This window comes from Leucobacter chromiireducens (assembly GCF_051993095.1).
GTDB lineage: Bacteria > Actinomycetota > Actinomycetes > Actinomycetales > Microbacteriaceae > Leucobacter > Leucobacter chromiireducens.
Genome location: NZ_CP197024.1, coordinates 2,058,387 through 2,116,057, shown reverse-complemented (window position 1 = coordinate 2,116,057; position 57,671 = coordinate 2,058,387). Strand labels below are relative to the sequence as shown.

41 protein-coding genes (2 of these 41 cut by a window edge) are annotated in these 57,671 nt (G+C 68.8%); 24 read left to right on the top strand and 17 right to left on the bottom strand.

What is annotated here, in order from left to right; translation table 11 throughout:
- The 3 genes from ACR81A_RS09470 to ACR81A_RS09460 all read left to right on the top strand — a co-directional run.
- Positions 1 to 3,191: the 3' portion of a hypothetical protein gene (locus tag ACR81A_RS09470; RefSeq protein WP_440311671.1), read on the top strand. It extends 154 nt beyond the left edge of the window; 3,191 of the gene's 3,345 nt are visible here — the last part of the coding sequence; its start codon lies off the left edge, out of view; its stop codon occupies positions 3,189 to 3,191.
- Between the two features lie 79 nt (positions 3,192 to 3,270).
- On the top strand, positions 3,271 to 5,016 hold the full coding sequence (locus tag ACR81A_RS09465; RefSeq protein ID WP_202381344.1) for a trypsin-like peptidase domain-containing protein: 1,746 nt from the start codon (positions 3,271 to 3,273) through the stop codon (positions 5,014 to 5,016).
- 116 nt (positions 5,017 to 5,132) lie between these two features.
- The gene (locus ACR81A_RS09460; RefSeq protein WP_440311670.1) at positions 5,133 to 7,499 is read left to right on the top strand and encodes a CDP-glycerol glycerophosphotransferase family protein; all 2,367 of its coding nucleotides are present in this window, start codon (positions 5,133 to 5,135) and stop codon (positions 7,497 to 7,499) included.
- 48 nt (positions 7,500 to 7,547) lie between these two features.
- On the opposite strand, the gene ACR81A_RS09455 is transcribed toward ACR81A_RS09460, so the two are convergent.
- Positions 7,548 to 8,678, bottom strand: a complete 1,131-nt coding sequence (locus ACR81A_RS09455) for a 3-isopropylmalate dehydrogenase (protein WP_440311669.1) — start codon at positions 8,676 to 8,678, stop codon at positions 7,548 to 7,550.
- Between the two features lie 197 nt (positions 8,679 to 8,875).
- On the opposite strand from ACR81A_RS09455, the gene ACR81A_RS09450 reads away from it, so the two are divergent.
- The 4 genes from ACR81A_RS09450 (at position 8,876) to ACR81A_RS09435 (ending at position 12,706) form a co-directional block, all read left to right on the top strand.
- Complete coding sequence (locus ACR81A_RS09450; protein ID WP_440311668.1) at positions 8,876 to 10,357, top strand: aldehyde dehydrogenase family protein; 1,482 nt, start codon at positions 8,876 to 8,878, stop codon at positions 10,355 to 10,357.
- 61 nt (positions 10,358 to 10,418) lie between these two features.
- Positions 10,419 to 11,216, top strand: a complete 798-nt coding sequence (locus ACR81A_RS09445) for an SDR family NAD(P)-dependent oxidoreductase (protein ID WP_202381348.1) — start codon at positions 10,419 to 10,421, stop codon at positions 11,214 to 11,216.
- Positions 11,217 to 11,441: 225 nt separating this feature from the next.
- Positions 11,442 to 12,194: a GNAT family N-acetyltransferase gene (locus tag ACR81A_RS09440; RefSeq protein WP_440311667.1), complete on the top strand. Its 753-nt coding sequence runs from the start codon at positions 11,442 to 11,444 to the stop codon at positions 12,192 to 12,194.
- Complete coding sequence (locus ACR81A_RS09435; protein WP_440311666.1) at positions 12,191 to 12,706, top strand: N-acetyltransferase family protein; 516 nt, start codon at positions 12,191 to 12,193, stop codon at positions 12,704 to 12,706. Before ACR81A_RS09440 ends, ACR81A_RS09435 begins: the two co-directional genes overlap by 4 nt.
- Here ACR81A_RS09435 and ACR81A_RS09430 read toward each other — a convergent pair.
- From ACR81A_RS09430 to ACR81A_RS09420, 3 genes are all read right to left on the bottom strand, one after another.
- The gene (locus tag ACR81A_RS09430) at positions 12,698 to 13,423 is read right to left on the bottom strand and encodes a metal-dependent transcriptional regulator (protein WP_440311665.1); all 726 of its coding nucleotides are present in this window, start codon (positions 13,421 to 13,423) and stop codon (positions 12,698 to 12,700) included. The genes ACR81A_RS09435 and ACR81A_RS09430 overlap by 9 nt on opposite strands.
- Before the next feature lie 92 nt (positions 13,424 to 13,515).
- Positions 13,516 to 14,190: a class F sortase gene (locus ACR81A_RS09425; RefSeq protein ID WP_440311664.1), complete on the bottom strand. Its 675-nt coding sequence runs from the start codon at positions 14,188 to 14,190 to the stop codon at positions 13,516 to 13,518.
- Between the two features lie 11 nt (positions 14,191 to 14,201).
- Positions 14,202 to 17,864, bottom strand: coding sequence for a S8 family serine peptidase (locus ACR81A_RS09420; RefSeq protein WP_440311663.1), 3,663 nt, complete (start codon positions 17,862 to 17,864; stop codon positions 14,202 to 14,204).
- 140 nt (positions 17,865 to 18,004) lie between these two features.
- On the opposite strand from ACR81A_RS09420, the gene ACR81A_RS09415 reads away from it, so the two are divergent.
- From ACR81A_RS09415 to ACR81A_RS09365, 11 genes are all read left to right on the top strand, one after another.
- On the top strand, positions 18,005 to 19,141 hold the full coding sequence (locus ACR81A_RS09415; protein ID WP_440311662.1) for a heme/hemin ABC transporter substrate-binding protein: 1,137 nt from the start codon (positions 18,005 to 18,007) through the stop codon (positions 19,139 to 19,141).
- On the top strand, positions 19,138 to 20,256 hold the full coding sequence (locus ACR81A_RS09410) for a FecCD family ABC transporter permease (RefSeq protein WP_440311661.1): 1,119 nt from the start codon (positions 19,138 to 19,140) through the stop codon (positions 20,254 to 20,256). The genes ACR81A_RS09415 and ACR81A_RS09410 overlap by 4 nt, the downstream gene beginning before the upstream one ends.
- Positions 20,253 to 21,149 carry a heme ABC transporter ATP-binding protein gene (locus tag ACR81A_RS09405; RefSeq protein ID WP_337248902.1) on the top strand — a complete coding sequence of 299 codons (897 nt, stop codon included), beginning with the start codon at positions 20,253 to 20,255 and terminating at the stop codon, positions 21,147 to 21,149. The genes ACR81A_RS09410 and ACR81A_RS09405 overlap by 4 nt, the downstream gene beginning before the upstream one ends.
- Positions 21,146 to 22,177: a hypothetical protein gene (locus ACR81A_RS09400; protein WP_440311660.1), complete on the top strand. Its 1,032-nt coding sequence runs from the start codon at positions 21,146 to 21,148 to the stop codon at positions 22,175 to 22,177. The genes ACR81A_RS09405 and ACR81A_RS09400 overlap by 4 nt, the downstream gene beginning before the upstream one ends.
- Positions 22,174 to 23,796, top strand: coding sequence for an HtaA domain-containing protein (locus tag ACR81A_RS09395; protein ID WP_440311659.1), 1,623 nt, complete (start codon positions 22,174 to 22,176; stop codon positions 23,794 to 23,796). The genes ACR81A_RS09400 and ACR81A_RS09395 overlap by 4 nt, the downstream gene beginning before the upstream one ends.
- On the top strand, positions 23,793 to 25,412 hold the full coding sequence (locus tag ACR81A_RS09390) for a hypothetical protein (RefSeq protein WP_440311658.1): 1,620 nt from the start codon (positions 23,793 to 23,795) through the stop codon (positions 25,410 to 25,412). The genes ACR81A_RS09395 and ACR81A_RS09390 overlap by 4 nt, the downstream gene beginning before the upstream one ends.
- A 94-nt stretch (positions 25,413 to 25,506) precedes the next feature.
- Positions 25,507 to 30,033 (top strand): immunoglobulin domain-containing protein, encoded by a 4,527-nt coding sequence (locus ACR81A_RS09385; protein ID WP_440311657.1) that lies wholly within the window; start codon positions 25,507 to 25,509, stop codon positions 30,031 to 30,033.
- An 84-nt stretch (positions 30,034 to 30,117) separates the two neighbouring features.
- The gene (locus ACR81A_RS09380; protein WP_202381360.1) at positions 30,118 to 30,840 is read left to right on the top strand and encodes a heme oxygenase (biliverdin-producing); all 723 of its coding nucleotides are present in this window, start codon (positions 30,118 to 30,120) and stop codon (positions 30,838 to 30,840) included.
- A complete protein-coding gene (locus ACR81A_RS09375) occupies positions 30,837 to 31,307 on the top strand; it encodes a hypothetical protein (protein WP_202381361.1) in 471 nt (156 codons plus the stop codon). Before ACR81A_RS09380 ends, ACR81A_RS09375 begins: the two co-directional genes overlap by 4 nt.
- The gene (locus ACR81A_RS09370) at positions 31,304 to 32,899 is read left to right on the top strand and encodes a hypothetical protein (protein ID WP_440311656.1); all 1,596 of its coding nucleotides are present in this window, start codon (positions 31,304 to 31,306) and stop codon (positions 32,897 to 32,899) included. Before ACR81A_RS09375 ends, ACR81A_RS09370 begins: the two co-directional genes overlap by 4 nt.
- Positions 32,900 to 33,026: 127 nt before the next feature.
- Positions 33,027 to 33,905, top strand: coding sequence for a hypothetical protein (locus tag ACR81A_RS09365; protein WP_440311655.1), 879 nt, complete (start codon positions 33,027 to 33,029; stop codon positions 33,903 to 33,905).
- A 126-nt stretch (positions 33,906 to 34,031) separates the two neighbouring features.
- Here the strand turns inward: ACR81A_RS09365 and ACR81A_RS09360 are convergent, their stop codons facing one another.
- The 5 genes from ACR81A_RS09360 to ACR81A_RS09340 form a co-directional block, all read right to left on the bottom strand.
- A complete protein-coding gene (locus ACR81A_RS09360; protein WP_440311654.1) occupies positions 34,032 to 35,453 on the bottom strand; it encodes an amidase in 1,422 nt (473 codons plus the stop codon).
- A 61-nt stretch (positions 35,454 to 35,514) separates the two neighbouring features.
- Positions 35,515 to 37,341, bottom strand: coding sequence for an ABC transporter ATP-binding protein (locus ACR81A_RS09355; RefSeq protein ID WP_440311653.1), 1,827 nt, complete (start codon positions 37,339 to 37,341; stop codon positions 35,515 to 35,517).
- Positions 37,341 to 38,243 carry an ABC transporter permease gene (locus ACR81A_RS09350; RefSeq protein ID WP_202381366.1) on the bottom strand — a complete coding sequence of 301 codons (903 nt, stop codon included), beginning with the start codon at positions 38,241 to 38,243 and terminating at the stop codon, positions 37,341 to 37,343. Before ACR81A_RS09350 ends, ACR81A_RS09355 begins: the two co-directional genes overlap by 1 nt.
- Before the next feature lie 2 nt (positions 38,244 to 38,245).
- Entirely contained in the window at positions 38,246 to 39,193 is a 948-nt protein-coding gene (locus ACR81A_RS09345; RefSeq protein ID WP_202381367.1) for an ABC transporter permease, read from the bottom strand.
- A gap of 82 nt (positions 39,194 to 39,275) precedes the next feature.
- Positions 39,276 to 40,796 carry an ABC transporter substrate-binding protein gene (locus tag ACR81A_RS09340; RefSeq protein ID WP_202381368.1) on the bottom strand — a complete coding sequence of 507 codons (1,521 nt, stop codon included), beginning with the start codon at positions 40,794 to 40,796 and terminating at the stop codon, positions 39,276 to 39,278.
- Between the two features lie 315 nt (positions 40,797 to 41,111).
- Here ACR81A_RS09340 and ACR81A_RS09335 point away from each other — a divergent pair, with 315 nt between their 5' ends.
- Positions 41,112 to 41,837, top strand: coding sequence for a FadR/GntR family transcriptional regulator (locus ACR81A_RS09335; RefSeq protein WP_337248903.1), 726 nt, complete (start codon positions 41,112 to 41,114; stop codon positions 41,835 to 41,837).
- Positions 41,838 to 41,851: 14 nt separating this feature from the next.
- Here the strand turns inward: ACR81A_RS09335 and ACR81A_RS09330 are convergent, their stop codons facing one another.
- Entirely contained in the window at positions 41,852 to 43,120 is a 1,269-nt protein-coding gene (locus ACR81A_RS09330) for an MFS transporter (RefSeq protein WP_440311652.1), read from the bottom strand.
- 210 nt (positions 43,121 to 43,330) lie between these two features.
- On the opposite strand from ACR81A_RS09330, the gene ACR81A_RS09325 reads away from it, so the two are divergent.
- Positions 43,331 to 43,795, top strand: a complete 465-nt coding sequence (locus tag ACR81A_RS09325) for an Lrp/AsnC family transcriptional regulator (protein WP_440311651.1) — start codon at positions 43,331 to 43,333, stop codon at positions 43,793 to 43,795.
- Positions 43,796 to 43,805: 10 nt separating this feature from the next.
- Here the strand turns inward: ACR81A_RS09325 and ACR81A_RS09320 are convergent, their stop codons facing one another.
- Positions 43,806 to 44,858: a glycosyltransferase gene (locus ACR81A_RS09320; RefSeq protein WP_202381372.1), complete on the bottom strand. Its 1,053-nt coding sequence runs from the start codon at positions 44,856 to 44,858 to the stop codon at positions 43,806 to 43,808.
- 58 nt (positions 44,859 to 44,916) lie between these two features.
- On the opposite strand from ACR81A_RS09320, the gene ACR81A_RS09315 reads away from it, so the two are divergent.
- Entirely contained in the window at positions 44,917 to 46,149 is a 1,233-nt protein-coding gene (locus ACR81A_RS09315) for a CDP-glycerol glycerophosphotransferase family protein (RefSeq protein WP_202381373.1), read from the top strand.
- A gap of 50 nt (positions 46,150 to 46,199) precedes the next feature.
- Here ACR81A_RS09315 and ACR81A_RS09310 read toward each other — a convergent pair whose 3' ends face one another.
- Together ACR81A_RS09310 and ACR81A_RS09305 are read right to left on the bottom strand one after the other, a co-directional pair.
- Positions 46,200 to 46,973, bottom strand: a complete 774-nt coding sequence (locus ACR81A_RS09310; protein ID WP_202381374.1) for an ATP-binding cassette domain-containing protein — start codon at positions 46,971 to 46,973, stop codon at positions 46,200 to 46,202.
- 1 nt (position 46,974) lies between these two features.
- Complete coding sequence (locus tag ACR81A_RS09305; RefSeq protein WP_202381558.1) at positions 46,975 to 47,796, bottom strand: ABC transporter permease; 822 nt, start codon at positions 47,794 to 47,796, stop codon at positions 46,975 to 46,977.
- A gap of 36 nt (positions 47,797 to 47,832) precedes the next feature.
- On the opposite strand from ACR81A_RS09305, the gene ACR81A_RS09300 reads away from it, so the two are divergent.
- Genes ACR81A_RS09300 through ACR81A_RS09290 form a run of 3 tightly spaced genes read left to right on the top strand, consistent with a single transcriptional unit; the run spans position 47,833 to position 50,761 of the window.
- Positions 47,833 to 48,900, top strand: a complete 1,068-nt coding sequence (locus ACR81A_RS09300; RefSeq protein ID WP_202381375.1) for an ATP-binding cassette domain-containing protein — start codon at positions 47,833 to 47,835, stop codon at positions 48,898 to 48,900.
- Positions 48,870 to 50,435, top strand: coding sequence for a hypothetical protein (locus tag ACR81A_RS09295; protein ID WP_202381376.1), 1,566 nt, complete (start codon positions 48,870 to 48,872; stop codon positions 50,433 to 50,435). The genes ACR81A_RS09300 and ACR81A_RS09295 overlap by 31 nt, the downstream gene beginning before the upstream one ends.
- A gap of 41 nt (positions 50,436 to 50,476) precedes the next feature.
- Complete coding sequence (locus ACR81A_RS09290; protein WP_202381377.1) at positions 50,477 to 50,761, top strand: DUF3039 domain-containing protein; 285 nt, start codon at positions 50,477 to 50,479, stop codon at positions 50,759 to 50,761.
- Positions 50,762 to 51,068: 307 nt separating this feature from the next.
- On the opposite strand, the gene ACR81A_RS09285 is transcribed toward ACR81A_RS09290, so the two are convergent.
- From ACR81A_RS09285 to ACR81A_RS09270, 4 genes are all read right to left on the bottom strand, one after another.
- Positions 51,069 to 52,250, bottom strand: coding sequence for a Cmx/CmrA family chloramphenicol efflux MFS transporter (locus ACR81A_RS09285; RefSeq protein WP_202381378.1), 1,182 nt, complete (start codon positions 52,248 to 52,250; stop codon positions 51,069 to 51,071).
- Between the two features lie 244 nt (positions 52,251 to 52,494).
- On the bottom strand, positions 52,495 to 53,811 hold the full coding sequence (locus ACR81A_RS09280) for a nicotinate phosphoribosyltransferase (protein ID WP_202381379.1): 1,317 nt from the start codon (positions 53,809 to 53,811) through the stop codon (positions 52,495 to 52,497).
- A gap of 39 nt (positions 53,812 to 53,850) precedes the next feature.
- A complete protein-coding gene (locus ACR81A_RS09275; RefSeq protein ID WP_202381380.1) occupies positions 53,851 to 57,351 on the bottom strand; it encodes an error-prone DNA polymerase in 3,501 nt (1,166 codons plus the stop codon).
- 41 nt (positions 57,352 to 57,392) lie between these two features.
- Positions 57,393 to 57,671, bottom strand: the 3' end of a protein-coding gene (locus ACR81A_RS09270) for a DNA polymerase Y family protein (RefSeq protein ID WP_202381381.1). The gene runs 1,416 nt beyond the window's last position; 279 of the gene's 1,695 nt are visible here — the last part of the coding sequence; its start codon lies off the right edge, out of view — the gene reads right to left on this strand; it ends in the stop codon at positions 57,393 to 57,395.

Below are 57,671 nucleotides of genomic sequence, written 5' to 3'. Positions count from 1 at the left end.
AGCGCGCGTACTGTATCGAGATTCAGTTTGGTGAGCCGACCGGCAACCTCCTCGCGGGCACTCAGACGGGGTCGCTTCCGGGGCGTACGGGGCAGCTGCATGCCTGGAGTGATCCGCACGGAATGCGTCAGCTGAACTATCTCATTGATACGCGCGGCCAGACACGAGATCCCTGGCAGGCGGCCGCCGTGCAGATCACGGTGTGGCGCATGCGTGAGAACTTTCGCGCGGGCAATCCCTATCTCAACTCCCGAATTGCGATTCTCAATCGTTCTGCGGAGGGGCGGCGGCTGATCGCGTTCTCGGATGCGCTGTACCAGGAAGCAAAGACACGGGCAGTTCGGCCCGTGCCTGCTACGCCGGTGACCGGCAAACTCTCGTTGACGCAGGTGCCGGACGCCAAGAGTCGCCAGATGCGAGTGAGCTACCCCGCAGGCACGACCGAACTCTCTGTGACCGGCGGGCGGTTTGAACGCACAGGAGACGCGCGATTGGCGGTGAGTGGTGGCGCCGGAACTCAGGTTATCGCCGTGAGTACGGGGGCTGAGCGAGTCGAGGTCGCTGGGCGGTGGGCCAAGAACGGCATGCGCGGCTGGGAGTCGCGGCTCACGGTGCACGATACGCGCACGGCGGCGGGGGCGAGCGCGCAGCGGATCGCGGTTGCCGTCGGCGCCTCAGCCGTTCCGCAGCTCAGCGGTCGGCTTGCCGCGGTATCGGCGACGCCACCGCCACCGCCCGCACCGCCCCGAGTCAGCTCGCTCGCGCAACCGGCGGCAGAGATTGGTGGCGTGATGCGCGATGAGCTGCATGTTTCGGCCGTGCCCGGAACTCGCGCAGAGATGTGGCCCGGCGCGGAAGGCGAGTTCACGGCTTATCTCTTTCCGGAGGCGGGGGAGCCGAAGTATGACACGAACTGGGAAGTGATTCGCGAGACCGAGACGACACCTCAATCTCGGCCCGACGAGGACGCAGACGGAGGCAAAGCGGGGAACCTCAGTGGGGGAAGCGAGGGCGCTCCCGATACCCCGCCGGAACGCTTGACCGATAGGCCTCGGCTCTCAGCGGTGCCTGAACAGGTGGAACGAACCCCGCAGGATGACCAAGATCCGGGACCGGACGACGGTCGGAGTGATGATGCGTTGTGGGACGGAGACGGCGAGGCACCCGGTGCGACGGTGAACGAGGACGAGGTGGCACCCGGTACGACAGTGAACGGGGACGCCGCAGGAGTAACGGGAACGATGCTGCCGCCGCGATCACCCGCCCCAGTGCTCTGGACGGCGGAAGAGATTGCGGCGATGTCGCCGAAGGAACGGTGCGTGGCGCAGCCGGTCGCGCGCCAGGCTGGAATCCCGATCACCGGTCTCGGCGTCTTCCGTAGCCGGGATATCCCCGTGAAGTCCTCGGGTACGGTGCACTGGGTGGAGCGAGTCACGGTTGCAGGAAAACCAGTGCACACCGGCACCTGCGGGGTAGCGAACGAGACCACGCAGATCTCGCGCCCGGGTGTCGTCACGAAAGCGCAGGAGCGGGCGCGAGTGGGCGAAGCCATCAGTGACACCGCAGTCGTGAGTGGAAAGCTCGCGGCCGGTGCCCGCTACAGTCTGCTCTTCGATGCCTACCGTGAGGCGTATGGCCCAGACGGGACCCCACAATGCATGCCTGAGCAGCGCATCTTCCGTTCCCCGCGCGTGCCCGTCACAGCGGCCGGGGAGGTGCAGTCGCCCGCATTTCCGGTCAGGTGGGCGCACGGGCAGCGTATCTGGTGGGTGGAATCACTGTTTCTCGACAGCCTCGATCGATCGCAGCTGATTCATGCGGGTGCGTGCGGGCTGCCCAACGAGACCACCACGATCGACCGCCCGACCCTGACCACGCACGCCCCCGAGCGCGTTGCGGTGGGAGACCGGATCAGCGACACGGCGGAAATCAGCGAAGGCGCGGGCGTTGGAGCTGACACAAGATGGGAGGTGACCTTTGCCGGCTATCGGGGCACCGCCGCCGAAGCCGCGACGAAGCCGCAGTCAGCGGAAGGAGTGAGCACCGAGGCGCCCAGTTGCGGACCCGAGAACCTGCTCTTTGAGACCGGCCCGACCCCAGTAGACGGTGCGGGGACGTATGTGTCGCGTCCGGTCGAGGTGCAACCCGACTGGGCAGGGACGATCTGGTGGGTCGCGACGCTGTGGCTGAACGAGAGCGGCGAACGTATCCCTGTGGAGCGTGGCGTCTGCGGCGACCTCACCGAGAGCACGCAGGTCCTGCCGCCAGCGCTCACCACGCACGCATCGAGCATTGCGGCAATCGGTGAACAGCTCAGCGACGTTGCCGAAGTGTCTGGTGAACTCTCCACGAGGCCCGGCCTTGTGCACGAAGTGGTGTTCGAGGGCTACCGTGGCAGCTCGGCGCAGACGGGAACCGCGGAAGCCACCTGCACCGCTGAAAACCGAGTGTTCACGACCCCCGCGACCCTCATAGCGCAGCCCGGGAGCGTGCGTGCACCGCAGCTCACCGCGCTGCCCGAGTACGGAGATACCGTTTGGTGGGTCGCCGTGCTGACGCAACGTGCGGACAGCGCACCAGCTGGGACCGGCACGGAGCTCGCCCGCGGCGTGTGCGGCGACCCGGACGAGACCACCACGATCCTGCGGCCGAGCGTGCGCACCGAAGCGATGGGCGCCGTGGCGATCGGAGAGGAGGTGTACGACACCGCGATTGTGGAGGGGCGCCTTGCAGAACGCGACGGGATCGAGTTCCGTGTGCGATTCACCGCGTACGCAGCAGAGCCCGACGGCAGCCTGAATTGCACACCCGAGCGCGAAATCCCGGAGTACTCAGACCCAGACGGGGTGATCGTCACCGGACCAGGCACCTACGAGTCACGCCGCGTTCCCGCGCGTGCCGATCGCACCGGAGTCGGTGGGTTCGTCGAGACGCTCGTGATGACGGAGGGTGGTCAGGAAACTGTCGTCCACCAGGGGACGTGCGGCGCCCCAGGCGAGTTCTTTACCGTGCAGGCCGCGGAAGCCGAACACCCACCGACGCCCGAGCCACTCAGCCGTACCGGGGGAGACACGCTTCCCCTGCTCGCCGTCGCCGGACTGCTGCTCTCTGCTGCGCTCGCCGCAGCGGTCCTGCGAATCGCTCGCTCGCACCGGGCACGAAACACGGAACTCGGTATCGAACGACGCTAATCTGCAGGTCACATGCAGTTCGTCCTAATCGAATTCATAGCTTTCGGGGCCAAGCTAGAGACACACGAAGGGAGCTCACATGACTACCACCCCCGAGAGCCAGGGCACAGACCGCGAGGACGCGGTGACCCCCACGACGCCCGCCGCGCCCGGTGACGGCCTGACCCCGCCGCACGCGCCGACGCAGGGAGCGACTGAGGGCACTGCGCCGAGCGCCGTGCCCGAGGCCCCGGGGGCGCAGCCCCAGCAGGCGCAGGCACCGGCTGTTCAGACGCCGGCTCCGCAGCCCGTGAGCGCCCCGGCACCGCAGTACGCGCCGCACGCAACCGCTGACGTTCAGCAGCCGCAGCACCAGCAGCACGCTGTTCCGCAGCAGCCCGTCGCGCAGCAGCACGCGGTGCAGCAGCCGGCCGGCGCTCAGCAGCACGCTGCACACCAGCAGCACGCCACGCAGCCGACCGTTCAGCTGCCGGAGCACGGGGTGCCGTCGGGGCTCGGTATCCCGGCCCCCGCGCAGCAGGGCGCTTCGGGCGGCGCGGGGGGCACCGGCACGCCCGGTGAGGCATTCGGTGCTGCGGCAGTGCCCGCGGGCGGCTCGGCCCACCCGAAGTCGCGCACGGGCTCGCTGCTCGCTGGCCTCGCGATCGGCGCCCTCCTCGGTGGCCTCGTGGGCGGCGGCGTCGCGGCGCTCGTCTCCTCCAACAATGCACCGCAGAACCAAGCACAGGGCGGCACGATCACTCTCAACAATGCGGAGAACGCGACTGCGATCTCCGGTGTCGCCGCGGTCGCAACGCCGAGCGTCGTCACGCTCGAGGTATCGGGTGGGAACGCGAGCGGCTCCGGCTCGGGCGTGATCTACAGCGAAGATGGGTACATCATCACGAACGCCCACGTGGTCACCCTCGACGGGGCCGCGATGCAGGACGCAAACGTGCGGGTCAAGTTCAGCGACGGCCGGATTCTCAGCGGCTCGGTCGTGGGTGTCGACCCCTACGCCGACCTCGCTGTAGTGAAGGTCGACGCGACCGGGTTGCCCGCAATCAAGGTCGCGGACTCGGACAAGCTTGATGTCGGCGATCTGACGGTAGCTATTGGCGCGCCGCTGAACCTCGCGAACACTGTGACGAGTGGTGTCGTCAGTGCGCTGAACCGAGGCATTTCGGTCGGCAGCCCGCTGATTCCACAGGATCCGACGCCGCAGCAGGACGACGAGCAGCAGAGCCCAGGCTTCCCCTGGGACTTCCGGTTCGGACTGCCCGACAACGGCCAGCAGCAGGAAGAGCAGCAGCAGCAACAGCAGTCCGGCGGTGGCGCCGTGACCCTGCCGGTCATTCAGACAGATGCGTCGATCAACCCGGGCAACTCGGGCGGCGCGCTGCTCAACGGCAAGGGCGAACTGATTGGCATCAACGTCGCGATCGCTTCGGCGGCCGCCTCGAACGGCGCGGCGGGCAGCGACGGACTGGGCTTCGCGATCCCCGCGAACCTGGCGACGCGTGTTGCCGATGCGATCATCGCCGGTGAACAGCCCTCGCACGGCCTGCTGGGAGCCTCGGTTGCAGACTCCACGCAGGACACTGACGAGGATGCGGGGCACGCAGGTGGGTTGCTCGTTGATGTGACTCGCGACGGGGCCGCTGCCAAGGCTGGACTCAAGGCGGGTGACGTAGTCACTGCGGTGGACGGCGTGCCTGCAGTGAGCGGTACCTCGGTATCGGCGCTCATCCGCATGCACGAGGGCGGGAGCACCGTGAAGATCGATTACCTCCGCGGGGGCAAGGCCGGTCAGACAGAGGCCACGCTCGGCAAGTTGGAGTGGTAGACACCGAGCGAGCTGCGTGACGCGGCACGCACAGCGGGCGCATTCCCTTTCGGGGGAGTGCGCCCGCAGTGCGTTCACTGCGGCCCGCACAGCGAAATCCTCTACAGTGGGGGACGATGAGTACCCCCGGTTTTACCTTCGCGCAGGGCAATCTTGCCAAGCTACTTGCGCTGCCCAAGTACCTGCTGTCCGCGCTGCTCGCGTGGTTCGTTCCCCGCGCTGATTCTCGGTGGGTGTTCGGAAGCGGGGCCGGTGTTGGCGAGGGGGCGCTCGCGGTTGCTCGCGCCTTGCGAATCCAGGATTCGGCGGCGGAGATTGTCTGGTTGACCGGCTCCGAATCAGAGGCCGAGGCCGCACGCGCCGAAGGCTTCTCATCCGTGCCTCGCCGCGGTTGGGCGGGGTACTGGGCCACACTCCGTGCTGGTCAGATCGTCGTCACGCACGGGCTTGGTGACGCGAATCGCTTCGGTGTCATGCGTGGTCGCATCATTCAGCTCTGGCACGGCGCACCCCTCAAGCGACTGCATCTCGATTCACCGGTCACGACCACCGTGCGCGGGCCCGCCCCGGTACGCGCGCTGCTGCGGCGCATGTACCTCGCCGGCTCGCGGGAAGTGGATCTGTTCGTTGCTGGCTCCCCGCTTGCGGCCGACCGACTGCGTTCTGCCTTCCGCGTCGCACCGGGCAAGGTGCGGGTGCTCGGAGATCCGCGCGACGACGCACTCGCGGCGCAGACCGCGGATCCCGGGCTCGCGGCAGAGGCTCGAGCTCGCGTCGTCGCCCTGCTCGGGGGAGCGCCCGGGCTTGCGGCCGCGTCGTCGATCCTGCTGTACGCGCCGACCTGGCGTGACGGCGCGGTGGACCCTGCCGTCCCGACAGCAGCCGAGGCGGGCCAGATCGCTGAGACGCTCGAGCAGCTTGACGCCCACCTCGTCGTGCGTTCGCACCCGTTGGGCCATGGTGACTACGCGCATCTGCGCGGGCCGCGCATCCATCTGCTCGGCTCCGAGATCGTCCGAGATGTCACACCGCTGTTGGGTGGCTTCGACACCGTCATCACCGACTACTCGTCGATTGCGCTCGACTTCTCCCTGCTGGGGCGCCCGATCGTTTGGTTCGCTCCAGATCTCCAGGCCTACGGCTCAGCTCGCGGGCTCTATGAGCCGCTTGAAGTGACGAGCGGCGGTCGTGTTGCGCAGGACTGGACGGCGGCGCTCGCACGAATCGCAGAATTGCGCCCGGGGTCGCCCGCGCATCGCGCCGCGGAGGCAGAGACCCGCGCGCTCGCCGCTCGCTTCCACGCGTATCCGGAGGGGAACGCCGCCGACCGCGTGCTTGCGGCGATCACTCAATTGCGACTTCCCGCCGCACAGATTGTGCCTCCCGGAGGCGTCTTCTTTGAGAGCTTCTATGGGCGGCAGGTGAGCTGCAACCCGCTGGCGCTCGACGCCGAGATCGCACGAACCTTCCCCGGGCTGACGCGCTACTGGAGCGTGACGAGCGAGCGGCAGGTCGTGCCGAGTGGCGCGATCCCGGTGCTCGTCGGCGGCGCCGAGTGGCATGCGGCGCGGCGCGGGGCGCAGCTGCTCGTCATCAATGACTGGCTGCGGTACCGCTTCCGCCGTCGCCGCGGGCAAACCGTCCTGCAGACCTGGCACGGCACCATGCTGAAGCATCTCGCGCTCGGGCGCCCGAATGTTGGACTGCGCACGCGTCTCGCGATCCGACGCGAGAGCCGCCGATGGAGCCTCATGCTCTCGCAGAATCCTCACTCGACGGCGCAGTTCCGCTCAAGTTACGCGTTCCGCGGTGAAATCCTGGAGCTCGGATATCCGCGCGCCGATCGGCTCGCAAATGCCACGATCGGTGCAGAGCGGAACCCGATTGCGGTGCGCTCTGCGCGGGCTGCGCTTGATGTACCAAGCGGCGCACGCGTGCTCGCGTACACCCCGACGTGGCGTGATGGCGGAGTCACCGTCGTGGACGACCTCAACGTGCAGCTGCTCGCTGCGGAGTTGGGGGAGGACTGGGTGATCGTTGCACGCGGGCACACCCGCACGCATGGCTTTGGGGGCTACGGAGGTGCGGCCGCACGGGTCATCGACGCATCGGCTCACCCCGATGTGAACGACGTGATTCTTGCCGCAGATTTGCTCGTCACGGACTACTCATCGATCATGTTCGACGCGGCGGTGGCGTGGGTGCCGATGCTCTTTTTCGTGCCGGACCTCGCGGCGTATCGCGACCGCGAGCGCGGTTTCACCTTCGATTTCGAGCGAGAGGCTCCCGGTCCACTTCTCAGTGAGCGGTCTGAGGTCGTGGCGTGCGCCGCCGAGTGGGCCGAACAGGGCGCACACGCGAGCTGGCTCAAGCCCGAGCGAGCGGAAGCCTGGCGCGAGCGCTTCGCCCCCCACGACGACGGTCGCGCCGCAGAGCGGGTGGTTGCCGCGCTCCGCGAGCGTGGAGCGCTGGCGGCCCAGTAGCGCTCGCGCCGGCCTCGCCCGTGTGGCGCGCCTATACGCGCGACTCGGTTATACGCGCGACGGGGTGAGCTCGGCGAGCTGGCCGAGCAGTGACTCTGGCACGAGCGCCTCGTTCGCTGCGCCCTCGCGCACAATTGCCGCGATGCGAGCGCCCACCTCAGTGGTGCTCAGGCCCATCTCCGCACCCGCGAGTGCGGGGAGCTCGCCGAGCACCTGCACCGTGGCGGCTTCGATTGCGCGCGCAGCGGGGCCCTCACCCAAGTGGCCGAGCAGCAGCGCAAGCGACAGGATCGCGCCCGAGGGGTTGGCCCAGCCCTTGCCCGCAATGTCGGGCGCGGAGCCGTGAATGGCTTCAAACATGCTGGGCGCCGTGCCATCCAGGTTGAGGTTTGCGCTTGTCGCAACGCCGAGGCCGCCCTGGATGACCGCGCCGAGGTCAGTGATGATGTCGCCGAACAGGTTGTCAGTGACAATCACGTCGAATCGCTCGGGGGAGAGCGGCAGGTGGAAGCACATGGCATCGACGTGCACGTAGTCGGTCTCCACCTCGGGGTACTTCGTTGCGAGATCGGCGACGACCTCCTGCCACAGCTGGCCCGCCGCAACGAGGATGTTCGTCTTGTGGCAGAGGGTCAGCTTCTTGCGTCGTCCGAGGGCGAGGCGGAACGCGAAGTCCACGACTCGCTCGATACCCGCACGAGTGTTGAGCGACTCCTGCATGGCGACCGCGTTCGGGGTGCCCGCGTGCACGGTCGATCCCTGGCCGACGTACGCACCCTCGGTGTTCTCGCGCACGATCACCATCTCGCAGCGCTCGGGGGTGAGATCCGCAATGGGGGTGGGCACGCCAGGGTAGAGGCGCACGGGGCGCACATTGGCTGCTTGCTGGAAACGCTGGCGCATTTCGAGGATGAAGCCGCGCTCGAGGATGCCTGGCTTTACCGCGGGATCGCCCATCGAGCCAAACAGAATGGCGTCGTGGCCCCGCAGGGTGTCCTCCACCTCGGCGAAGAGTTCGCCCGTTGCGAGGTAGTGCTGAGCGCCTGCGGTGATCTCCGTGCGCGCGGTGGTGAAGCTATATCGTGCCTCGGCGGCATCGAGCACCTCGAGCGCGCAGCCGACCACCTCGGGGCCGATGCCGTCGCCCGGGAGCACAGCGAGGGAGTAGCGATTCGTCATGAGGATTCCTTCCGGGCGGGATCGCAGCCGGCGTCGGCGCCTGCTGCGGATCGCGCGGCATTGCGTTGGCGATCGGACGATGTTGAACTATATTAACTGGTAAGGCCACTCAGTGGGTGGCTGGAGTACCCAGGTCATCCGTTGCACCGCGGCACGCGATCCTCGCCGCGGCGTCAGCCCGCACGCAAGGACACACGATGCGCGACACGCTCTCACTGATCGCCCCCGCCGGGCAGCTTCCCATCGGCGCCGAGTGGCGTGCGGTCGCGGCGAACCAAGACATCGTGTTCCCCTTCGACGGCAGTGTGATCGCGCAGGCTCCGGTCAGCGATGTTGCGGACTCGCGCGACGCGCTCGACGCGGCTGAGGCTGCCCGCGCAGAGGTGGCCGCGCTCACCACCGCACAGCGCAAGTCTGTGCTGACCGCGGTGCAGCACCGACTCGAGGAGCACGCGGAGCGCCTCATTGATCTCCTCGTACTCGAGACCGGGAAGCCGCGCGTCGACTGCCAGACCGAGGTGTCGCGCACCATTGTCACGCTGCAGGCCACCGCGGAGGAAGCTTCGCGCGTGCACGGCGAGACGGTACCCCTCGACCTGCAGGAGCTGGGTCGCGGCATGATCGGGTACTACAGCCGAAAGCCGGCTGGTGTGGTGATCGGCATTGCCGGCTTCAACTACCCGCTGCTCCTCGCGAGCCACAAGCTCGCCCCGGCGATCGCCGCGGGCTGCCCGGTGATCATCAAGCCGGCACCGAACACGCCGCTTGCCACGCTCGAGCTGGTCGCTATCGTGCGCGAGGTGCTCGCTGAGCACGGCATCACCGCGGCAGCGGTGCAGCTGGTGAATGGTGCACCCGAAGTGGGGGAGACGCTCGTTCGCGATCCGCGCGCACAGGTGGTCTCGTTCACCGGTTCCGCGAAGATTGGACACCTCATTGCGCAGCAGGCGGCGCCCCGGAAGGCGCTGCTGGAGCTCGGTTCGAACACCGGCTTCATCGTCGCGGCCGACGCGGACGTGGATGCCGCAGTGGACGCCGTGCTGCGCGGCGGCTTCTACGCCAACGGGCAGGCCTGCATCTCTGTGCAGCGCATCGTGCTCGAGCGACCCATTGCCGAGCAGTTCACGGAGCGCCTCGTTGCGCGCATGGGTGAGCTCGTCGTCGGCGATCCGCGCGATCCCGCAACGAACGTGGCGCCGGTGATCAACGCGGCCTCGGGCGAGCGCATCCGTGCGATGGTTGACCGTGCGGTCGCCGCGGGTGCCACGCTGCTTGCAGGCGGCGAAGCTCCCGCCGAGGGCGAGCACGCCGCACTCGTGCGCCCGACCGTGCTGGGCGGCGTTCCCGCCGACGTCGACGTGTGGGCGGAGGAAGTGTTCGGCCCGGTGGTATGCCTCACGACGGTCGACTCGATCGATGCCGCGATCGATCTCGTGAACGCCTCGCGCTACGGGCTCCAGGCGGCGATCTACACGGCCTCGCTCGAGAGCGCATTCGCGGCGATCGAGCGCCTCGAGGTCGGTGGCGTGGTGGTCAACGAGATTCCCGGCTTCCGCTCCGACATCATGCCCTACGGCGGAGTGAAGGACTCCGGCATCGGCCGCGAGGGCCCGCGCTACGCCATCGAAGAGTTCACCGTCACGCGCATGGCAATGATCCGCCCCCGCGCCCGCGGCTAGCCACCGCTCGCACTCACTTCTTTCTCGATATCACTCCGCACCCTTGCAAAGGACACCCCGCATGACGCACGTCGCACCCGACTACAGCCGCCTGTTCCGCCTCGACGATCGCACGGTTGTGGTGATCGGTGCGGGATCAGGAATTGGTCGCGAGTCGGCGCAGGCGCTCGCCGCGCAGGGCGCGCACGTTGTTGTGGCCGACTGGGCGCTTGACGCCGCAGAGGCTACCACCGCGCTGATCCAGGAGCAGGGCGGTTCCGCCGAGGCGTTCCGCCTGAACGTGCTTGATGACGCTGAGGTGGAGGCGGCGGCTGAGCGCTTCGGCACAGCTTCGGCGCTCGTATTCACCGCTGCGACCAACGTGCGCAAGCGCATGGACGATTACACGATGGACGAGTTCGACCGTGTGGTGAACCTGAACCTTCGCGCATCGTTCCAGCTGATCCGTCACTTCGGTGCGCGTTTCGCTGCGAACGGCGGCGGTTCGATCATCGGTTTTGCGTCGATCCGTGCGCAGGTGGTGGAGCCCGGTCAGGGCGTCTACGCGGCGACGAAGGCTGGGCTCGTGCAGCTCGCGAAGACCGCTGCGGCTGAGTACGGGGCGCAGGGCGTGCGCATCAACGTGGTGGCCCCGGGGGTAGTGGAGACTCCGCTGACTGCCCAGATCAAGGCGAACGAGGAGTGGTACAACGCGTACGCGCAGAAGAGCGCGCTCGGCCGTTGGTCGCGCCCCGACGAGCTCGCGGGTGCCGTGGTGTACCTCGCGAGTGATGCCTCGACCTTTGTGACGGGCTCGACGCTCAGCGTTGACGGCGGCTGGACGGCAATCGACGGCCGCTTCACCCCGCCGGCCTCCTAGCCTCGCTTGCCCCCAGCGAATCGGGGTCACTTAGGCAGGGTGTCGCGTGGCGAGACCAGACGACACCCTGCCCAAGTGACCCGGATTTGGGGGAAACGCGGATGGGGCGGGAGCGTTGCGGATTTGGCAAAACTGCTCGAGCGGATGCCAGAACTCCCGATAGGGTCGAGAATCTACCGACCCAACGCAGACTGCCCCCGCGGCGAGCAGAATCAGGAGAAGCGCATGTCCCGTTTCGCGGAATCCGTGCACGAGTACTGGCGTGAAGCCCTGGCCGGTGACGAACGACACCGGAGCGCGAACCTGAGCCTGACGCTCGCTCCCGAGCTGGACGAAGACGAGCGCGTGACCGTGCTGCACACGGTTGCCGACGCGCACACGGCGGTTGCCGTGAGCCCGGATGTGGCCGCCGTGCTCGAGGACGGCGGCGTGCGGGCCGCTGCGGCTGGTGAAGCAGGCCTCCGCGAGGCGCTTGTCGACGCGGGAATCACCCTGCACGGTGCTGACTATCTGTTCTACCTGCCGCTGACCGCGGCTGCGGCGCTCCGATCAGAACCGGACGCCGCACACGTGCGCAGACTCGATCCCGAGCGAACCGCCGATGTCGAGGCCTTCGCCGAGTTCGAGGAGGCGGCGAGCCCCGAAGACCTCGATGCAGGTCAGGTGGATCTCGACGACTGGGCCGTGTACGGCGCATTCGATGAGGGCGGCCGCCTCCTGAGCGTGGCGAGCGCGTACCCGTGGGGCGACTCGGTGCTGGCCGACTTTGGCGTGATCACACTCCCGACGGGCCGGGGCCGGGGCCATGCTCGTGCGCTCACGCGCGCGCTCGCCCGCGTTGCGGCGGCAGAGGGACTCGAGCTGCAATATCGCTGCCAGCTCGACAATGAGGCATCGGCAGGGCTTGCACGCTCGGCGGGCCTCGAACTGTTCGGACGGTGGGAGATCCCCACGCCTGAGGAAAGCGACGACGAATGACCACGCAGCAGTGGCGGATCCGACCGGCGAGCGAAGCTGACGCCCCGGCCATACTCGAGATCTTTGACGGGGTGATCGACTGGTTTGTCGCGATGGGCAACACGGAACAGTGGGGCACTGAGCCGTGGTCGACCTCGGAACGCCAGATCGGCCGTGTGACCGCGGAGTGCGCGCTGCCCGGTGCGTGGGTGGCTGAGCACGCCGATGCGGGCGTGGTGGGCGCGCTCGTGCTCGGCGAAGCGAGCGACTATGCGCCGCCCGTCGTGGAACCGGAGCTCTATGTGCGCCTGCTCATCGCGTCGCGCGACTCCCGTGCGCGCGGCGTCGGACGGCGTCTCCTGTCGTTCGCGGACGACGAAGCGCGGGGCGCAGGGGTCTCCTCGCTGCGCGTGGACTGCTACGGCGGAGGCGATGGCGCGCTCGTGCGGTTCTATGAATCGTGCGGCTACGAGCGCCTCAGCACGTTCGACGACGACGGCTGGCCCGGCCAGCTCCTCGGCCGCTCACTCTGAGCGTACGGTCGCGGGAGACGCCACGAAGAACTGAGCGGCCTGCGCGTGGTCGAGTTCGATCCCAGGCCCGTCGGGACTGCTCGCGAGCGCAACTCGCACCCCCGTACCGCTCCGCTCCACGCGGAGGCTCGCACCGGGAGCGATGCCCGCGGCCGAGAGCTCAGTAAGCAGATCGGGATCAGACTGCGCCGTCTCGCTGATCGATACGAGCTCGGCGGGCTCTGCCGGGTCGGCGTCAAAGGTGCGGCGGAGGGCGTTGATCGCGTGCGGATCGTGTGGAGGCAGAGCGGAACCGCGTTCTGCCTCGGCAAGCGTGGGGATCGGGTTGCCGTAGGGGGAGCGCCCGGGATGACCGAGGAGTTCGGCAATGCGCTCGGCCGTCGCATCGCCAATTGCGTGCTCCCAGCGCGACGCCTCGTCGTGCGCCCACTCCCACTCGAGTCCGATCGTGTCGACGAGCAAGCACTCCGCGAGTCGGTGCTTGCGCATCACTCGCAGCGCGATACGGCGACCTTCGACCGTGAGGTGGAGCCGGCGATCACCCGGCACCGTATAGAAGAGGCCGTTGCGGATCAGCCGATTGGCGGTCTGCGTGACGGTTGAGGGGGCATGGCCGACGCGCTCGGCGATACGGGCGCGGAGCGGATCTGCACCGACCTCCTCGCACTCGAGGACGGCGGTGAGGTACGCCTCGGTGGGGTTGAGGAGCGCGTCCACGCTGGCTCCCTTCCACACCACACGGCCTACTGCGTCGAGGGTCAGCCTATCGCTCAGGGGGAGCCGAGGCGGGGAGGCTCACCCGGCGCGGCTCACTCAGCGGAGTGCGGTACTGCCTGCGCGAAGACCACCACATTGTCGGGAGCCACATCGCGGTCGGCTTGGAAGAGGCAGGTGATGATGACGAGGCGCCCGGGCACGTTCTCCCAGACGTTCGCAACGGTGGCGAGGGCGGTCTTGTCGTGCCGCTCGGTGGCGATGATCTCGTACGCGACGGTGCCGTTCGCCGTGTCGATCAACACCTCGTCCCCCGGCAGCGCCGTGGTGGTGCGCTCTGCGCGGTTGATGAGGGGATCGAACACCGCTCGGCCATCCGCTGAGGTGTGTCCGATGAGGAACACGGTGTTGTCAGTGCCTGCGCCGGGGAGCCCAAAGTCACTCAGCCAGAACACCTCGTCTGCGGTGGGCGGGTCGAGGACCGTGGCGTCCCCGATCGGCAGCCCCGTGACCGGCGCATCGAAGCTCAGCGCGGGGATGGTGACGCGAGACGGCTCCGCGGGTGCGACCGGTGCGAGCGCAGGCGCCCGCCGCTCGACGGTGTGCCGCTCCGCGGCGGCCGGTGCGGCCGGCGCCACAAGGCGCCACGCGCCGAGCCCGACGAGGCCCACGCCACCGGCCACCGCGAGCGCCGTCACCACGCTGAGCGCGGCGATCAGCACGCGCCGCGCGGATCGACGCGGCCGCGACGCGTCAGCCGGTGCGGGCACGGGGACACCACTCATCCGGCGGCACCAGCCGTGCCCGGGAGCGCGCCGGACGTGAGCTCCTCGGGTCCCTTCCTGAGGCCGAGCAAGACCACACCCGCGGCGGTGAGGAGTAGCAGCGCCGCACCCAGGAGCATCAACTGCTCGGTCGGGGTGAGGCTGAACCCGGGAGACACCACAGCGGCTGGGAGCGGGGTGGCGAGGTCAGTGAGGGTGCGCTCGGCCACGGGGGCCGCGGATCCCGAACCGATCTTCACCTCGGTCCAGCCGACGAACTTCCGGTCGACATCGGTGAGCGCAAAGCGGTACGTGCCGTCCTGCAAGCTGGTCACGTCAACCCGAAGCTCACCCGAGTCGTTCACCCGAATCCAGTCGACCGGTGTCTTGCTCGGGTAGACATGCAGGAAGAACCAATCCCCGGCAGCGCTCTTCGGCACCGTCAGATGAGCGATCCCCTCCGCAACACGCACGGTCACCCCGCCCGCGTTCGCGGAGGTCAGGAGATTCTGCGTGCTGACCGGCGCCTTCGGCGTGAACTTGGGCTTCGGCTTCGCCTGCGTTGCGGGCGCGCGCAGTGATCCACCGCTGCTGCCCGAGCCGGTCGCCGGCGTGCCGCTCGGCGCGGGAAGGGCGCCAAGCTTGGTGGGCTGATCCGGTGATGTGGGCGTCGGTGTGGGGGTCGGCGTCTGGGGCGTCGGCTTCTCTCCACCCGGGGTCGGGGGAGTCACGGTGCCCGGGTCAACGGGCTTTGTGGGCGTGACCGCGGGCTTGGGATCGGGCTGCTCCGGGCTCTCCGTCGCCGCCTTTGATACCCACTTTGCCGCGTTCACGAGGATCTGCTGACCTGCCGCGGACCAGGTGCGCGCGTCGGACGCCGAATGGCTGCCGTGCAGCGCGAGGTAGGCGTGCGGCGTGCCTCCCCGTTCATCGACGGCGATCCCTGCCCCGTGATCGTCGACGCGCACCTCGGCGCCGGCCTGCACTCGCGTGATCGTGTGTGCGAGTACCTCGGGCTTCACACCGCTCAGCGACTCGAAGGATGCGTAGAACTTCTCGGCATTCTGGCGCGTGTCTTGCAACACCATGCTTCCAGTGATCAGCTCGCCGGTTGCGAGGTTGCCGGGCGCGAAGATCGGGTGCTCCGGCTGCGCCCAGATCCGGTACCCGGTTGCGAGCACCGCCTCGTCCACGGTGCCGGAGCGCTGCTCGGGCGAGCCGAACTGCTCGTGCAGCGTCGCGATTCCCGAGGTGTCGCTCGAACCCAGATCGAGCCACACGATGCCCGCGTTCGCCTTGTCCGCAACCTGGATTGCAGATTTCAGTGTTGCCGAGCTCACCGCACCGGGGTCGTCCCAGACGACGGCGTCGTAGTCGCTGAGCACGCTCGGGTCTGAGACGGTCGCTGCGCCCTCCGTGGTGGTGGGGAAGGTGTCTAGTCCGGTCGCAACGATGTCCTGCGACTGGAGCAGTTCGACCGTGCGGCCGGTTTGGTCGCCGAGTACCAAGACCCGCGGGAGGGCGGCGAGCCGGAAATCGACAGTGGTCGACGCGTTCTCGATGGGTTTCACCTCGGCGTCCTTCGAGGTGGCGGTGTAGTAGTTCTCGAGGCCCGCGCGGAAGCGGTGCGTCCCGAGGGGCACCTGTTCAATGCGGTACCGGCCTGCCCGGTCGGTGGTGGCGCTCAGCTCGGCCCCAGCAAGCGAGACGAGCACGCCGGGCAGCGGCGTGCCGGTGGCCGCGTCGGTCACGGTGCCGGTGACCGAGCCTGTGGTGAGCGGTGCGAGCGTGACCGCAAGTTCGCTGAGGCCCTTCGCGGACACGGTGACCTCGCGCGTTGCGCTCGTGTAGCCGAACGCCGCGAACTTGAGCGTGTACGATCCCGCGGGGAGCAGGGCACGCGCGGAGCCGTTTGCGTCGCTCGTCCAGGTCTCACCGTGTTTGCCGTAGCTGATCGTCACCCCGGGGATCACGGCTCCGCTCGTGGCATCGGTGACCCGCAGCCGCACGCCGGTGTCACCGCGAACCGCCGCGATCGCGTCAGCGAGGTTGATGATCCCGGCACCGTACCGGGTATCGCCGACCGCGGGTGAGCCGTTCGGGTGCCACGCGGTGGACTCGAGGGCGTGCTCGATCTCATCGACGGTGAGTCCCGCCTGCGCCGAGCGCAGGGCCGCGACGGCGCCAGCGACATGTGGCGTGGCCATTGAAGTGCCGGAGGAGCGCCCCCACCCGCCCCCGGGAACAGAGGAGAGAATGTCGACCCCGGGCGCCGAAGCGTCGGGCTTCGTGAACTCGGCGCTCGGCCAGCCGAAGCGCTGCGCGACGCTCGCCGACCAGCGCGTCGTGCCGCCGCACGAACGCGGATCGACGGTCTGGGCCTCATTGGTCATGCCCACCGCGAAGACGTCCGCGGAGGAGCTGGGGTTCGAGATGCAGCCGGGCATCTTGTCGCCGTCATTGCCCACGGCAACCGCGGCGAACACGCCGGCCTGTCGCACGCGGTGCAGCACCTCGAGTAAGAAGTCGTTGTACGAGTTGCTCACGCCGAGCGACATGTTGATCACGTCGGCGGCGCGCCCCGCAGGTCGCCCCGCCGCATCGTAGGGTGCGAGCGTCCACTCGAGCGCGGCGAGGATCTTCGCGTCGCTGCTGCCGTCGCTGATCGCGTTCACCGCCATGAGCTCGGCGTCGGGGGCCACACCGATGCGGGTGCCGGAGGCGTCGCCGCCGAGCACTGTGCCCGCGACGTGGGTGCCGTGCGTGGCGGGATCGGCGGGGCGCTTCGCCCGGGGCGTGCCCGTGCGGTCGAGGTGAATCCAGCCGCCGGGGAACAGCGGATCATGCGGATCCACGGTCGCAATTCGATCACGCAGATCTGGATGATTGGGATCGATGCCGGTGTCCAGCACGGCGACACGCACGCCTCTGCCGGTCGCACCGTACGTCGACCATGCCTCGGGTGCGTGGATGCCGGCGAGCCCGTACGTCACGGGAACACCCGTGCCGTCCGTGGCAACTGAGAGCGCGGCGGGATCCTCGACCGGCTCCGGCTCCTCCACGGCGTCGAGCGGGGTCACTTCGCCGTTCGGAGCCACGCTCTCGACCCCGGGGAGGGCGGCGAGCTTCGCCAGCGTCTCCTCGGTGGGCGAGGCGGAGACGAGCACGGCAGCGGCGATCCAGAACTGGTTGAGCACGCGAATGGTGCCCGCGTCCTCGAGTTCCGAGAGGCCCTGCTCTGCGCGTGCGAGCGCGGCCGCCGCGCCCTCCTGCAGCGATGCAGCAGCTGCGGCGGGGTCGCCCTCCGCCTCCGGCGCGACGCCCGCGTCGGCGAAGCGGATGAGAATCTCGGCTTCCCCGGACTGCGGGTCAAACCACTCTTCGGCCGAGCCCTCGGGTTCATCCGTGCCGGTCGCGCTGTCGGCGCGCGTGCCGGGAAGCTCGGTGAGTGCCTCCGCGAGCTCGGGTGCCACCTGCGGTTCCGCCGTGTCGTTCGCTCCGGAACCAGCGTGGCTGCGGAGCGCTGCCGCTCGGCCATCAGCGCCGCCGAGCTCCGCAAGCTGGGCGACGCCCACGGTGCCGCTCAGTGCGACGGCGAGGGCGAGTGCGCCGGAGGCGGCGACGGCGAGCGGGCGGCGGTGCCGGGTGATGCGGAACTGCGGGATGCGGATGCGGGGCATGAAGGACACGGTGAGCTCTCGGAATCTGCGCGCGTGCGCGGTCTTGGTGCACGTGCGACCAGGATCGCGCTAACATCTGATGGAGGTTAGGCAATACGAAAGATTGAACATCTGACCTAAGTAATGTTAGCCTAACCTTCGTGTTTTTCGTCAACGGCGGGCGTCGCGCCCGCACCCTTCGATTTGGCGTGGCTGCACTCGCCGCGCTCCTCGCCGCGAACCTTGCCGGCTGCGCCCTCGTGTTTGGAGATGCGCCGAGCATTGCGGATACGAGCCTCGCGAGCACCGAGAGTCCGCGCCTCCTGGAAGGACCGGAGACCGCGCTGCTCGACAGCCCGGACATCGCGGCAATTACGGACAACCCCGAGCCGCAGCTGCCCGTCACCTTTACGGGACTGGACGACGTGGCCGTCGAGATCACCGACACGAGCCGCATTCTCGCCCTCGACGGCACCGGCAGCCTTGCCTCGGTCGTGTGGGCCCTCGGCTTCGGCCCCAACGTCGTGGGGCGTGACCTCACCACCGGCTGGGAGTCGGCAAAGCACCTGCCGCTCGTGATGGACAATCACACGCTGAACGCGGAATCGATCCTCGATCTCAACCCCACCCTCATCCTCACGGACTACTCGGTGGGGCCGTATGACGTCCAGCTGCAGATGCGCAACGCCGGGATCCCGGTCGTCTTCTTCGACGGTGCGAAGGACATCGACGACATTCCCCGCTTGATCGGCGACGTGGCGTCCGCGCTCGGTGTCCCCGAACTCGGGAAGCAGTACGTGGGCGACTTCACGAAGCGGCTCGACGACACGATTGCGCGGATCGCCGCGATCGCACCCGAGGCGGAGGCCGACAAGGTGCGCACGGTGTTCCTGTACATGCGCGGCCGCGCCGGCGTGTACTACATGTACGGCAACAACCCGGACGGCTCCACCGGCATCGCGGGCGTGCTCATCGAACAGCTCGGCGCCATCGACGTCGCGGGGGAGGAGAACTGGACGAGCGGCAACCTCACCGCCGAGGGACTCATGAACCTCGAACCTGATCTCATCCTCATGCTGACCCTCGGCCTCGAATCCGTGGGCGGGATCGACGGCCTGCTGAACGTTCCCGGTGTTGCACAGACCCCGGCGGGGGAGCGGCGGCGCGTGGTGGACATGAGCGACTACGAGATGTTCACCTGGGGGCCACGCACGCCCGACGTGCTCACCGCGCTCGCGGAAGCGATTTACCACGTCGACCTCGACACGGTCGAGCTGCCCGAGGAGGCCGGCGCATGAGCCGCGTTGAGACGGGGCCAGTGACCCTGCCCGAGCTGCCCCGCGTACTCGACTACGGCCAGACTGCACTTCCGAAGCCCAAGCGGGGCCGCGTCACGATGCTCTTCCTCGTGCTCGGCATCGGCCTCGTCGTCGCGACCGTGCTCGCGGCCGCACTCGGCCAGATGCAGATCCCGGTGGTCGAGGTGATCGGTTCGCTCTGCCGAAAGGTGGGCTTCGCGTGCGGTGCTGATGCGGTGCACCCCAACGCTGATGCCGCGCTATGGGAGGTGCGCTTCCCCCGCGTGGCGCTCGCGGTGCTCGTCGGCATGGCGCTCTCCTCATCGGGCGCGATTATGCAGGGCGTGTTCGGCAACCCGCTCGCCGATCCGGGCATCATCGGTGTCTCCTCGGGCGCCGCGGTCGGCGCGAGCCTCATGATTGTCACGGGACTTGCCGCGGGCTCGAGCCTCGCGATCCCGGTCGGCGCTTTTGTGACGGGCGTGCTCACCTCGCTGCTGATCTACTCGATTTCGCGCTCCGGCGGAAAGACTCAGGTCATCACCCTGATCCTCGTCGGTGTCGCGGTGAACGCGTTTGGCGGCGCCGCGCTCGCCCTCATGACCTTCGCGGCAGACATGAACCAGCGCGAGCAGATCGTGTTCTGGCAGATGGGCAGCCTTGCCGGCTCGCTCTGGCCCCAGGTGGCCACGGTGCTGCCGCTCGTGATCCTCGGCCTCGCGCTCGCCTTCATGATCGCTGGCAAGCTCGACCTGCTGAGCCTCGGAGACGACGCGGCGCGCCACCTCGGCCTGAACATCGAGCGGCTGCGCATTGGCGCCATCATGATCGTGTCCGTGCTCACCGCGGCCGCGGTCGCCTTCGCCGGAATCATCGGCTTCGTCGGACTCGTTGTGCCGCACGTCATCCGCATGATCGTCGGCCCGGGCCACCGCGTGCTCATCCCCGCAAGCGCGTTGGGCGGCGCACTGCTGCTCGTCGTCGCCGACACGTTCGCTCGCACGGCGGTGCCGTACGCGGAGCTGCCGCTCGGCATGCTCACCGCGATCATCGGCGGACCGTTCTTCTTCTTCCTCATCCGCGCGACCTCGCGGAAGAACGGGGGCTGGCTGTGATCTCGATCAAGCGAAAGGCGCAGCAGGCGCCCGCGCCCGTTCCCGTCGGGGAAACGGTGCTTCGCGCACGCGGTGTCTCGGTGACGCTTGGTGGCACCCGGATCGTGGAGGGTGTGGACTTCGATGTGCGCGCGGGGGAAGTGCTCGCGATTCTCGGGCCGAACGGCGCCGGGAAGTCGACGCTGCTCGGTGCGCTCGCTGGGGATCACGCCTACGGCGGATCGGTCGAGCTCGTCGGCCGCGAGGTCAGCGATTGGCCCAACCGAGAGCTTGCGCTGCGCCGGGCCGTGCTGCGCCAGAGCAATTCGGTGAGCTTCCCGTTCCCCGTGGTCGACATTGTGAAAATGGGTCGGGCGCCGTGGCAGTCGATCACCACGGTGGAAGACGACGATCGGATCATCGCTGAAGAGCTGCTCCGCTCGGACACGTTCCGTTTCGCGGAGCGCACGTACACCTCGCTGTCTGGTGGCGAGCGCGCGCGCGTGGCCTTGGCGCGCGCCATGACGCAGCGAACGGGGCTGCTGCTGCTCGATGAGCCGACCGCGGCGCTCGACATCAACTATCAGGAGCAGGTGCTCGCGATCGCCCGCCGCACGGCTCGGCACGGGAGCGCGGTCGTGGTGGTGCTCCACGACCTTGCGGCGGCCGCCGCGTACAGCGATCGCGTGCTGCTCCTGGCCGACGGCACGATGCGCGCCTGTGGCGCTCCCGCCGAGGTGCTCACCCCGGAGCTGCTCAGCGAGGTCTACCGCCACCCCGTTCGCGTGTCGCACGACGCAGACGGCGCGCTCTCGATCACGCCCGTTCGTTTCCCAGATGAACAGTCAGCTGAGCTCGGCGGGCAGCCGGCTCCTCCGTCATCGTCCACCCCCAGTGAGAGGACTCACCCATGACCGCCCACCACTCACCGCACGCCGGTGCGGCCCGCAGACCCCGCGCGGGGCGCAAGCTCGCGGCAGCGCTGATCCTGCCCCTCCTCGCGGTGGCCCCGCTCGCGCTGGGTGTCTCGCCCGCGCAGGCGGCATCGCGCGTTGACGTTGCTCCTGCGCCCGCGGCCGATGGGCCGACGACCGTCACATTGAGCGGCAGCGGATTCCAGTACCAGCCGAACGCGCCCGGTGGCGTGTATGTGTTCTTTGGTGCGGTGGCCGACCCGGCAACGAACGCGTGGGCGCCCAGCCAGGGCGGTCGTTCCGGCGAGACCTTCGCTTACGCGGGCACCGACGGCGCGCGACTGCTCGTGGCGTTCCAGGGCGGCAGTTCCGCGAGCGAGGCGAACGGGCAGATCGACGCGAACGGCAACTGGAGCACGCAGATGACGATCCCGGGCTCGCGCTTCACCGCGAGCTTCGGGAACCCGCACGAGGGCGCGCAGGGCAACGGTCAGGAGATCGACTGTCTGCAGGTGCAGTGCGGCATCATCACGATCGGCGCGCACGGTCTCGTGAACGCGAACAACGAGTCGTTCACACCCGTGAGCTTCGCGTCGGCTGATGGTCAGCTGCAGGCCGGCGCTGCGCCCATCACCGATTTCGGCAGCGGCTCCGGTGACGCGAGCGCGGCCGCCCCCAGCACAAACGACGCCGCAACTCGGATTGACGTTCCCGGTGCCGCGGAACAGAACGCGGAATCGGGTGCGGACAACACGGCAGAGACCCCCGCTGCTGCCGCCCAGGTCGCGGAGCCCACGGCCGCAGACCAGACACTCACCTGGGCGATCATCGGTGTGCTGGGAGCTGCCGTGCTGGCGCTCCTCACCTCAGTAGTGCTGGTCACCATGAAGCGGCGACGGGCGCGGCGCGCGGTCACATCGGCCGCCGTTCCCGTTGCGGGTCCTGATGCGGGTGGCGCACCGCTGAGCGAGGCCGGCACCGTCACTGGCGGCGCGAGCGCCGCGGTTCGGGCGGAGGCCACGCTGTGAGCCGGGGTCGTGCGCGGCGCGCAGCGCGCAGCCTGAGCCTGGGCCTTGCCGCGGCACTCGTTGCGCCGCTGGCGCTGCTGGTCTCGGCCGGTGCGGCCGAGGCCGCACCGCGAACGAACGCACTCGAGCCGCAGACGCTCAGCGCGGTGAGCGACGTGCCAGCGGGCGCCACCGAACTTCGTTCTGGGCAGCTCGACTGGGGGGTGCGCGGATCGATTCGCAGCTACCTCGAGAACTTCGGGCACACGGAGGGGTACGTCGCGTCCTACGACGGTGCCCGATACCGGAAGGGTGATCCCGCCGCGCACTTCCCGCTCGCCGCGGGCTGGATCGACGAGCAAGAGGACACCGCCCACCTCGAGTTCACTGGGCGACTGCGCATGCACGGTTTCGGCCAGTCGTGGCTGCACTTCGAAAACGTGCGGCTTGATATCGCCGCCGGTGAGGCCAGCATCACGGTGGACATGCGGGAGAGCTTCGGCACACCCAAGCGCACCGACGATCTCGTGCTTGCGACCTTCCCGCTCGTGGGGGAGGATCCGGTTCGTCTGGTCGACGGGGTCGCGCAGATCTTGAGTGAAGATGGGACCTTCCCCGCCGAGATCGGCACGAACCACCTGCCGCGCATGGACGGGCAGGCGACCTACGGCGGCGACAACGCGTACACCGACCCGTTCTCACTGACCGTGCGGACGAGCGCCGACACCGGTGGCACCCCGGATCCCGATCCCGGCACGACGCCCGATCCTGGCACGAAGCCGGATCCGGATCCCGGGACGAAGCCGGACCCGGATCCCGGCACCGATCCGACCCCCGTGACGCCCACCCCCACGGCGAAGACGCCCCACGGCGAGAGCAGTGCGACGAACGCCGCGGGTGCAGCGCTCACGGTGAGCCCGGCGTACGGACTTGCTGATCAGAATCAGCGGCTCACGCTGCGCGGTACAGGCTTCCCGACCACGGGCAGCGACGGTACGAACTTTGGCGGGCTCTACGTGCTGTTCGGCTGGGTCGACCCCGCGGCGGGCCAGAACTGGGGCCCCGGGAACGGCGGCGCATCGGGCCGCACCTTCACGTACACGCAGGACATCGAGCCCCAAGGCACGTACCAGAGCATGGTGAGCTACCCCGGAAACGGCACGGTGCCCGGCTTCCCCACGATGTCGGCGGATGGCTCATTCGAGATGGAACTGCCGATTCAGTCGTCTCGTTTCGAGAGCCAGCACGGCATCAGCGTGGACTGCTACGAGATGCAGTGCGGCGTGCTGCTGATCGGCGCGCACGGCAAGCAGAACGCGAAGGGCGAGATCTTCGTTCCGGTTTACTTCACGGACTCCGCGGAGGAAACCGGTACTGCGAAGCCGGAACTGCCGGCTGTCGCGCCGCCGACGGCGAACCCGAACGTGGCGCAGGCCGCGGGCGGCGCGCAGGGCCAGGCGGCCGGGCTCGGCGTCAACGGTGGGCTCGCTGCCGCGGGTGCGCCCGAACTCGCCCGCCTCGCGCTCTTTGGCGGCGTGCTGCTCATCAGCGCTGGCGCGCTCGGCGGCGCCCTACTGTTCCGTGCGTCGAGGCGCACCACCTCACTCACACCGCCCACCCCGATCGGAGTTTCGGCATGATCCCCACCATCAGCACCCAGCATCGCGGGACGGTGCGGCCCGCCGCACGTGTCGCGGCTGCCCTTGCGCTCGCGGGCGTCCTGTCATTCGGCGGCGCCGGGGCAAGCATCGCCTCGGCGGCTGCGCCCGCGCCCTCCGGCAGCTCCACCGGCACCGGTGTGAACCAGAAGGTCGGCGCAGCGAGCCCCACGCTCACGGTGAGTCCCGCGGTGAACCTCGATCCCGATCAGCCCAGCAGCGTCACGCTCACGGGTGCGAACTACGCCACCACCACCGGGGGCGGGGGCACCCTGGGCGGCGCGTACACGCTGTTCGGGGCGATCACGCTGAAAGACGCGAAGGATTCGGGCAGCTGGGCGCCGACGAAGCGCGGCGTGAGCGGCGTGAACTACGACTATGCCGGTGAGGCCGGCCTCTACCAGCTGATGGTCAACTACCCGGGGAACACGACTGAACCGGGGATGCCGTACATGGATGTCAGCGGGAACTGGACCCTCCCGAATCACGCGATTCCGGGTGCGCGCTTTACCTCGCAGGCGGGCAACACCATTGACTGCCTCGACGCGAACACGCAGTGCGGGTTCATGACGATCGGCGCGCACGGGCAGCGCTCGGGAGGGGTGGAAGTGTTCACCCCCGTCTTCTTCGTGGGCGACGACCCCGGAGAGACCCCGGGCGTTGATCCGGGCACCGACCCCGGGACGGATCCCGGCACTGATCCGGGAACTGATCCCGGCACCGACCCGGGGATCGACCCCGGCACTGATCCGGGGACGGACCCTGGCACGACGCCCGGCGCCGATCCGTGCCTGATCACCGAGGTTCCGGCGGGCGCTGAGCGCACCGTCACCGGGACCGCGCTGTCAGGAACCGACGCCGTGATGAGCGTGACCCCCGGAAACTACCTGCCCTGCGCGGACGAGACCGAGGTGGTGCTCTCCGGCACCGGCTACGACCCCACGAAGCCGATCTACGTGGGCCTCGGCGCCCCCGCAGACCACACAAACCTTGAGACCTGGCGTCGGAGCGGCGGCGGCATGAGCGGTCCTGGCGACGACTACGACTACGGTGTGCCGCGCCTTATCGTGGCGAACGGCTCGCAGGATGCTGACGTTGCTGATGCGGAGATTGGCGCGGACGGTGCCTGGACGCTGAAGGTCACCGTGCCCGGGAAGGACGTGACGAGCTTCTTCGGCGGCACCATTGATTGCGCAACCGCGTACTGCGGCTTCTTCTCGTTCGGTGCGCACGGCAAGATCGCCGCGGCGAACGAAGCGTACGTGCCGGTCTTCTTCGGCGGGCAGAGCGACACTGATACGCCGCCGACCGGTCCCGGAAAGCCGGGTCCCGAGACCCCCGGAACGGTGACCCCGCCCGTTGTCCCCGGCACCGCGCAGCCCGCGCCGGCGGCGACGCCCGTGAACGCGGTACCCGCGAGCACCGCTCGCAGCACGGGCCTCGGGGTCAACGGCGGCCTCGCGCGAACCGGCGACTCCGAGTCCGCTCGCACGACGTTGATCGGCGGCGTGCTGCTGCTCAGCGCTGGGCTGCTCGGCGGCGCGCTGATCCTGCGCGGACGTAGAAACGCGGGGCCCGCCGGGCCGCACACCCGATAGCTCGGTTCCGCACGAACGGAACCGCCTCCGGGCCGAGAGCTTTCCCGGCCCCTGATCCGGCGCCACGCGCCACCACCGAGAGGAACACCACACCATGAGAGACACGCGGATGAGAGCCGGGGGCTCTCGGCGCGCCGGCGCCGCGGGGGTTGTGCTCAGCGCAACCGCTGCACTGGTGCTGTCGAGTTTCGGCGTGACGCCGGCGCTCGCAGCTCCCGGCGAGACCGTGACGGGCACCCCGTACTCGGACACGCAGGCCTACATGACCGTGACGCCGGGCACCCAGCTCGACCCGAGCGGTGCAAGCACAGTCACCGTGCGCGGCTACCACTACGATCCGAGCAAGCCGATCTACGTCGGCCTCGGGGAGAACCTCAGCCCCGAGACGCCGGAGCAGTGGCGCCGGAGCCAGGGCGGCTTTAGCGGACACGATGGCGACTACGTCTATGGCGTTCCGCGCCTCGTCGTTGCCAACGGTTCCGCTGATGGCGACGTGGCGGACTCCGAGATGGACGCGCAGGGCAACTGGACGATGTCGGTCTCGGTGCCCGGCAGCCAGTTCCCGAGCTTCTTCGGCGGCACCGTTGACTGCCTTGCCGGCAACGGCTGTGGCTTCTTCTCGTTCGGCGCGCACGGTCGTGTGCACGCTGGCAGCGAGGCCTACGTTGGCGTCTCCTTCGCGGAGCCCGTTGCTGACGTGGCACCGCAGATCACGGCGCAGCCCACGGACGCAACTGTTGCGGAGGGGAAGGACGCCCAGTTCTCGGTAGCCGCGACGGGCACCCCGGAGCCCACGTTCCAGTGGCAGCGCGCTGCTGCGGACAGCGACACGTTCGCAGACATCGCCGAGGCCACGAGCGCGAGCTTCGCGCTCGCTGGGGCCCAGGCAGCCGACACCGGTGCGCGGTTCCGCGTAGTGGTGACGAACGCGGCGGGTGCGGTCACGTCTGACGCAGCCACCCTCACCGTCACGACGGACACCGGCGGCGAGAACCCCGGGACCCCCGGATCCACGACCGGCTACGGCGTGAACCAGGCCGCGGGCGAGCCCCAGCCGAGCCTCACGGTGACGCCCGGCCAGGGGCTTGCTGCTGACGGTTCGCAGACGGTGACGCTGAGCGGCAAGAACTACGCGACGAGCTCGGACACGGGCAACGCGTTCGGAGGTGCCTACACGCTCTTCGGCGCCATCAAGCTGAAGGACGCGGCAGACCCGGGCAGCTGGGCTCCCACGAAGCGCGGCGTGAGCGGCGTGAACTACGACTATGCGGGTGAAGCCGGTGTGTACCAGCTGATGGTCAACTACCCGGGCAACTCGACCGAGCCCGGCATGCCTTACATGGATGCGAACGGCAACTGGACTCTTCCGGACCACGCGATTCCGGGCGCCAAGTTCACCTCGCAGGCGGGGCAGACCATTGACTGCCTCGACGCGAACACGCAGTGCGGGTTCATGACGATCGGTGCTCATGGGCAGCGCTCAGGCGGCGTCGAGGTCTTCACCCCCGTGCAGTTCGCCGACGAGCCCCAGGGCATTGCCCCCGCATTCTCCGCTCAGCCGGAGAACACGGAGGTCGCAGCGGGAGCCGACGCAATCTTCACCGCGACCGTGACGGGTACGCCCGAGCCCACGTTCCAGTGGCAGCGCGCGGCAGCCGGGTCCGAGGACTTCGCTGACATCGACGGCGCAACCTCCGCGACGCTCACAGTTGCGCAGGCGACCGCGGAGCAGAGCGGCGATCGCTTCCGTCTCATCGCTACCAACGCGGCGGGTTCTGTCACGTCGGCCGTGGTGACCCTCACGGTCTCTGTGCCGAGCGCGACGGCAACCGTCACGACGGTTGACTCGCAGCCGACCGGCGAGTACCCTCGCGATTTCGCGGGGAAGGACGTTGCGCTCCGCGCCGTGGTCGCTCCTGCGGCAGCGGGCACGATCGAGTTCTTCGCGGACGGCTCGTCCCTCGGGAGCGCAGCGGTGACCGACGGCGCAGCCGAACTCACCACGGCGACGCTTGCTGGCGGCGCGCGGAACATCACCGCCGTCTTCAGCCCCGCGAACGCCACGGAGTTCGCCCCGTCCACCTCGGGCGCGCGTGTGTTCCGCATTGTCGATCTCGAGCCTGCGGTGAGCGAGATCACCGTGGGTGACGCGGTGCGCGAGATCTCGGGCGCCGAGCTTCGCTGGTCTGTCGCGAACTACCTGAGCTTCGGCTCGGGGCCGGGCAAGGAGGTGCTCGATGGAGACGTGACGCTCGCGTCGGTCCCCGAGGGCGCAACCGCCGCAGAGCGCGCAAACCGCGCCTTCGTGTTTGCGAATGGTGTGGGCCACGAGGATGCTGCGGGCAACCGCGTCATCGACTTCTCCGGAGCTGTGCGCCTCACCTCGGGCTCACTGCCTCAGTGGAACTTCAGTGATCCTCAGCTCGTGATGAACGCAGCGGGCAACGGCTACCTCACGGCCACTGTTGACGGCATGTGGTTCGGCAGCGGTTTCGGTGGCGAGGACGAGGCCTACGGCCCCGAGCGCGTCGTCGTGCAGACCTTTGTGGGTGCCGAGCCCGCCGTGACTGAGGGTGTGACCGGCTTCACCGTCGCGCCGCTCTTCGAAGGACAGACCGCCGCGGGGACGTGGAGCGGTTCGTACACGGGCGCAACGCTCACGAACCAGTTCCTGCGCTTCGTGAACAGCAACGTGCGGTCGTACTTCCTGCAGTCGGGCAGCTCGTCTGACGCGACGAAGGCCGGCGCGCCGATTGGCGTGAGCTACGTCTCCGCAGAGATTCCTGCAACCGAGACCGCAACCGTGCTCGACGCGCAGCCCACCGGCTCGTACCCGACCCAGTTCGTTGGGGATGACGTCGCGCTGCGCGCCACCGTCACCCCTGCGGCCGCTGGTTCGGTGGAGTTCTTCGCCGATGGCGATTCGCTCGGCACCGCCGATGTCGTAGACGGTGCTGCGACGCTCTCCACCGCAAAGCTTGCGGGCGGTGCGCGCAGCATCACGGCAGCCTTCACCCCTGAGAACCCGGCGAAGTTCGCCCCCTCCACGGCGGGTGCGCGTGTCTTCCGCATCGTCGATCTTGCTCCCGCAGTGGGGGAGATCACGGTGGGTGACGCGGTGCGTAACATCGCGGGTGCTGAGCTGAACTGGTCGGTGGCGAACTACGTCAGCTTCCACTCCGGCCCGGGCAAGGAGGTGCTCGAGGGTGATGTGACGCTCGCCGAGCTGCCGGCCGAGCCGACCGTGACCGATCGCGCGAACCGGGCGTTCGTGTTCACCAAGGGAACGGGCCACGAGGATGCCGCGGGCAACCGAGTCATCGACTTCTCGGGCGCGGTGCGTCTCACCTCGGGCACGCTGCCACAGTGGAACTTCCGCGACCCGCAGCTCGTCATGAACGCGGCCGGCGACGGCTACGTGACGGCGACGGTTGACGGCATGTGGTTCGGCAGCGATTTCGATGGCGAGGACGAGCCGTACGGCCCCGAGCGCGTTGTCGTGCAGACCTTCCGAGGCGCTGTGCCCACCACGCAGGACGGCACGACTGAGTTCTCGGTTGCGCCGCTCTTCGAAGGCCAGACTGCCGCCGGCACGTGGATCGGCTCCTACTCGGGCGCAACGCTCACGAACCAGTTCCTGCGTTTCGTGAACGGCAACGTGCGGTCGTACTTCCTGCAGTCGGGCAGCTCGTCTGATCCGACGAAGGCGGCAGCGCCGATCGGTGTGAGCTTCGTTTCCGGAACCGCGCCCACGGCGTCCGCCGGAACCGGTGCGCGCGTCATCGAGGGCGAGGACATCGTACTCACGGCTGCGGCAACGGGCGATCCCGCTCCGACGCTGCAGTGGCAGCGACAGGTGGATGGCGACTGGACCGAGCTGTCGGGGGAGACCGATGTGACGCTCACGCTCGCAGCGGCCAAGCCCGAGGTTTCCGGCAGCTACCGTGTGGTGGCGACGAACGCACTCGGAAGCGCGTCGTCGGATGCTGTTGAGGTTGAGGTGCGCGCGAAGCGTGCTCCTCAGCTCGACGCGGCTCCCACCGCACAGAGCGCGGTCGAGGGCACGGACGCGACGTTCCGCGTTTCTGCGACCGGCACCCCGGAGCCCACCTTCCAGTGGCAGCTGCGTGCGCCCGAGTCGCTTCCCGCCGAGGAAACCGCTGAGGATGCACACACCGACGAGCCCGCCGCACGCGCGGCAGTGCTCGCTGCACCTGCCGACGAGTGGACGGATGTCGCGGGAGCGACCTCCGACACGCTCGTGCTCCAGCAGGTGGCGCTTGTCCAGAGCGGCACCCAGGTGCGCGTCGTGATCGACAACGGCGTGGGCGAGCCGATCGTCACCGAGCCGGTGACGCTCACCGTCACGGCAAAGGCGACCGAGCCCGGCACTGACCCCGGGACCGATCCGGGAACTGATCCCGGCACCGAGCCCGGCACCACGCCGGGCACCACCCCGGGCACGGGCGGCACCGCCCAGCCCGGCACCGCGAAGCCGGCCGGCGCACTCGCCGTGACCGGTGCCGCACTGCCGTTCGCGGCAGCCGGTGGCGCGCTTCTGCTGCTCGCTGCGGGGACGATTCTCGTCCTCCGCCGCCGCAGCACGGCGCACGCCGAGTAACACCCAGGGGTGGGGCGTCGATTCTGGCGCCCCACCCCCGCACCGACCACACCGCCCCGCACGGGGCCCAAGAGGAGAGCACTCATGAATCAGCTCGTGGACAGCCCCGTCGACGCCATCATCACCGAGACTGAGGGGCAGCCGCTTTCGGTGCGACTGCGGGCGCTGTCGCGCATCGGTCACGTCGAGGGCGAAAGCGAACCTCGCTTCGCGATTGCGTTTCTGCGGGGCGGATTGAACCGTGACGGGATTGCTGCCCAGGCGGCGCAGCACTACCTCATGTACGAGGCGCTCGAGCGTGCGGCAGCGACGCAGCGCGAGCGGCATGGCGCAGACTTCGTGTTCTGGCTGCCGGAACTTCATCGCCTCCCGTCACTTGCGGCTGACCTTGAGCACTGGCTCGGCGCCGACTGGCAGAACCAGGTATACGACCGCTTCGCGACGACCGGCATCATGACCTACGCGGCACGCATCGCAGAGGTCGCAGGCGAGTCCCTGCCGCACTTCGTCGCGCACCACTACACGAGGTACCTCGCAGACCTCTCCGGTGGGCAGATGATTGCCCGCATGTTCCGGGACAGCTACCAGACCGATGGTGATCTGGGCTCCACCTTCTACTCCTTCGCAGAGATCCCGGATCCAGTCGCATACAAGGAGGGCTACCGCGCGCTCGTGGATGGCGCCGGGTTCACCGCGGACGAGGAGCGCACGGTGCTCCGCGAGGTCGCCTCTGCGTACTGGCTCAACGGCGTTGCCGGCCAGGACCTTGAGGATCGCTTTGCTGAGTACTCGGAGCACGCAGCATGAGCCGGCTGGGACAGGCATCGCAGCGCCCGACGCGCTCCTGGCTGCGCGGCTGTGCCCTGGGAGCTCTTGCGCTCTCGATCGGGATCGGGGCGAGCGGCTGCACCGCCGCTGGCGCGGGCGATCAGGGGAACGAGGCGATTGCGGCTGCCGAGGCCGGTGCGGTCGTGGCGACCGTCCCAGTGAGCGAACTTTCTGGTGTCGACGGCGAGCTCAACGTTGGCCAGGAAATCCGAGTGCTCATCGATACGCCCGGCCTGGACTGGGACGTCTCGAGTGACGACACAAAAACTGTCCGGGTGATCGAAGACGCGCCACACGCGAACCCGCGCGTGGTGCGCGTGGTTGCCGAGGAGGAAGGCTCCGCGACGGTCGAGTTTGTGCCGAACGCCAGCGGAGCGGAGGACGCCGAGCTGCCGAGCGATCCGGAACTGCTGAAGCTCAGCGTGGGCGCGGAGGCTGCACAGTGAAGCGGACACTCCGCCCGGTCACCGGCGTCGCAGTGACGTGCGCGCTGAGTGCGGGGATCCTCCTCGCCCCGCACTCAGCGTGGGCGGTCTCGGATCCCAGCCTGCCGTTGCCCCATGCGCAAGCTGCAGTGCTTCGTGCGGAGGCCGAAGCGGTCGTGTCGACCACCGTGTCGGTGGCTGTGCCGCAGGTTGGCGATCGCGCCCGATACATTCTGGGGCAGTCTGGTCCCGTGACGGCCACGGTGAAGACCGTGCCCCAGGGGTCCGGGACGCAGGGCGGCGCTGAACCAGCTGCCGAGCTCGCGGGCATCGTCGAGTTCTTCGATGGGCAGCTCTCCCTCGGCAGCGCGAGCGTGACTGCGGACGCGACTGGCTCGGCGACCGCGCGCATCGACACCGACCGGTGGCCGGCGGGAGGCGCGCGTGAGGTCACGGCGGTGTTCACTCCCGCAGTGGGCACGCCGTTCGCCTCGGCCACGAGTGCGGCACGCACCTACCGCGTCGTCGACACCGCGCGGGTAGTCCCCGATGTGAACCTGACGGGGGAACCCGAATCCACGATCGACGGTGCCGAACTTGAGTGGACGATCGGCAATATTTGGTTTAGCAACTTCCGAGTCGGTTTTGAACGCTCGGTGATTGCGGGCGACGTGACGCTGCCGGACATCGTGAACCCGGGATCCGGAGCGAGCGATGCCGCGCTGCAGGCCTACTTCTTCCGTCCGTTCACTTTCGGGAGCGGTACTGGTGCACGTGATGCCGCGGGCAACCGTGTGGTCGAGTTTGCGGGAACCGCTCGTCTCACCTCGGGGAACGGCAACCTGTGGGACTTCGCCGCGCCGCACCTGCACATCGGGGCAGACGGATCCGGCTACATTACCGCCGAGTTCTCCGGCTTCTACGCTGCCGGGAACGCTCGTCAGGATTACCCGAGCAGCCGGGTCACGATCGCCACCTTTACTGGTGCTGAGCTTTCCGGCCCGGACGAGGACGGGCGCGTGGAAGCCACAATCCCGCTCTCCTGGACGGGGCAGGCCGCCGGAGCGGGAACCTGGTTCTACGACTACGAGGACTCGTTCCCGAACGAGTTTGTCTCCCTGCTGAACCCGCTCGTCGCTCCGTTCTTTGCACGGAGCGCGGTCGCGACCGACGACTCGAAGCGCCCGCACCCCGTGGTCATCCGCTTCACGGAGCACGCGGTCGACCCGGGGACCGATCCGGGAACTGATCCCGGCACTGACCCGGGCACTGATCCTGGGACCGATCCGGGCACTGATCCTGGGACAGACCCGGGTACTGACCCGGGAGTCGAACCGGGGACCGACCCCAGCACCGAGCCTGGAACCACGCCGGAGCCTGGCCCGGGAACCACACCCGATGCAGGGACGCCGACGGGTCCTGCCGTCCTAGCGCCCGCCGCGCACGAGGTGGCAGCCGCCGGGCCGAGCACGCTTGCGCGCACGCTTGCGCGCACGCTTGCGCGCACGGGAGCTGAGCCCTCGACCGCAGCACTCGCAGGTTTGGGGCTGGTCTTTGGTGCGGGCGCGCTCCTCGCGGCAGAGGCTCGTCGTGCGCGACGGTCGCGTGGCTGAGCTGACCCGCTCAGCCGAGGCACCCGCGGGGCCGCGTGAGCCGGAGCCGGGGGAGGACACCCTTTCCTGGCTTCTGCGCGGCCTCGAGGAATCGGCGGCCGGGGGTGGGGCCGCGTACGATACTCGAGTGTCAGATTCATCTCCGAGCGCACCGGGCCAGGACAGCGTGCCACGTCCGAGCCGACGCGGTACGCTCGTGCTCGGCCTCGGGGCGTTGGCGCTCGTCGTCGCGGGCATCGTTGGCCTGGGGGTCACGGTACTGGGCGGGCAACTGAGCGCAGCGCCGGACACCGAGCGCCGCGCCGCCGCGCCCGCGTCGCAGCCGGCTGACTTAGAACCGCCGCTCGAACCCGGCGCCGGGGCGGCTCCTTCGTCGTCGGAGACCGCGGGAGCTGAGACTGGACCGGACCCCGGCACGCACGGGGCACGCGTGACGGAGTCCGCTCGCACCACCGTGGATCCAGCGTGGCTCGCCGACACAGCAGCGGCCGCGGAGATCCCGGAACCCGCGCTTCGGGCCTACGCGAACGCGGCGCTCACCGTTGGGCGCGAACAGCCGGGCTGTGGCATCGGCTGGAACACGCTCGCCGCGATTGGCCAAGTGGAGACGCACCACGGCACCATCGGCGACGCGCAGTTGCTGCCCGATGGGCGCGCACTGCCACGCATTGTGGGTGTAGCGCTCGACGGGGTGGAGTTTGCGGCGATTCCGGACACTGACGGGGGCAGTATCGACGGCGATGCTCGGTGGGACCGGGCAGTCGGCCCGATGCAGTTCATTCCGCAGACTTGGGCACAGTATGGGCGCAGCGCCTCGGGGACGGGAAGCCCGAACATCGATCGGGTCGACGACGCTGCGCTCTCGGCCGCCGCCATGCTCTGCACCATCGGCGGTGACCTGCGCGTTGCCGAGAACTGGATTGCCGCGGTGAATGCCTACAACCCGAGCGTCGCCTACAACAACGATGTGGCTGACGCGGCGGACCGCTACGCGGCGTTCGGCTAACGGGGCCCTGCCTCTCGGCCTCTGCGCCCCTTCCGCCCCTGAATCGGGGTCACTTAGGCAGGGTGTCGTGCAGTTCGGCCGCGCGACACCCTGCCGAAGTGACCCCAAACCGTTGGGTGGGCGGGGTTAGGGGAGGCGGGACCAGTCGACCTCGGCGGCCGCGCCGCGCACACCCTCGAACCACGCTGCGACGCGCAGGAGGCGGTCGTCCGTGCCGATGGGGCCTGCGATCTGCAGACCCACCGTTCGGCCATCGGCCTGCACGCCTGCGCCGATCGAGAGCGCCGGCTGGCCGGACATGTTGTAGGGCACGGTGAACGAGATGTGCCCCATCGTCTCGCGCGGATCGGTGATCGGCATGGGGTCTTCCGCGGCGAAGGCGGCGACCGGGGACACCGGCGACAAAACAAGATCGAACGGCTCAGTCGCCGCGCGCGTGAGGCGTGCCATCTCGTCAACCTGGTTGCGGTTGCGCACCGTCTGCGCAGCCGAGATGTCGGCGCCCGCCGCGCACCACTCTGCGATGAACGGCAGCACCGCCGCGCGCTCCGCATCCGAAAGCAGCTCGTAGTCGGCGTACGAGCGGCTGCGCCAGAAGTCGACGAGGCCGTCGAGCACCTCAGCCCCGACGAACGGCGCGAGCTCAACGATCTCGGCGCCCGCCTCCGCGAAGCGCTCAGCGGCAGCCTCGATGATGGCGCGCGTCTCCGGCTCGACCGGAAGCCCGGAACCCGCGTCGAGCTGCAGGGCGACCCGCATGCCGCGCGGCTCGAGCGGCTCGGTCGACCACGTCATATCGGGGTACGCCCGAGTGAGGTAGTCACGCGCGTCCGAGCGCGCAACGATCGACATGAGGTGCACGCTGTCCGCCACCGTTCGGGTGAGCGGGCCCGCCGCGCGGCCGTCATACGGCACATCGAGCGGAATCAGGCCCTCGCTGGGCTTCAGCGCCGTGAGTCCCTGCCACGTGCCGGGCAGTCGAATGGAACCGCCAATGTCGGTCCCCACGTGGAGCGGCCCGTACCCCGCGGCCGCGGCGGTGCCAGCGCCCGCTGAGGAGCCGCCCGAGGTCAGCCGCGGATCAACGCCGTTGCGCGTGATGCCGTGCAGGCTCGACACCCCGGAGGAGAGCATGCCCCAATCGGGCATGGTGGTGGAGCCGAGGATCACGACACCGGCCTCGACGAGGCGATCGGTGGTGGGCGCGTTCGCCTGCGAAATCGGCGGGTTCGGGATCGCGGTGCCCGACGGCTTCGGCTGCCCGGCGCGCGCAATGTTCTCCTTCACCGTCGCGGGCACGCCATCGAACGCGCTGAGCGGTGCACCGGCGGCCCAGCGCGCGGTCGAGGCCGCGGCATCTGCGCGCACCTGCTCGGGATCGTGGAGGTAGAGCGCGTTCAGCTCGGGCTCGCGCGCCGCGATGCGCTCCAGCACGTCTTCCGCGACCTCACTCGGCGTGAGCGTCCCCGCCGCGAACGCTGCTGCGAGTGCACCAGCGTCGAGGTCTGCGAGACGAGGGGAAACGGGGGTGGTGCCGGAGGCGGTCACGAGAAGGTCCTTTCGAACGGTGAGCTGAGCGCGGCCGCCCAGGTGGGCGGCCGCGGATGGATTAGAAGGCGTGCTGCAACTCCTGCCGCAGCGTCAGCGACGAATCGATGAGGCGCTGCGTGTAGGGGTGCTGTGGGGCGCGGTAGACGGATTCGGTAGGGCCGGCCTCCACGATCTCCCCCGACTGCATCACGATGACGGAGTCACACAGGTGGCGTACCACGTTCAGATCGTGTGACACGAAGACGAGCGTGAGGCCATACTCGTCGACGAGGTCGGCAAGCAGGTTGAGCACCTGCGCGCGCACGGACACGTCAAGGGCGCTCACGGGCTCGTCGGCGACCACGACCTGCGGGCGGCAGATCAGTGCGCGGGCAATGGAGATGCGCTGGCGCTGCCCGCCCGAGAACTGATGCGGGTAGCGCTCCGCGGCAGACGCGGGGAGCCCCACGGCCTCGAGCATCTCCGCGACCATGCGCGAACGCTCAGCCGCGGTCTCGGTGCGGCCGCGCACGAGGAGCGGCTCCGAGATGATCTGCTCCACTGTCATGCGCGGGTCGAGCGACCCCATCGGATCCTGGAACACAATCTGCAACTGTTGGCGCAGCTCACGCAGCTGCGCCTCCTTCGCTCCTGCTACTTCGTTGCCTGCGACGATCGCGCTGCCGGAGGTGGGCTGGTCGAGTCCCGCAAGAATGCGCAGGAGCGTCGACTTGCCAGAGCCGGATTCACCGACAACCCCGAGCCGGCCGCCGCGCGGCACCTCAAACGAGATGCCCTTCAGCGCCTGCACCTCGGGGGCCGGCTTGAAGAGGCTCGTCTTCCCGCGGGTGTACGTGCGGACGAGGTCGGTCACACGCATCACGGTCTCGGTGTCCGGTGCGCCCGTCGCCGGCGCGGCGGAACCGCCCGGAACCGCGCGCTCCGCCGCCGCGTCGGCGACGGACGCCGCGTCGGCAGCGGCGCTCCGCGCTGCCTCTGCTGCAAGCTCCTCCCGGGTGGGCGGCACGTACTCCTTCGCGCTCGCGACGGTGAACAGGCGACCATCAGCGTCGGTTGCATCGAGGTCGCTCGCAGCGAGCAGCCCCCGGGTGTAGGGATGCTGCGGTCGGGTAAAGACGTCTTCGGTGGTGCCCTCTTCGACGACGACGCCCTGATTCATGACGAGCACGCGCGTGCACATGTTCGCGACGACGGCGAGGTCGTGCGTGATGAAGAGGAGCCCGGTGTTGCGCTTCTTCACGAGTTCAAGGATGAGGTCGAGCACCTGTCGCTGTACGGTCACGTCGAGCGCTGTTGTGGGCTCGTCGCACAGCAGCAGCGCGGGATCGTTGGCCAGGGCCATCGCAAGCATGACGCGCTGGCGCTGGCCGCCCGAGAGCTGGTGCGGGTAGGCGCGTGCCGCCTGCGCGGGATCGGGCAGATGCACCGCGTCGAGCATCTCGACTGCACGACGATTCGCCTCCGCCTTCGACGGCGCGAGCTTGTGCAGCAGCATGATCTCGGCCACCTGTGCGCCAACGCGCATGAGCGGGTTGAGCGCGGTGAGCGGCTCCTGGAACACCATGGCCATGTCACGGCCGCGGATCTTCATTAGCTCGGACTCGGGCGCTTCGAGCAGGTTGCGCTCGGCACTGCCCGGGCGCTCGGCCACGTCGAGGCGAACCGAGCCGTCGGCAGTAACCCCGGCGGGGAGGAGGCCGAGCAGCGCGGTGGTGGTCATCGACTTACCGGAACCAGATTCGCCGATGAGGCCGATGCGCTCGCCGTGCGCCATGTGCAGCGAGAAGTCGTGCACGAGGGTGCGGTGCGGCGTGCGGACGTTGAGCGCGTCGACAGCGAGCAGCGGGCTGGCGCCAGGTTGCGGTGTGGGGGAAGAGGTGGTCATTAGCCGCGGCTCCCGTTCAGCTTGGGATCGAATCGGTCACGGAGCCCATCGCCCAGCAGGTTGAAGCCCATCACGGCGATCGCGATGGCGATACCGGGGATGATGGCGAGCAGGGGGTGGGTGCCGAGGAACTGCTGCGACTCCTGCAGCATGCGCCCCCACGACGGGGTGGGCGGCGGGGTGCCGAGGCCGAGGAAGCTGAGGCCAGCCTCGGCAAGCACGGCGAGCGCGAACGAGACCGAGCACTGCACCACGACAATGCCGACGATGTTCGGCAGGACGTGGCGGAGCGCGATGCGGAAGCGGGACTGGCTTGCAGCGCGCGCGGCGAGGACGTACTCGGTGCTCATGACCTGCAGCGTGCCGGAGCGGGCGACGCGCGCGAAGCCCGGGATCGTTGCGATGCCGATCGCGACCATCGCGGTGAGCGTGGACGCGCCGAATACTGCGCTGAACATGATCGCGAGGAGCAGCGCGGGGAACGCGAGCGCGATGTCGGAGGTGCGCATGATGACCTCTTCGATCCAGCCGCCGCGAATGCCGGCGAGGATGCCGAGCGGAGTGCCGATGAGCAGCGCGATGCCGACGGAGATGATGCCCACGAACAGGGTGATGCGCGCGCCGTAGAGCATGGCCGAGAAGACGTCTCGGCCGTACTTGTCGGTGCCGAACCAGTGCGTGCCGCTCGGGCCCTGCAGACGGTCGGCTGCGATCGCCTGCACGGGGTCGTACGGCGTCCACACGAACGAGATGAGCGCGGCCACGGTGACGATGGCGACCAGCACGAGGCCCACGATGAGCGTGGGGGAGAGGCCGGCGCGCTTCTTGGGCGGCCGGGGCGCGGCGATCGCGGTGGTGCGAGGCGCCTGCACGGGAGGCGTGGGGAGATTCTGCGTCGTCATGGTTATGCGCTCTTTCGCATCCGGGGGTCGACGATCGTGTAGAGCACGTCGACAACGAGGTTCAGGACGAGCGTGATCGCGACGAGGACCATCACGACCGACTGCACGGTGAGGAGATCGCGGTTGCCGACGGCGTCGAGCAGCATCGATCCGAGGCCCGGGATCACGAACACACGCTCGATCACCACCGCGCCGATGATGAGGGCGGCGATCTGCACGCCGGTCACGGTGATGACCGGGATCGCGGCATTTCGGAGTCCGTGCTTCACGAGGGCGCCCATCTTGCTGAGCCCCTTCGCGCGCGCGGTGCGGAGGTAGTCCTCACTCATGATCTCGAGCACGGCCGAGCGGACGTAACGGGTGAGGATCGCGCCCTGCACGGAGGCGAGCGCGAGCACGGGGAGAATGAGGCGGCGGAGGAAGTCGCCGAAGTCTTCGCCGGGTGGGGTCCACCCGCTCGCGGGCAGCCAGCCCAGGCCCACGGCGAAGACGAGCACGAGGAGGATCGCGGCGAGGAAGCCGGGCACCGCGACGCCCAGCTGGGATCCCGCGCCGATGACCACGCCGGAAAGATTGCGATGCTTCACCGCGGCCCACGTGCCGAGCGGGATCGCGATGGCGAGTGCGACGATCATGGCAGCGATGACGAGGATCAGGCTGACCTGCAGGCGGTCGTTCACGAGCGGGCTGATGTCCGTGCGCGTGACGTAGGAGACGCCAAAGTCGCCGCGGAGGAGGCCGCCCGCCCAGTCAAAGTACTGGACGATGAGCGGCCGGTCGGTGCCGAACTCCTTGCGGGTCTGCTCCAGGAGCTCGGGGGTCGCGTTCACGCCGAGGGCGATCTGCGCCGGGTCGCCCGGGATCAGCCGCATGAAGAGGAACACGACGACCGTCGCGACGAGATAGGTCACCGCAAATCGGGCGAGGTTGATCAGAATCCGTATGGCCATGCGCGGTCCTCGGGTGGTGGGGGTGAGAGCGGGCGCGAACCGTGTGGTTCGCGCCCGCCGGGGGTGTGGAGCGGGTGCCCCGTTACTTCCAGCTGAGCTCGGTCAGGTCGAGTGCCTCGATGATGGCGTTCTCGGGGAGACCCTGCAGCTCGGCCTTTGCGACCGTGATGTTCGGGAAGAGGAACAGCACGCCGGAGGCGGCGTCGTCGACGATCTGCTCGGCGACCTGCTTCATCCCGGCGACGTAGCCGGCCTCGTCCGCCTCATCGGCCTGCGCCGCGATGGGAGCGATCTTCGCGTTGTCGTAGCCGATGTAGTAGTTCGGGTCGTTGAACACGGTGAGGATGTCCCGGGCCTCTGTGGCCAGCACCGTGGTCATCTGGTAGTCATGCTTCGTGAAGACCTCGTCGAGCCACACTGCGGGGAACTCGGAGCTCTCAATCTTCGCGGTGATGCCGACGTCCTTGAGCTGCGAGACGACGATCTCGGACACGGCCTGCGCGTAGGGGCGCGTGGGCACGGTGTACGTGATGCTGAGGTTCTCCTGGCCCGCCTCCTTGAGGAGCGCCTTCGCCTTCTCGGGATCGAACGGGTAGCGATCGTTCAGATCCTCGTAGTAGGGATCGGTCGGCGTCGCGTAGGTCGCAACGAGCGAGCCGTAGCCGTTCCATGCGGTGTCGAGGATCGCCTGCTTGTCGAGTGCGTACAGCACGGCCTGGCGCACGCGCACGTCGTCGAAGGGGGCCGCCTTGTTGTTGAGTGACAGCGAGATCTCGCCGCTCGAGGTGCCCGTTGTGACGGTGTACTTGTCGTCGCTCTCGAAGGTGTCGAGCAGCTCGGGCGCCTGCAGGTTCACGATCGCGTCGATGTCGCCCGTGCGGAGCGCGTTGGTCGTGGCGGTTGCGTCTGCGAAGTACTTGAGCGTGACGGACTCGACCTCGGGCTTCTCGCCCCAGTAGTCGTCGCGGGTATCCAGCACGATCTTGTCGTTCGCGGTGAACGTCTCGACTGAGTACGGGCCGGTGCCCACGGGCGCGTTGGCGAGGTCGGCGACGCCGTCGGGGGAGAAGATCGCGCCAACCGGGGTTGCGAGGCTGAAGAGCCAGGCGTTCGATGGCTTCGACAGGTGCACGGCCACCTCGGTGTCCGAGAGGACCTCGACGCTGTCGACAACGTCCATCTTCGCCTTGAGGCTGGACACCCAGTCGCTCTTCACACGGTCGAAGCTGAACTTCACATCGTCGGCGGTGAACGCGTCGCCGTTCGAGAACGTGACGCCCTCCTCGAGCGTGAAGGTGTAGGTCTTGCGGTCGTCGCTGATGGTCCACGACTTCGCGAGCAGGGGCTGGATCTCACCGGCCTGGTCGAGCTGCACGAGGCCCTCGTACACATTCGACATCATCGCCTGCGGGATTGCGGAGCCGGCGGTGGTCGTGAAGTCGAGGTTCACGGGGGCGCCGGTGAGCGCGATCGTCGCGGTGGTCGGGGCGTCGCCCGAACCGGATCCGCCGGCGCCGGCGGATCCCGCCGAGCAGCCGCTGAGCGCGAGGGCGCCTGCGGCGATCAGCGTTGCGGTGAGGGTCAGGGAGTTCCTGCGTCGCATCGTTGCTTCCTATCGAGAAGAGGGGTGGGCTGCGACGCTTCGGCCGCAGCTCGTTTCATATGTGGGACGGGCGGGGTGTGCTCGTCATCGTGGCCGGGGCGGTGCGGTGGCACCAATGTTCACTCCCAATCATCCTTGATTTCCGGGTACTGGCCACGGGGTTCGAACCAGGATACATGGTAAGGCCACTGCGCGGGGACTAGACTGGGGCGCAATTTCGTAACAGCGCGAATCGACCAAGCGCAGCGCGGCGCGAGCGCGATCCCCAGCTACAGGAGAGACCCGCAGTTGACGACCCACAGTTTTTCTCCGGCGGTGCCTGTGCACACGTACCAGCGCATCGTCGAGCAGATCGAAGAAGCCATCCTCTCCGGTGAGATCCCTATCGGATCGCAGTTGGCGAGCGAGCGCGATCTCATGGTGCAGTTCAGTGTCAGTCGCCCCACCGTGCGCGAGGCGCTCCGCGTGCTGCAGTCGATGGGCCTCATCGAGTCGAAGCCGGGCACGCGCGGCGGCCCGCAGGTGCTCGCGCCGTCGTCGCAGACGCTCGGCCGTTCGTTCCGCACCATGATCGGCACTGACGCGCTCAGCGTGTCTGAGCTCGTGCAGTTCCGCGTGATTCTGGAGGGCTCGGCCTCGAAGCTCGCGGCGCAGCGCCACACGCCCGCACAACTCGAGCGTATGCGCGCGGCGGTTGAGCGCATGCAGGCGGCGGCCGACACGAACGCCGCAGACTTCGCATCGGCCGACCTCGAGTTCCACGAGGCCGTGTGGGCGGCGAGCGGCAACCAGATTCTCGAGATGAGCGGGCAGGCGGTCTCCGGGGTGCTGCGCGGCATGATGGCGCGCGACGCTGAGGGCGAGCACCACGACAACCGGGTGAAGCTTGCCTCCGCTGCGATTGACCGTGGCCTCTTCGACGCGATCGAGCGACGTGATGCGCAGGCAGCGGGGCGGATCGCGCGGGGCGCGGTAGCCGAGCGCTTCGGGCCGCTCCTGGACGACGCGGATCGCGCGGCCCTCGAACTGCTCGCCGAGTAGACGGATTCCGCCCGCTACCCGCGGCGCGGTGCGGGGCGCAGTGCAGCGGCGGCAAGCGCCACGCAGGCGATGGCGGTGGCGAGCGCAAAGCCGGTGACCGCCGTGCTCAACCCGAGCCGCTCGGCGAGGACGCCGAGGCCGATCACGGGCAGCGCGCTGCCGAGGTAGGTGACCGTGTAGATCGCGCTGACCGTCGACGCGTGGTGGCGCGGGTCGACCGCGGCCGTCGCTCCCGTGAACGCGGCCTGGAAGGCGACGCCCTGCCCGACACCCGCGAGGAGCGCCGCGGCGACGAGCAGCGCGGGGCTGCCGAGCGGGCCAGCGAGCGCGAGCCCCACGAGCGCCGCAGCGAGCGCCGTGAGGCCGCCGGGCAGACGCCACGCGCCGCGCAGCGGGACAAGCTGGGTGAGCGCGGATGCGCCGAGCGTGAGCGCGGCGAGGAGTCCAATCGCGGGCCGGGAGTGGGTGCCGACGATCGAGGCGAAGTGTGAGGGAGCGAGCGACAGGCAGAAGCCGAACACCGTGAAGCTCACAAACCCGGTGGCGGCGGCGAGCCGAAACGCGCGCAGGGCTGCGGGCGACTGGCGTCCGGCCCGACGCTCGGAGCGGGCGACCCGCGGCGGTGCATCCGCGAGCGCGATCGGCACTGGGCCGGTGTCCGGGCGGCAGAGCTCGTGCGGCGCTGTGATGAGGATCGCTGGAACGAGGGCCGCGAGTGCGACCGCGAGGGTGATGAATGGGGTGCTGAGCGGGGCGGCGCCCTGCGAGAGCACACCGCCGATGATGGGGCCGCAGGCCACGCCACCCGAGCTCGCGAGCAGCGTGAGTCGGCCCACGAGCGCCGGGCGACCGGGGAGGAGGGCGCGGAGCGCGCCGGAGGCGGTGCCGGTGGCGCAGGCGATCGCGGCGCCCTGCGCTGCGCGCGCTACGGCGAACCAGCCGAGACTCGGGGCGAGCGCCAGCCCCGCGGTGCCGACGGCGGTGACCACGAGTGCGACGACGAGCACCGTGCGGCGGTTCGCGGTATCCGCGAAGCGGCGGAAGATGAGCAGCCCGACAATAAGGCTGAGCACGTAGCTCGAGAACGCGAGCGTTGTGCCGAGCGGACCAAAGTCGAGCGTGCGCTCAAGTAGTGGGAACAACGGGGTGGTGAGGTTCGCGCTGACGAGCAGCGTGAACAGAGTCAGGGCGGTCAGTGCGGCCCGGATTCGGGGGCGGATCTGCTGTGGGCTGTGGTGGGCCGCGGGGGAGAGTGGGCGTACAGGGGTGGGTGTCGCGCTCATGGCGTGCTCCTCGGGTGGGCGTGCCCTTGTGGGGCGTGTCCTGCCGTTCACACCGGGTGTGGCGCGAGCGGGTGGGGTGAAGCGTGAGACGCACTGACCGCGTCCTGTGCATAAGTAGAGCGAGAACCAGGCGTTCCGCGCAAGCGATCACGTTAGAATTGAGCAATATGATCAATTGCTCGGCGCGTCGTCGAGCGGGAAGCGAGCAAAATGAGTGATCTCGATGCCACCGACCGGCGCATCCTGCGCGAACTCGATCGCGATGCGCGCATGCCCACCGCGATGATTGCGCAGCGCCTCGAGCTCGCCCGCGGCACCGTGCAGGCGCGCCTCGAAAAACTCGCCGCCGCGGGGGCGCTGCGCGCGCACAGCGCCCGAATCTCGCCCGCTGCGCTCGGCCGACCGGTGGGCGCAAGCCTGCAGGTGGAGCTTGATCAGCACTTCATCGCCGAGGCCATCGAGGCGCTCGCAAACATTCCCGAGGTGCTCGAGTGCTTCGCGCCAGCGGGCAACACAGACCTGCTGCTGCGCGTCGTTGCGAAGAGCCCCGACGATCTGTACCGGGTAAGCGAGGAGATTCGACTCTGCCCCGGCATCAAGCGCACCTCGACCAGCCTGTTTCTGCGCGAGGTGATCCCGTATCGCGTGACCGGCTTGCTGGCGGAGGGGGTGTAGCGCTCCGGTGTCAGCTGATGCGCGAGCGATCGACGACGCGGCCGCCGCCGAACACGATCCCACGCAAGAATCCCGTGCCCCAGCTCAGGTGCATCGTGACGAGCGTGCGAACCGTGAGCCACCGATCCCGCACCCCGCGCTGCTCGGGGATGCGGAACGTGGCGAACGCGATCCCGAGCAGGTAGAGCGCGAGCGGTGCGAGCAGGATCGGCCAGCCCGATGCCCACGGGAGCGCCCCGACCACGAGGATGAGGAGCGTGATGATGCTCACCGCGAGCCCCACGACGAGGGCGCCGGGCGCGAAGAAGCGCCAGGGGTTTGCGCGGCCGTAGCGGCGCACGAGCACGGCGCGCCACGTGCCGGTCGCAAAGAACTGGCGGGCGAGGTCGGTAAAGCTCGCGCGCGGCCAGTAAGTCACCTCGAGTGCGGGATCGAACCAGACGGTGAACCCCGCACGTCGGATGCGGAGGTTCAGCTCCCAGTCCTCGCCGCGCAGAATGCCGGGGTCGTACCCGCCCACCGCGTCGACGGCCTCCCGGCGGAAGATGCCGAGGTAAGCGGACTCGGCCGGGCCGGGGGTGCCGTCCCCGTGGTAGGCGCCGCCGCCGAGCCCAAACGGGCTGTTGTAGGCGCGCGCGATGGCACGCTGCACGTCGCCGCGCCCGGCGGCCCGCATAATGCCGCCCACGTTCGCCACGCCCGCGGCGGCGTGCTCGCGGAGCGCTGCGATGCCGCGGCTCGTGTAGTCGGGGGTGAGCTCAGAGTGGGCGTCGACGCGCACAATCACGGGGTGGCGAGACGCTGCGATCGCGTGGTTCAGCCCAGCAGGGATGTCGCGCTCGGGGTTTGCCACCAGCTGCACGCGCGGATCCTCTGCCGCGAGACGCTCGGCGATGGCCGTACTCGTGTCCGATGACGGGCCGAGCGCGAGCACGATCTCTTTCTCGCCCGGGTACTCCTGCGCGAGGATGGTGCGCACCGCGGACTCGAGGAAATCCTCCTCGTTGAGCACGGGCATCACGAAGCTCACGGCGGGGGAGTCGGGGAGAGGGGGGAGCTGCACCCCCTGATCTTCCCACAGCCGCGGGTCGTGGGGCTGGAAGCGGGGCTATCCTGGAACGATGCAGCTGGCGAAGGATATGAAGCGCGCGGTCCGTTTGGGGCAGCGAGTGTTGAAGGGGCGCCGGGCCTACTTCGAGGTTCGAGAGATGATCGCGAAGCGTGGTCCGCTGCCCACGGAGCACTTCCGCGTGGCCGTCTACTTCGCCGACAGCGACGTGAATATCTACCAGATGCGCCAGTGGTACGCGCCGTTGCAGGAGCTCTCGCAGGAGTGGCCCGTGCTTGTGCTGGCCCGAAACGCGGCGGGCGCGCGGCAGCTGATGCAGGAGAGCGGGCTCGACGTCGCCTTCGTGCAGAAGGTGACCGACCTCGAGCGCGTTATCGAAGCACAGCAGCTCGACGTGGTGCTCTACGTGAACCAGAACACGCGCAACTTCCAGATGATGCGGTACGGGCAGCGCTGGCACGTGTTCGTCAATCACGGCGAGAGCGACAAGATGTATATGACGAGCAATCAGCACAAGGCGTACGACTACGCCCTGGTGGCGGGCGACGCCGCCCGCGCTCGGCTCGCGGCGGCGCTGTGGGACTACGACGTCGAAGCGCGCACGATTCCTATCGGCCGCCCCCAGACCGACCATCTGAGCGGCGAGCCGCCGTTCACGCCCGACGAGCGCACCGTCGTGTTCTACGCTCCCACCTGGGAGGGAGATCGCCCCGCCGCGAGCTACGGCTCGGTCGCTTCGCACGGAGAGCGGCTCGTGTCGGAGCTGCTCGCGACCGGCCGGCACCGGGTCGTATACCGACCGCACCCGCGCAGCGGCGTCGTGGACGCGGAGTTCGGGGCGGCCAACGAGCGCATCATCGCCATGATCGCGGCAGCCAACCAGGCGGATCCCAGCGCGCAGCACGTCTACGATCAGTCGCCCGTGCTTGGCTGGCAGCTGAGCCTCCCCGACCTCGCGATCTGCGATATCTCGGCGATGGTGTACGACCGGCTGGCCACGGGCAAGCCGCTCATGGTGACCCGGCCCGTTGCCCCCGACGCGGCGGTTGACGAGGGTGGCTACCTGAGCGTGTGCGAGTGGCTCGACGCGGGCGAGCTGGACCGCGCGGCCGAGGTGACCGATCGGGTGATCAACGATGCGGCAGCGATCGAGCGGCTCGGCACGTGGTCGCAGCGGTACTTCGGCGACACGACGCCGGGTGCCCCGACGCGCCGGTTCCACGCTGCGATCGCTGAACTCATCGCACGCGCTGACTCGTGGCGCAGCCGCGGCGGAAACGCGTAGCCCACACTGGGCTGCTCTCCGCGCGGCGGAGGCGAACGTTCAGCTGACGGCTAGCCGGCGGGGTGATCGGCGTTGTACTTCGCGACGACCTCATCGATGGGGCCGTCGAGCACCAGCTTGCCGCCGTTGAGGTAGAGCCCTCGCGAGCAGAAGCGCAGGAGATCGCGCTCGTTGTGCGAGACGAGGAAGAGGGTCTTGCCCTCCGCAAGCAACTCTTCGATGCGGCGATAGCACTTCGCACGGAATGCCTTGTCGCCCACGGCAAGCACCTCGTCAACGAGCAGTACCGGCTCGTCGAGCTGCGAGATTACGGAGAACGCGACGCGCACCTTCATGCCGCTCGACAGGTGCTTGAACGGGGTATCGATCACGTCCTCGGCGCCGGCGAACTCGATGATCGAGTCGAAGCGCTCGGCGATCTGGCGCTTGCTGAGGCCGTGGAGGCCGCCCGTGAGCTGCACGTTGTCGCGCACCGTGAGATCGCCCACGAAGCCGCCGGTGATCTCGATGAGTGGGGCGACGCCGCCGCGCACGGTGACGCGCCCCTCATCTGGGAAGAGCACGCGGGCCACGAGCTTGAGCAGTGTTGACTTGCCTTGCCCGTTCCGGCCGACGACGCCGATCGCCTCGCCGCGCGTGACCGTGAACGAGACATCGCGCAGCGCCCAAAACTCCCCAGTGCGACTGCGCCGGGCGCGGCTTGCAAAGAGGTCCTTGAAGCTGCGGCGCGAGCCACGGTTGCGGCGAAAGCGGACGCCGAGGCCATCGGCCGTGATGATCGTCTCCGCGCCGGGCGAGGTGTCACTCGTCTGATGCTCAGTCACGTCACAGCTCCTTCAGGACGCCGCCGATGGTGCGGCGGAACACGAGAATGCCGACGACGAGCAGCAGCACACTGATCCCCGCCGAGGTGGCAACGAGCAGCCAGTTCAGCTGGTCGGGGAAGAACCCCGCGCGGAAGAGCGCGAAGATGCCCGAGAGTGGGTTGAGCCACGCGAGTGGCCGAGCGAACTCGGGGAGATCGGCCGCGCCGTAGATGATGGGCGAGGCGTAGAACAGCACGCGCAGGATCAGCTTTGCCGCGCGCTCGAGGTCGCGGAAGAAGACGACGAGCGGGGCGATGATGAGGCCGAGGCCGAGCGTGAGCGTGGCGTGCAGCACGACCGCGAGTGGGAAGAGGAGCAGCCCCCAGCCCACCTGCGCGCCCGAAAACACGGCGAAGAGCACGAGCACGGGGAGGCTGAGCAAGAACTCGATGCCCTTTGAGCACACAATGCGCCCCACCCAGATCCAGTGCGGCAGGGCGACGGAGCGCACCAGCTTCACGTCGCGCAGGAAGGCGCGGGTTGAATCTGAGATCGCTCCGTTGAACCACACCCAGGGGAGAAGTGCCGTGAGCAGGAACACGATGTACGGCTCTTCGCCCACGGAACGCTGGAACACCTGCGTGAACACGAACCAATAGATGAGGCTCATAAGGAGCGGGTCGAGGATCGACCACAGGTACCCGAGAAGGGACGTTGAGTACCGCACCTTCAGGTCACGCCTGGTCAGCAACCAGAGCGAAGACCAGGCGTTCGCGCGCGGCGGTCGTGGGGCAGAGTTCACACGACTATTCTGCCGCTTTTCGCGAATCCCGGCGCGCATGCCGCGCTGCGCTCCAGATTTGATAAATTGGTTCACGTGCCGCCCGTAACTCCAGAAGTACCGTCCTCACCCGAGCCCGCAGAGAACTCGGCGTCGAGCGCTCCGGTTTTCGAGGGAGATCCTGCGGCAGCGCCGCTCAGCGCAGCCCGAGTTCGTCCGAGCCGCGCCGCTGGAGCGCCGGCTCCCGCGGCAGCGCCCGCCGCTGAGCCGGCTGCGACGCCGGCGCCTGAGCCCGCAGCAGAGCGCGCCGCCGAGGCGGCGCCCCGCACCGGCCGCATTCAGGTGCCCGTGCCCTCAGTGGTGCGTGCCCGCGAGCGGGGTCGCCTGGCGGAGCAGAACCCCGTGGTACTCAGCACCGAGATGCTCACGAAGACGTACGGACCCGTCGTCGCCGCCAACGAGGTCTCGCTGCAGGTGCACGCGGGCTCGTTCACGGGAGTTGTGGGACCGAACGGCGCCGGAAAGACCACGACGCTGTCGATGATCAGCGGCCTGTTGCGCCCCACCTCCGGCCGAGTGACGGTGAGCGGCGTTGATGTGTGGACCGACGGCCCCGCGGCGAAGCGCCTCATCGGCTCGCTGCCCGACCGGCTGCGACTTTTTGACCGGCTGACGGGCGCGCAGTTGCTCTACTACTCGGGCGTCCTCGCTGGAGTCGACGAGGCAGCGGTGGCCAAGCGCTCCGCGGAACTCGCTGAGGCCTTTGGCCTGGAGTCCGCACTCGGGCGCCTGGTGTCCGACTACTCGGCGGGCATGCAGAAGAAGATCGCCCTCGCATGCGCCATGATCCACGCGCCCGAGGTGCTCGTGCTCGATGAGCCGTTCGAGACGATCGACCCGGTGTCTGCCGCAAACGTCACCGAGATCCTCGAGAAGTACGTCGCGGGCGGCGGGAGCGTCGTCATGTCGAGCCACAGCCTCGATCTGATCCAGCGCGTGTGTGACCACGTCTCGATCATCGTTGATGGCAGCGTGATCGCGCAAGGCACGGTCGACGCGGTGCGCGATGGCCTGAGCCTGGAGGAGCGCTTCACGAAGCTGACCGGCATGAGCGATACGCAGAAGGGGCTCGAATGGCTGCACGGCTCTTCCGACTCCGAGTAGCGCTGCTCGGCGGTGCGCTGCGCGGTCCGTTCGGACGGGTCACGCGCACTATTGCCGGAGCCGTCGTGCTCGCAGCCCTCGCGGTCGTCGCCGCGGCGGCGCCCGCGTGGTTCATTCCGGCGCAGCACGACCGCGCTGTGGTGGACATCTCCTTCGGGGCAATCGTGCTCGGCGCGATCCTGCTCGTGCCGTTCTTCGCAAACCGTGGGCACCTGGAGCCGCGGCAGTTCGGCGGCCTGCCTGCGGGCCCGGGCAGCATTGGCGGTGCGCTCCTCGCCACCACTGTGGTGAGCTGGCCGTTCTTCCTGCTCGCGCTCTGGCTGCTCGCGCTCGCGGTGTTCCGCCCCGAGTGGCGTGATCCCGCCTGGCTCGCCCCCGTTGCGCTGCTGCTTGCGGCGCTGCTGGCCGTAGTGAGCGCTCGGGTCACCTCCGCGCTTGCGAAGCTGCTGGTGGGAGACCGCTACGAGGGCCTCGTGCGGACCATCGGCGCGGTGCTGCTGGTTGCCGCGCTGCCGGTCGCGGTGTTCGCGATCGCCTCGACGACGCGTGACGGTGGCTTCGACTCTGCGGGCGATCTCGCGGACGTGCTCGGATGGACGCCCTTCGGCGCGCCGTTCGCGGCGCTTGCGCTCGGTGCTGATCCAGCGGCGGCGCTTGGTCGCCTGGCCGTTGTGGGCGCCGCGATTCTCGTGCTCTGCCTCGTCTGGTTTGCGATCGTGCGCGCCTCGCTCACGCGCATTGAGCGACCCATCGACCCCGATGTGGCGCGCAGCGGTCTGGGCTGGTTCGAGCGCTTCCCGGCCCGCCCGGCGCCCGCAATCGCCGCCCGGCTCCTCACTTACTGGGCGCGGGATCCGCGGTATCGCGTCGCGCTCTTCGCGATCCCGATCGCCCCGATCTTCATTCTGCTCGCGCTCTGGGTCGCCGGTGTGCCGCTCGAGGGGCTTGCGCTCGTGCCGCTGCCCATCGTGTTGCTGCTGCTCGGCTGGTCGCAGCACAACGACGTTGCGATGGACTCCACCGCGATTTGGGAGCACGTGGCGAGCGGGACTCGCGGTGCCGCCGATCGCGCTGGCCGCCTCGCGCCCGTGCTGCTGCTTGGTGTGCCGCTCGCGCTCATCGGTTCGAGCATCACCGTGACGGTGATGGGCGACTGGCGGGTGCTGCCCGCGGTGGTCGGCATGAACCTCGGTGTGCTCTTCGTATCGGCCGGCGTCTCGAGCATCTTCTCCGTAATGATGCCGTACCCCACTACGCGACCGGGCGACAGCCCCTTCGTGCAGCCGCAGTGGTCAGGCTCGGGTTCCGGCCTTGCGCAGACGCTGTCGATGATTGCTGCGATCCTGCTCTCGATCCCCGCCGTGTGGTTCGCGGTCACCGCGATCACCGACGTGGCGCTGGGGGACAACCTCTGGGCCGCGTTCTTCGGTGCGGGCTACGGTCTGTTGATCCTCGTGCTCGGCATCCTCATCGGGGGGCGCATCTTCGATCGGAGCGGCCCGGAGCTGATTGGCGTTACGCAGGTCTACGACTAAACCGGCTGTTGCCGCACAGCGAGCAGGTTTACAATCGAGGCATGGGTTTCTTTACGCGCAGCGATTCCGACTCCTCCGGGAGCCCCGCCGGTGGCACCGATGTGCTCGACCGCGAGCTTGAGAAGCTGCTCGAGGATTCGCAGATCGAGGATGGCGACCACGAGCGGTTTTCGCACTACGTTCCGAAGGACAAGATCCTCGAGTCGGCGATGACGGGTAAGCCCGTCCGCGCGCTCTGCGGGAAGAAGTGGACGCCGTCACGGGATCCCGAGAAGTTCCCCGTGTGCCCCGACTGCAAGAAGGTCTACGAGCGCATGCGCAAGTAGCGCGCGCCCGAGGCGCCGCACACGATGAAGGGCCGCGATCCAGAGCAAGATTCTGGATCGCGGCCCTTCGTCGTACGGGCGAGCTGTATGAGGTCACGACGCGCTCGATCCCGGCGATGCCATGCTCAGCGAACCAAGCTCTTGCACGCCCGAGGAACGCGACGGCAGTGACGGCTTTCTCGCTGCCTTTGCTGGTTCACCTCCCCGTTGGGGTCAATAAACTTGCGCTGGTTCAGGCCCCGCTGCGCGAGGAGCCGGGTGATGGTGCGACGACGACCTTCGGCCGTCAGCGACGAGTTTGCGTGCGTCACTTGACCGCCTCGCTCTCGACGGAGGCAATCAGCCGAATAAGCGGAACTGCGAGCAGCAGTGCCGTGGCGCTCGCGAGCACAGCTACCCAAACGGGTCCGAGTGCTCCCGGGATAACGCTGAGTGCGGCAGAGGCGAGCACGGGACCGGCAGCCGCACCAATGTTGAGTGCCGCGGTCGCGTATGACCCCGCCATGGTGGGTGCACCCGCCGCGGCATAGAGCACTCGCGTGATCAGCGTGCTCCCGACGGCGAACCCCACCACTCCCTGAAGGAATACGAGCCCGAGCAGGGCAACGGGGTTCGTTGCACAGAGCGCCAGCGCGACCCACCCGAGCACGAGAACGCTGCAACCGCCCACGATGACGATCCTGGGTCGGGCATCCGAGAGTTGTCCTGCAACGGTGACACCAATGAAGGAGCCGACACCGAAGAGCACAAGGGCCACCGGTACCCACCACTGGCTCAGGCCGGCGGTGTCCGTAACGATCGGCGCGAGAAAGGTGAGCGTGGCGAAGGTGCCGGCATTCACCAGGGCGGCGAGCAGCATCGTTGGAACGAGGCGCAGGGATGCCAGCTGCGCCAGTTCCACACGCAGCGAGGTCGAGGATGGCTCCTCCTTTGATGAGTCGTGGGCTTCAGAGCTGAAGCCCACAGCGATGCCGATCGCGGCGGGGACGCAGAGAAGTGCGATCGCCCAGAACGTCGATTGCCAGCCGAGTGCCGTCCCAAGCAGCGCACCTGCGGGTACACCTGCGACGGTGGCGACGGTGGTACCCGCCAGCAGAACCGCCACGGCTCGACCTTTGGCGTCGGGCGCTACGAGTCTCGTCGCCGCTCCCAACGCGACCGCCAGGAAGCCTGCATTCACGATCGCCGCGATTACGCGCGTGATGAACAGAACAGTGAAATCCAGCGTGAGCGCCCCGACGACGTGGGACAGCGCGAATACGATCACGCAACCCAGGAGTGTCGCTTTCACCGGGAGGCGACGAGTGAGCGCGGCCATCGCTGGTGCACCGATCACCATCCCTGCGGCGAACGCCGATGTCAGGAGACCAGCGGCCCCCACGGAAACTCCGAAGTACGTAGAGATGTCGGGTACGAGACCGGCGAGCATGAATTCGGAAGTGCCCATGGCAAAGACCACCAGGGCAAGAAGATAGAGAGCGAAAGGCATCGAGATAGCTCCGAAGCGAGAGAACGAACAAGAGAACGTCTCGTCACCACGGTCAGCGCCTCAAGGACGCCCGAAGGACATGCTGCGCGTAGCGTGCAATCAGCTAGGGGCTTGGCGGAGGTGAGGGGCTGACGGCGTGACCGAAAGCCCCTGAGTGTCCGATTCAGGGCTCGACATAGAGACCATCGTACCCGTCTGCGCGGGGACCTTCGAGGAACGTCAGCACCCCCATTGCCCGCAACAGCTAGCGGTACTCGGTGGGGATCGCAGGGTCGCCGCGGGTGAGGCTCATCGCGACGGGTGGCAACTCGGAGACGCGCAGCGTGTGGCGCTCGCGAGCCGCGGCGATCCCGTCGGCTCCGGTGTGGCCGGGCTGCAGCTCGCCAGCCACGACGAACGGCACGAGCACCTCGCGGCCGTCGCCTGCCTCGCCCTCGGTGGTGCCCGCGGGCCCGTCGCCCAGGTAGATCAGTTCGGCGCGGGCAACGCCGCGCGGGGTGTGCGCGCGACGCACGCTCTTGCGTCCGCCGACGGATGCCTTATCCGCGGACTTCTTTGCGACCGGGATCCACTCGCCCGAGTCGTCCTGATGCGCGACGAGCTTGTACACCATGCCCATCGTCGGGGTGCCAGAGCCGACTACCACGGAGGTGCCGACGCCGAAGCTGTCCACGGGCGAGGCCGCGAGGGCGGCAACGGTGTACTCGTCGAGGTCGTTCGTTACGGTGATGCGCGTCTGCGTTGCACCGAGCTCGTCGAGCAACTCGCGCACGCGGGCCACCACCACGGGCAGGTCGCCCGAGTCGATGCGCACGGCGCCGAGCTCGGTGCCGGCAACCTCGATGGCGGTGCGCACGCCCTGCTCGATGTCGTACGTGTCGACGAGCAGCGTGGTGTCGGTGCCGAGGGTGGCCACCTGCGCTTCGAAGGCCGCGCGCTCGCTGTCGTGCAGCAGGGTGAAGCTGTGTGCGGCGGTGCCCATCGTGGGGATGCCGTGGCTACGGCCAGCCTCGAGGTTGGAGGTCGCGCTGAAGCCCGCGATGTAGGCGGCGCGTGCGGCAGCGACCGCGCTGTACTCACCCGTGCGGCGCGAACCCATCTCGGCGAGCGGCTTGCCCGCGGCGGCGTGGCGCATGCGGGAAGCCGCGGTGGCGACCGCGGAGTCTGCGTTCAGAATGCTGAGCGCGAGCGTCTCGAGCAGCACACCCTCGGCGAAGCTTGCCTCGACGGTGAGGAGCGGGGAGCCCGGGAAGAACACCTCGCCTTCGGGGTAGCCCCAGATATCGCCGCTGAACCGGTAGTTGGCGAGCCAGTCGAGCGTCCGATCGGTGACCACCCGGTGCTCGCGCAGAAAGTCGAGCTCCTCGTCGCCGAAGCGGAAGTGCTGGATCGCCTCGAGCAGGCGGCCGGTGCCCGCGACGACGCCGTAGCGGCGGGCGCCGGAGAGGCGTCGGGCGAAGAGTTCGAACATGCTGCGACGTTCGGCGGTGCCGGCGTGGAGTGCCGCGTCCACCATGGTGAGCTCGTAGTGGTCAGTGAGCAGTGCCGTTGAAGGGTTCACGTCGCCAGCATAGCCGCAGAATGGGCCGCACCAGGGGTTTCAATGGAAGTCCCGCGAGCGCACGCTGGCGGGCGCCGCGAGCGGCGCAAAGCTCTCGGCGATGACGTTAACGACGCCCTCGGGGGAGCGCTCAAGCATGCCACGCACGATGAGCGCAGGTGCTGACCGTGCGACGAGCCGGTTGCGCTGCCACACCTGCGCGAACGTGACAATGTTCACCGTGCCCACCTCGTCCTCCACCGTGAGGAAGGTGATGCCGCCCGCGGTGCTGGGGCGCTGACGGTGCGTGACGAGTCCCGCAACGCTGATCTGCGTTCCCGGTGGCGTGTGGCGGGTGCGGTCGGAGCGGGTGATGCCGCGGGCATCGAGCTCCTCCCGCAGCAGTGCGAGCGGGTGGTCGCCCGTCGCGATGCCAGTGCTCCAGAGATCAAGGGTGGTCTGTTCTTCTCGGCTCAGCACGGGAAGCAGCGGCGGCTGCACATGCACGGCGATGCCGGGGAGGAAGCGCTCGCGGTTGTCGGCGGCGGGCCCGGCAGACCAGAGCGCCTCGCGGCGGCTCACGCCGAGGCTGTCGCAGGCACCCGCCGCCGCGAGCGCCTCGATGCGGGTGCGGTCGAGGTCTGCGCGGCGCGCAAGGTCGGCGAGGTCGAGGAACGGGCCGGCCTCGCGCGCTCGCACGATGCGCTCCGCGGTGGCGGTTTCGATGCCGCGGATCTCGGCGAGTCCGAGCCGCACGGCGAAGGCGCCATCCCTGCGGTGGGCCCCACTCGTGTCGGGCAGGCCCGGCTCGAACGGGGGAACGGTCGCATCGGCCTCGTGGGGCGCGAGCGCGCGGACGGGCTCATCGGCGGTGCAACCGGCGTCGGCTGCGGTGCGCGCTGATCCCGATCCCGTTGCGCCCGCAGCGGGATCGGCGCGGGCCTCGAGGCCGGAGAGCGCGCCGGAGCGCTGCACATCGACCGGACGGATCTCGACGCCGTGGCGACGCGCGTCGGCGACGAGGGTGCGCGGGGCGTAGAACCCCATCGGCTGGGAGCGGAGCAGGCCGGCAAGGAACGCCCCGGGGTAGTGCAGTTTGAACCAGGAGCTGACATAGACGAGCAGCGCAAAGCTGATCGAGTGGCTCTCGGCAAAGCCGAAGCTCGCGAACGCTTGAATCTGGTCATACAGGTGCTGTGCGTCCTCGCCCACGATCCCGTTGCTCGCCATCCCGGCGAAGAGCGTGTCGCGGAGCGCGTCGATACGCTCCTCACCGCGTTTCGACCCCATGGCGCGGCGCAGTAGGTCAGCGTCTTCTGCGGAGCAGTTGCCCACCGCCATCGCCATTTGCATGAGCTGCTCCTGGAAAAGCGGCACGCCGAGCGTGCGCTTGAGCACCTTCTCGAGTTTCGGGTGCGAGTACGTGACGGGCTCGGTGCCGTTGCGCCGCCGCAGGTAGGGGTGCACGGCGCCGCCCTGGATGGGGCCGGGGCGGATCAGGGCGATCTCGATCACGAGGTCGTAGAAGCTGCGCGGCTTCAGCCGGGGGAGCGTGTTGAGCTGCGCGCGGCTCTCCAGCTGGAAGACGCCGATCGCGTCGGCGCGGCACAGCATGTCGTAGACGCCCGGCTCTTCTTTCGGCACGGTCTCGAGGGTCCACCGTTCACCCGTCGCATCGGCGATGAGGTCCATGCTCTTCTGCAGCGCGCTCAGCATGCCGAGGCCGAGCAGATCGAACTTGACGAGGCCCATGCTCGCGCAGCCCTCTTTGTCCCACTGGAGCACGGTGCGGCGCTCCATGCGCGCGTGCTCGATGGGGCAGACCTCACCGACCGGGCGCTCCGTGAGCACCATGCCACCCGAGTGGATGCCGAGGTGACGGGGCGCCGTGAGAAACTGCTGCGCCAGGCGCTGGACCGGGAGCGGGATCGGGCTGTCTGGGTCTTCCTCGATGGCGCGCCACCGCTCCATCGCTTTCGTCCACGCCCGCTGCTGGCCCGGCCCGTACCCGAGCGCCTTCGCCGCGTCGCGGATCGCGGCCTTCGGGCGGTAGCTGATGATGTTTGCGACCTGGGCCGCGTTGCGCCTGCCGTAGCTGTCGTAGACGTACTGGATGATCTCCTCGCGCCGCTCTGAATCGAAGTCGACGTCGATGTCGGGCTCCTCGTCACGCATGCTCGAAAGGAATCGTTCGAAGGGGAGGTCGTAGCGGATCGAGTCGACGGCGGTGATGCCGAGCACAAAGCACACCGCGGAGTTCGCCGCGGAGCCGCGCCCCTGGCAGAGGATGCCGCGGCGGCGGGCTTCCTGCACGATGTCGTGGACGATCAGGAAGTACCCGGGGAAGTCCTTCTCCTCGATGACGGTGAGCTCGCGCTCCAGGCGCTCGCGCACCGGGTCGCTGATGCTGCCGTAGCGGCGCTCGGCACCCTCCCAGACGAGGCGCCGCAGCCAGCTCATCTGGGTCTCGCCGGGTGGGAGGGGAAGCTGGGGGAGCCGCGGTCGAGCCGCGCGGAGCGAGAACGCGAGGGTCTGCGCGAGCGGCACGGTGCGAGCCACCGCGTGGGGTGTGCGCGCGAAACGGCGGAGCTGCGCTGCGCCGGAGCGGAGCCGCGCCGCGCCGGAGGCCGGGAGGTACGCGTCGAGCTCGTCGAGGCTGCGCCGCGCACGCACGGCTGCCATCGCCTCCGCGAGCGGTGCCTCTGCCGCACTCGCGTAGTGCACATTGCCCGTGGCGAGTGTGGGCAGGTGGAACTCAGCCGCGAGCGCGGTGAGACGCGCGTTGGTCACATCGTTTCCCGGGTGCCCGAGATCGGTGAGCTCCACAAACACGTGTTCGCTACCAAAGAGTTCGGTGAGTTTGCGCAACTCCGCGCGAGCGCGATCCTCCTCGTCAGCGCGGGTACTGCCCGCAGCGAGCGCCTTGCGCACTGCACCCTTTCTGCATCCCGTGAGGATCGCCCACTCACCGCCCGCCTGCGCGGCAAGCTCGTCGAGCGCGTAGGTCGGGCGCCCCTTTTCGCCACCGCTCAGCTGCCCCTCGGTGATGGCACCCGCGAGCCGGTGGTAGCCGCTCGTTCCCTGCGCGAGGACGAGCAGGTGCGTGCCCATGGGATCGGTGGCGCCGAGCTGCGGTGCATCAAGGCCGAGCGAGAGCTCTGCGCCGTACACCGTGAGAGGTGGGGTGGTTCCGGCGGCGGCGCGGCGTCCGGCAAGCTCGGCGGCGTCGGCGAACGCGGCAGCCCCGTACAGTCCATCGTGGTCGGTGAGCGCGATCCCCTCGAGGCCCAGCGTGGCGGCCTCAGCTATGAGCTCTTCCGGGGAGGACGCTCCGTCGAGAAAGCTGAAGTGGGAGTGCGCATGGAGTTCCGCGTACGGGACGTGTGGCAGCGCGGGGTCTCGCTCGCTCGCCCGGTCGGGCGGCGGGGCCGCGCTGGGCGGCGGCGCTGGGCGCCCACCGCGCGCATCCCCGGCGCTCCGCTCAGTGCCTGCTGGGCGGGATCGGCCGGAGAGCGTGCGCTCCAGCTCCGCCCAGGGGAGCGGTGGATTGTTCCACCCCATTGCGTGTCCTTTTCTGTCTGCCTCCCGGTACCGCGGGAGAACTAGTCGTAGCGGCCCTCGGCAAACCAGCCGCCGGCCTCGGTATAGAGCAGCCACGCATCGCCGTTACTGAGCTCAACCTGCAGCCGGAAGCGTGGGGGCGCGCCCTCCCACCAGTGCTCGCGGAGCGGCCACGGGGGCGACCACCCCTGCACGGGGGTGGGCAGCACCGTGTGCGCTACGGTGAGCTGCGCCGGATCCGTGGTGAGGAGATCCTCCGCGTCGACACGCACGAGCGTGCCCGCGCGATCGCGGAGCTCAGCGGGGAGCGGGGTGGTGAA

What these genes read in the sequence shown, in the direction of transcription:
- ACR81A_RS09465 (WP_202381344.1), top strand. Translation starts at nt 3,271, where the DNA reads ATGACTACCACCCCCGAGAGCCAGGGCACAGACCGCGAGGACGCGGTG.
- ACR81A_RS09460 (WP_440311670.1), top strand. Translation starts at nt 5,133, where the DNA reads ATGAGTACCCCCGGTTTTACCTTCGCGCAGGGCAATCTTGCCAAGCTA.
- ACR81A_RS09455 (WP_440311669.1), bottom strand. Translation starts at nt 8,678, where the DNA reads ATGACGAATCGCTACTCCCTCGCTGTGCTCCCGGGCGACGGCATCGGC.
- ACR81A_RS09450 (WP_440311668.1), top strand. Translation starts at nt 8,876, where the DNA reads ATGCGCGACACGCTCTCACTGATCGCCCCCGCCGGGCAGCTTCCCATC.
- ACR81A_RS09445 (WP_202381348.1), top strand. Translation starts at nt 10,419, where the DNA reads ATGACGCACGTCGCACCCGACTACAGCCGCCTGTTCCGCCTCGACGAT.
- ACR81A_RS09440 (WP_440311667.1), top strand. Translation starts at nt 11,442, where the DNA reads ATGTCCCGTTTCGCGGAATCCGTGCACGAGTACTGGCGTGAAGCCCTG.
- ACR81A_RS09435 (WP_440311666.1), top strand. Translation starts at nt 12,191, where the DNA reads ATGACCACGCAGCAGTGGCGGATCCGACCGGCGAGCGAAGCTGACGCC.
- ACR81A_RS09420 (WP_440311663.1), bottom strand. Translation starts at nt 17,864, where the DNA reads ATGCCCCGCATCCGCATCCCGCAGTTCCGCATCACCCGGCACCGCCGC.
- ACR81A_RS09410 (WP_440311661.1), top strand. Translation starts at nt 19,138, where the DNA reads ATGAGCCGCGTTGAGACGGGGCCAGTGACCCTGCCCGAGCTGCCCCGC.
- ACR81A_RS09400 (WP_440311660.1), top strand. Translation starts at nt 21,146, where the DNA reads ATGACCGCCCACCACTCACCGCACGCCGGTGCGGCCCGCAGACCCCGC.
- ACR81A_RS09390 (WP_440311658.1), top strand. Translation starts at nt 23,793, where the DNA reads ATGATCCCCACCATCAGCACCCAGCATCGCGGGACGGTGCGGCCCGCC.
- ACR81A_RS09385 (WP_440311657.1), top strand. Translation starts at nt 25,507, where the DNA reads ATGAGAGACACGCGGATGAGAGCCGGGGGCTCTCGGCGCGCCGGCGCC.
- ACR81A_RS09380 (WP_202381360.1), top strand. Translation starts at nt 30,118, where the DNA reads ATGAATCAGCTCGTGGACAGCCCCGTCGACGCCATCATCACCGAGACT.
- ACR81A_RS09375 (WP_202381361.1), top strand. Translation starts at nt 30,837, where the DNA reads ATGAGCCGGCTGGGACAGGCATCGCAGCGCCCGACGCGCTCCTGGCTG.
- ACR81A_RS09355 (WP_440311653.1), bottom strand. Translation starts at nt 37,341, where the DNA reads ATGACCACCTCTTCCCCCACACCGCAACCTGGCGCCAGCCCGCTGCTC.
- ACR81A_RS09350 (WP_202381366.1), bottom strand. Translation starts at nt 38,243, where the DNA reads ATGACGACGCAGAATCTCCCCACGCCTCCCGTGCAGGCGCCTCGCACC.
- ACR81A_RS09345 (WP_202381367.1), bottom strand. Translation starts at nt 39,193, where the DNA reads ATGGCCATACGGATTCTGATCAACCTCGCCCGATTTGCGGTGACCTAT.
- ACR81A_RS09340 (WP_202381368.1), bottom strand. Translation starts at nt 40,796, where the DNA reads ATGCGACGCAGGAACTCCCTGACCCTCACCGCAACGCTGATCGCCGCA.
- ACR81A_RS09330 (WP_440311652.1), bottom strand. Translation starts at nt 43,120, where the DNA reads ATGAGCGCGACACCCACCCCTGTACGCCCACTCTCCCCCGCGGCCCAC.
- ACR81A_RS09325 (WP_440311651.1), top strand. Translation starts at nt 43,331, where the DNA reads ATGAGTGATCTCGATGCCACCGACCGGCGCATCCTGCGCGAACTCGAT.
- ACR81A_RS09315 (WP_202381373.1), top strand. Translation starts at nt 44,917, where the DNA reads ATGCAGCTGGCGAAGGATATGAAGCGCGCGGTCCGTTTGGGGCAGCGA.
- ACR81A_RS09305 (WP_202381558.1), bottom strand. Translation starts at nt 47,796, where the DNA reads ATGCGCGCCGGGATTCGCGAAAAGCGGCAGAATAGTCGTGTGAACTCT.
- ACR81A_RS09295 (WP_202381376.1), top strand. Translation starts at nt 48,870, where the DNA reads ATGGCTGCACGGCTCTTCCGACTCCGAGTAGCGCTGCTCGGCGGTGCG.
- ACR81A_RS09290 (WP_202381377.1), top strand. Translation starts at nt 50,477, where the DNA reads ATGGGTTTCTTTACGCGCAGCGATTCCGACTCCTCCGGGAGCCCCGCC.
- ACR81A_RS09285 (WP_202381378.1), bottom strand. Translation starts at nt 52,250, where the DNA reads ATGCCTTTCGCTCTCTATCTTCTTGCCCTGGTGGTCTTTGCCATGGGC.
- ACR81A_RS09275 (WP_202381380.1), bottom strand. Translation starts at nt 57,351, where the DNA reads ATGGGGTGGAACAATCCACCGCTCCCCTGGGCGGAGCTGGAGCGCACG.